This is a genomic window from Streptomyces sp. NPDC001599, from assembly GCF_042893535.1.
Lineage (GTDB): Bacteria > Actinomycetota > Actinomycetes > Streptomycetales > Streptomycetaceae > Streptomyces.
Genome location: NZ_JBIAVA010000003.1, coordinates 669455 through 724723, shown reverse-complemented (window position 1 = coordinate 724723; position 55269 = coordinate 669455). Strand labels below are relative to the sequence as shown.

The window sequence follows — 55269 nt, the reverse complement described above, 5'->3', positions numbered from 1 at the left end:
CCTGGACACCGGGGCGGACCAGAGCCATCCCGACCTCGCCGGCCGGGTCGCGGCGGCCAGGGACTTCTCCGGCAGCTCCGGCACCAACGACGTCTTCGGGCACGGCACCCACGTCGCCTCCATCGTCGGCGGCAGCGGCGCCGCCTCCGGCGGGAGCCGCCAAGGTGTCGCGCCCGCCGCGCAGTTGCTGGTGGGCAAGGTGCTCGGTGACGACGGCTTCGGCAGCGAGTCGCAGGTGATCGCGGGCATGGAGTGGGCGGCGGACCAGGGCGCCGACGTCGTCAACATGAGTCTCGGCTCCTCGGGGGCGACCGACGGCACCGATCCCATGAGCCAGGCGCTCAACGACCTCAGCCGGCGCACCGGCACGCTGTTCGTGGTCGCGGCCGGCAACGAGGGCGAGCAGGGTCCCCGCACGGTCGGCTCGCCCGGCGCCGCGGACGCCGCACTCACCGTCGGGGCCGTCGACCGGGACGATGCGCTCGCCCCGTTCTCCAGCCGCGGCCCGCGCCTCGGTGACGACGCGGTGAAGCCGGACGTCACGGCTCCCGGTGTGGGCATCGTGGCGGCACGCGCGGCCGGGTCGGCGATGGGCGACCCGGTCGACGAGCACTACACCGCCGCCTCGGGCACCTCGATGGCCACCCCGCATGTGGCGGGCGCGGCCGCGCTCCTCGCCCAGCGTCATCCCGACTGGACCGGCGCGCAGTTGAAGGACGCGCTGATCAGCACGGCGGTCACGGTGGACGGCCAGAAGGTCACCGAACAGGGCGGTGGGCGGATCGACGTGCGCGCCGCGGGACTGGGCGCGGTGACCGCCACCGGCACACTCGTCATGGGGCCGTTCACCTCGCAGGACACCGAGCCGGTGACGTCGGAGGTCAGGTACACCAACTCCTCGGACGAGGACGTCACGCTCTCGCTCGCCGTCGAGCTGGCCACGGAAGGGGGCAAGGCGCCCGCAGAGGGATCGGCGCGGCTCGGCTCCGACTCCGTACGCGTGCCCGCGGGTGCCTCGGCCGAGGTGCCGCTGACCGTCGATCCCGCCCGCGCCGGACAGGGCAAGTTCTACGGCTACGTCACCGCGAAGACCGCCGACGGCTCGGTGGCCGCGCACACCACGCTGAGCCTGGTGGTGCACGGGCCGACGCACCGGATCACCGTGAGGACGATCGACAAGGACGGCGAGCAGGTCGACGACCTCCCCACCATCTGGGGTGCGGAGGGCTTCGTCGGCTACAGCGACCCCGCGTCCGCCGTCGCCGAGGTCGAGGAGGGCGTCTACCAGCTCAACACCAGCTGGACGACGTCGGCCGAGGACGGCGAGGAACTGCGCCACGTGGTGCTGCCCGAGGTCAGGGTCACCAAGGACATGACCGTCACCCTGGACGCCCGCAAGACGGTTCCCGTGGAGATCCGCACGCCCCGGCCTGCGGAGCAGCGCGGGATCATGAGCTACCAGACCTACCGCGAGATCGGGGGCCGCAGCCTGACACAGGGCACGATGTACTTCGACATCGCCAAGCGGCTGTACATCAGTCCGACGGCCAAGGTCACCGAAGGCACCTTCGAGTTCGCCTCCCGCTGGCAGCTCGTCGCCCCGCTCATCGAGGCGAAGGTGTCCCGCACGCGGTTCGACCTGGGCGCCTACTACATGCCCGCCTCGCCGCTCTTCCCCGAGCGCGGCGCGACCCTGACCGCGGTCGACGCCGGCGACGCGGCGGACCCCGACTTCAGCCACGCCCGCGGCAAGGTCGCGGTGGTGGACAACCCGACGGGATCCGGTGAGCGGGCCCTGGTCGAACGGGCGGCCGCCGCCGGGGTCCGCGCGGTGATCCTCGTCCACTTCAACGACACCGGCTGGACCCGCTGGCGGCCCACGGGCGACCGCAACGCCCTGCCCACCCTGCGGATCGGCAAGGACACGGGCGCCGAACTGCTCGCCCGCATCGCCCGCGGCTCGACCTCGGTGAAGTTCTCCGGCACCGCGCGCAGCCCGTACCTGTACGACGTGATGCAGGTGTCCGAGCAGCAGGTGCCCCGCAGGGTCGTGCACACGGTGTCCGCGCGCAACAGCGCGGTCGTCCGCTCCACTTACGCCGACAACGGTGTCACGGGGTGGGCGAGCGAGCAGCGCTTCGGCTGGCGGCCCTACCAGAACACCGCCTGGCTCCAGTACACCCGGTTCGTGCCGCTCGGTTTCGAGCGCACCGAGTACGTGAGCGCGGGCGACACGGCCTGGCAGCACCGGGTGCACCACACCACGACGTTCGACGTGGACCAGCCGCTCGTCGCCGGGATGCGGGACGATCCGCGCACCTACCGGGCCGGCGGACAGCCCCGGGAGACCTGGCAGGGCGCGGTCGTCCGCCCGTCGATCCCCGCCGGCACCACCACGCCGACCGTGCGGGACGGCAACGTGCTGCGGCTGCGGGTCCCGGAGTTCACCGACTCGCAGGCCGGGCACTGGTCGCCCACCTCCGGCGGTGACACCGCGAGCGCCGTGCTGTACCGGGACGGCGAGCGGGTCGACGGGGTCGACAGCGCCTGGCAGAACGTGGCCGTTCCGGCCGAACGGGCGCGCTACCGGCTGGACATGGAGACCTCGCGCGACTCCGAGGCCTGGACGAGGGGCGTGGCCACCAGTACGTCCTGGTCCTTCGAGTCGGGCCGCACGGACGCCGCCGACCCGCTGTCGCTGCTCCAACTCGACTACGACGTACCGGTCGACGTGCGCAATTCCGTGCGCGGCACCCGCTCGCACCACGTCGACGTCCGGGTGCGCGCCCAGGAAGGACTGCCCGTTCCACGGGGTGTGACCGTGCGGGTCGAGGCGTCCTACGACGACGGGCGCACCTGGTCGGCTGCGCGCACCCACGCCCACGGCCACAACGCCTTCAGGGCCTCGCTCACGCCGCCCGCCCACGGGGAATCGTGGGTGACGCTCCGGGTCACGGCGCGCGACTCGGCGGGCGACTCGGTACGGCAGACGGTGCAACGCGCCTACGCGGTACGCCGATAGCGGCTCGTCCGGCACGAGGGGTGTGCGGCAGGTGACGCCGTACACCCCCGCCGCGCCCTCCCCACCTGTGCAGTACGGTGTTCAACCGTCACGGCCCAGGATCCGGGGAGGGCGTTCGTGGTGCTGGAGATCGCTGGGCTGTCGCCCGACGAGGAGTCGGTGTACGCACTGCTCGTCACCTTCGGCCGGGCCGGCGCCGCCGACCTGGCGGAGCGTGACGGCATGCCGGTCGAGCGGATGGACCACGTTCTGGAGTCGCTCACCGCGAAGGGACTCGCCAGCCCCACCGACGGCGTCCCCCGGCTCTACCAGGCGGCTCCGCCCGATGTCGCCCTGCTCCCCCGGCTCAAGCGCAGTGCCGAGGCGCTGGACCTCGCCCAGCACGAGGCGGCCCGGCTGATCGAGTCCTACCGGGACACCATGCGCAGGCGGGACGCGGGGCAGCTCCTGGAGGTCATCACCGGTGCCGAGGCGCTGCGCCAGCACCTGCGGCAGATCCAGACCAGCGTGCGCGAGGAGATGCTCTGGTTCTGCAAGGCGCAGTACGTGGCCATGCCCTCGGGCAGCAACACCGAGGAGTTCGAGGCGCTGGCCCGCGGCGTGCGCTACCGGGTGCTGTACGAGAAGGCGTTCTTCGACGACGAGGGCGCGGTCGACAACGTCGTGGCGGGCGTGCGGGCCGGTGAGGTCGCCCGTGCCGTGCCGCACCTGCCGCTGCGCCTGGCGATCGCGGACCGCGCGGTGGCCGTCTTCCCCCTCGTCGCCGGCGGACCGCACGGCAGTCCGGAGGAACCCACGACGGCGCTGGTCAGGGACAGCAATCTGCTGGCGGCCCTGATAGCACTGTTCGAGCGGTACTGGGAGGACGCCGTCCCGCTGGACGTCGACGACTCGGGCGAACTCTCCGGGACCGACGGGCCGGCGGCGCCCGACGCGCTGGCCCCCACCGACCGCAGGCTGCTGTCGCTGCTGGTGGCGGGTGTGGCCGACAAGGCGATCGCCTCCCAGATGCAGCTCAGCCGCCGCACGGTCCAGCGCCGTATCCAGGGCATGATGGAACGCGCCAACGCCGCGACCCGCATGCAGCTCGCCTGGCAGGCGGCACGGCGGGGCTGGTTGTGACGGTCGGGGGCGCCGGACAGGGGACACCGTGGACAGTCACCGACCCGCTGTGATGTGATCCCTGCGGCGGCGTCTCCCCCCAGCCGCCGGTTCCGCCCGCCGGCCCGCGCCGCGTCGTCACGACGAGCGGACGGGTCCGTCCCCCAGGCCCGAAAGTTCCGTACACATGCAGAAGACCAAGGCCGCGCTCTGGGAATTCCTCCAGGGCCTCGGCAAGACGTTCATGCTTCCGGTGGCCCTGCTCGCGTTCTGCGGCATCATGCTGGGCATCGGCTCCTCGCTGTCGAGTGACGCGGTCACTGACAACGTTGCCTTCCTGAAGGGCGAGGGCTTCCACCTCGTCTTCACCTGGATGGCCAACACGGGCCTGGTCGCCTTCACCTTCCTGCCCGTCCTCTTCGCCATGGCGATCCCGCTCGGCCTCGCCCGCGAGGACAAGGGCGTGGCCGCGTTCTCCGGTTTCGTCGGCTTCGTCGCCATGAACCTCGCGGTGAACTTCTACCTCACCGCCAAGGGCGTCGACTTCGAGGACGAGAAGGCCATCGAGCACTACGGCATAGCCGACGTGCTGGGTGTGCAGTCCATCGACACGGGACTGCTCGGCGCCGTGGCCGTTGGCATCGTTGTCAGCCTGCTCCACCGGCGCTTCCGCACCCAGCGGATGCCGGACGCGCTGGCCTTCTTCGGCGGGCTGCGCTTCGTCCCGATCGTCTCGGCCCTGGTCCTGAGCGTGCTGGGTCTGCTCATCCCGCTGGTGTGGCCGACCTTCAACGGCTGGATCAACGCGATCGGCCGGGGCATCGGGCACACGGGCGTCTTCGGACCGTTCTTCTTCGGCATGGGCGAGGTGCTGCTGCGCCCGATCGGCCTGCACCACATCCTCGTCGCCATGTTCCGCTTCACGGACGTCGGCGGCTCGGGAACCGTGTGCGGCGACCACGTCTCCGGCGCACTGAACCTGTTCTACGCCCAGCTGGACTGCTCGGCGGCACCCAACTCGGCCGTCACCGACGCCACGCACTTCCTCTCCCAGGGCAAGATGGCGGCCTACCTGGGCGGCCTGCCGGGCGCCGCGCTCGCGATGTACCACTGCGCCAGGCGCCAGATGCGTCCGGAGATCAAGGCCCTGCTCGTGTCCGGCGTGGTGGCCTGCGTGGTCGGCGGCATCACGGAGCCGCTGGAGTTCCTGTTCCTGTTCGTCGCCCCGTGGCTGTACCTCATCCACGCGGTCCTGGTGGGACTGGGCTTCCTCACGGCGGCCGTGCTCGGCGTGTTCATCGGCAACACGGACGGCAACGTCATCGACTGGCTCGTCTTCGGTGTGCTCCAGGGCTCGACGACCAAGTGGTATCTGGTGCCGGTGATCGCGGCGGTGTGGTTCGCCGCGTACTACTTCCTGTTCCGCTGGGCCATCACCCGCTTCGACCTCAAGACGCCCGGCCGGGAGGACCCGCCGGCGGACGACGAGCGCGACGAGCACGACGAGCACGAAGGGGCGAGTGACGCGGAACACGCGGAGGACCAGGACTCAGTGGCTCCTGAGCCGGCGCGCGAGCTGGTCGCGGGGAAGTACGACGCGGCCGCCATGCTCGACGCGATCGGCGGCGCCGGCAACATCCGGTCCCTGGACAACTGCATCACCCGCCTGCGCATGACGGTGGCGGACGCCGAAGAGGTGGACGAGGCACGGCTGAAGAAACTGGGGGCCGTCGGCGTCATCAAGCTCGACGCGCACAACGTCCAGGTCGTCATCGGTCCGCAGGTCCAGTCCGTGAAGGACGCCATCGCGACGATGATCCCGGCGGGCCGACGATGACCACGCCCCCGCCCGCGCCGTACGACTTCGACACACCGGTGGACCGGCGCGGCACCTGGTGCACGCAGTGGGACTACGTGCAGGACCGGTTCGGCGTGCCGGACCTGCTGCCGTTCACGATCTCCGACATGGACTTCGAGACCGCCCCCGAGGTGCTGGCGGCACTGCGCGGCCGTCTGGCCCACGGGGTGCTCGGCTACTCCCGCTGGCGCCAGGACGACTTCCTGTCCGCGATCGTGCACTGGTACGCGTCACGGCACGGTACGGCCGTGGACCCCGGGTCGGTGGTCTACGCGCCCTCCGTCGTCTACCAGGTCTCGCGGTTGCTGCACCTGTGGTCGCGGCCGGGTGACGGGGTGGTCGCCCACACCCCGATGTACGACGCGTTCCCCAGGACGGTCGCGGCGAGCGGTCGGCGGCTCCTGGAGTGTCCCCTGGACGACTGGCCGGAACTGGAACGGCTGCTGGCGCTCCCCGACACGGCGGTGCTGCTGCTGTGTTCGCCGCACAACCCGACCGGCAGGGTGTGGTCGGCCGCGGAGCTGGACCGGATGGCCCGGCTGTGCGCACGACACGGCGTCGCGGTCGTCAGCGACGAGATCCATTCCGACCTGGCCCACGCTCCGCACGTCCACCGTCCCTGGGTCCGCCACGGCGGCGACGGCCGCTGGGCCGTGGTCACCTCGGCGTCCAAGTCCTTCAACATCCCCGCGCTGACCGGCAGTTACGGCATCATCAACGATCCGGCCTCGCGCGAGGCCTACCTGCGTCACCTCAAGGACGCGGACGGGCTCTCCTCCCCCGCGGTGCTGTCGCTGGTCGGCCACATCGCCGCGTACCGCGAGGGGGCGCCCTGGCTGGACGCGCTGCGGACGTATCTCGCGGGCAACCTCGCGACGGTCGCCGACCGCCTCCGGGAGGCGTTCCCGGGGCTCGGCTGGCGGCCGCCGCAGGCGGGTTACCTGGCGTGGATCGACCTGCGCCCGCTGGGCGTCGACGACGAGGAGCTGCAACGGGAGCTGGTGGAGGTCGAGAAGGTGGCGGTCATGCCCGGGGCCGCCTACGGCTCCCCCGGGCGGGTACGGCTCAACGTCGGGTGCCCCCGGTCGAAGGCGGAGGCGGGCGTCGAGGCGTTGGTGCGGGCGCTGGGACGTCTCACCCGCACGGAGCGGCGATGAGCACCGGCGCTGCGGAACACGACGCGCTCAACATGAACATCGTTTTCATGTAGGGTCGGGGTTCCACGTCCGAGAGGAGCCTCACCATGGCCGTCCCCAAGCGCAAGATGTCCCGCAGCAACACCCGCCACCGCCGGGCCCAGTGGAAGGCGAGTACGCCGAATCTGGTGCCCGTGACGGTGGACGGGGTGACCCTGCGGGTTCCCGGGCACCTGGTGCCCGCGTACCGCCGCGGCCTCCTGCGCCCGGAGGACTGACCCTCCTCCCCCGCGTCAGTGCCGCGGAGCCGGCGGAGCCACCGGGTCGAGCGCCAGTGCGGCGAAGGTCGCCAGCCAGTGGTCGGTGGTGAAGTCACCGCGTTCCACCGCCGGCAGGCCGGCCGTGAGGTGCGCCCCCGCCGCCTCGTCCAGGCGGGCGCGGACCGGGCCGTCGGGCAGGGCGTCGGCGAGGGCGCGCAGCGCGGCGGCCCTGCTGAGCGTCAGACCGAGCAGATGGCCGATCTGCGGGTCGGCGTGGTCGGAGACGACCGGCACCTCCAGCAGGGCGCAGCGTGCCCCGGTCCCGAGCCCGGGCAGGAAGCGGTCGAGCCACCGCGCGAGCCGTTCCGGCGCGAGGACCCGGCGCATCGCGTCGGCCTCGGTGAGCGCCGGGGACAGGAAGTCCTGCCCCGACGGTTCCCAGTGCGCGGGCGCGTCGTGGTCGTCGGCGAACCAGCTCAGCAGGCGTTCCCGTACGGCCCGGTCGGTCCCGGCGGACAGTTCGCCCGAATCGAGGGCGAGGCCCAGCGCGAAGGCGCTGTTGGGGTGGTTGCCGTGGCGGACGGGATAGGTGGCCTTGGGCAGCCAGTCGGCCAGCAGTGCGTCGACGGCGTCCACGGCCGGTTCCAGTGCTCCGGCCCACCGTTGGCCCTCCGCGCCCCCGTGCGCCCGGCACTCGGCGGCGAGCGCGAGCAGCCACGCCCAGCCGTACGGACGCTCGAAGGAGGGGCGCTCGCGCAGGTAGGCGGCCTCCGTGGCGAGGTTCTCGGGGGTGAGGTGCCGGTCGAGGGCGGCGACGGCCTCCTCGGTGCCGGGCAGCGCGGGGGTGCCGCCGTGGCGGCGCAGCAGGCGGACCAGCAGCCAGTGCATGTGCACCGAGGAGTGCCAGTCGTAGGCGCCGTAGAAGGCGGGGTGCAGCGAGCGGGGTTCGAGCCGCTCGTCGGCGGAAGTGATCAGGTGGGCGGGGAAGTTGGGGTACTCGCGGGTGATGTTCGCCAGGGCGAGCTGGGCGAAGGGGGCCGCGTGGGTGCTGAGCGGCATCAGTGGGTGGCTCCTTCGGTGACCTTCAGGTCCTGCTCGGCGGGGGTGCGGGCGGCGGTGGCCAGCAGGGCGCGCAGGCCGTGGGCGACGGTGGCGGGCGGGAGGGCGGGCGCGGTGCCGTCGGGTACCTGTTCCGGCGCCCAGGGCACGTGCGCGAAGCCGCCTCGTATGTGCGGGAACTCGGTGGCGATGAGGTGGCCGAGGCCGTAGGCCACGTGGTTGCAGACGAAGGTGCCGGCCGTGTTGGAGACGGCGGCCGGGACCCCCGCCTCGCGCATCGCGGCGACGCAGGCCTTGACGGGGAGGGTGGAGAAGTAGGCGGCGGGGCCGTCCGGAACAACGGGTTCGTCGATGGGCTGCCCGCCGGCGTTGTCGGGGATGCGGGCGTCGTCGACGTTGATGCCGACGCGCTCGACGGTGACCCCCGGGCGCCCGCCCGCCTGCCCCAGGCAGAGCACCAGGTCGGGGTCGCCGGCCCGGATGGCCTCGCGCAGGGCGTCGAGGGACTCGCCGAAGACACAGGGCAGTTCGGCGGCGGTGACCGCGAGCCCGGCGGGCGGTTCGGCGGCCACCAGGGAGGCCGCCTGCCAGGAGGGGTTCACCCGCTCCCCGCCGAAGGGGGCGAAGCCGGTGATGAGGACACGGGTCATGGGCGTTCCTTGCCGTGCGGGTCGGATGGCGGGCGCGGGGGGGGCGGGGTCAGAAGGCGAAGAGCGCCATGATCACCGTGCAGCAGCCGAGCAGTGCGATGCCCGTCGGGAGCTGTGCCTTGATCGGCCCGTACTGGTCCTTCAGTTCGAGCAGGGTGGCCGGGACGATGTTGAAGTTGGCGGCCATCGGCGTGCACAGGGTGCCGGCGAAGCCGGCCAGCATGCCGATCGCGAGGACGGCCGGCTCGTTGCCGTGCATCTGCTGGATGAGTACGGGCCAGCCGATCGCCGCCGTCATCACCGGGAAGGCGGCGAAGGCATTGCCCATGATGACGGTGAACAGGAACATGCCCACGCAGTACGCCACGACGGCGAAGTACTTCGAGTCCTCGGGCAGGACCTTGTTCATGATGTCGCCGACCTGGTCGCCGACCCCGGCGGCGGCGAAGATCGAGCCGAGCACGGCGAGGAGCTGGGGCAGCAGCAGGGCGGAGCCCATCGCCTCCAGCATGGAGCGGCCGGAGTGGATCGGGACGGAGAGCTTCTTCTCGCCGGTGACGAGCATGCCGACGACGAGCGCGGCGATACAGCCGAGGCCGAGCCCGAGCAGGGTGGCCTTGCCGGTCTCGAAGAGCCCGGACTCGTCGAGGACGGAGGCGCAGACGATGGCGACGAGCGGAATGGTCAGCGCGGGGACGAAGATCTTGTTGCCGAGCCGGGCGGCCGCTGCCTCGCGCTGCTCGCCGGTGGTGGTGACCGGGACGCCCTTGCCGAGGAAGTTGAAGCCGGCCAGCACGATCAGGGCGAGGACGGCGACACCGAGCGGCTCGGCGGGCAGGGTCCAGCCGCCGTTGCCCGCGGTGGCGTTGGCGACTCCGGTGCCGTAGGGGAAGGTGAGTCCGAGCAGGCCCCAGAAGGCGGCGGACGTCCACCGCTTGGGGTTGCTGCGGTCGGTGGCCATCTGCACGGCCATGACGACGAAGACGAGGCCTATCAGCCAGTACAGCCATTCGACCTTGATCACTTGTCGGCCCCCTCGGGAAGCGGCAGGTCGTGTTCGGCTGCGGCCTGCGCCATCTCGCGTTCGAGCTGCCTGTCCATGAGCAGCAGCCGGGCGCCGTGGATGAGGAAGGCGCAGACGGCGAGCGGGATCGCCCACAGGGCGAGCTGGGTCGGCTCGATGTCCTGGTGGTACGTGGAGTTCACGAAGCCGGTGATCAGCAGGATGGAGCCGATGGCGATGAAGCAGTCCTCGCCGAAGAAGACGCCCACGGTGTCGGCCGAGGCCGAGTAGGAACGGACCTTCTCGCGCCACTTGTCGGTCAGCTTGGCCCCGGTGGAGCGTTCGGCGGCGGCCTCGGCCATGGGTGCCACCAGGGGCCGCACGGTCTGGGCGGGGCCGCCGATGCTGTTCAGGCCGAAGGCCGCGGTGACCTGCCGGACCAGCAGGTAGACGGTGAGGAACCGGCCGGCGCTGAGCTTGCCCAGGCGGCCGATGAGATTGCGGGCCTGCTCGCGCAGGCCGTAGCGCTCGAGCAGCCCGATCACCGGGAGCACGATGGCGTAGACGGTGACCGAGCGGCTGTCGGCGAAGGACCGGCCGAAGGCCGCGAGGACCTCCAGCGGGTTCATCTTGCCGAGCAGTCCGGTGACGATACCGGCGACGCCCACCACGAGGACGGGGTTGCGGCGCGTGACGAATCCGAGGATCACCACGACCACACCGAGGAGAACGATCATTCGGTGGCCTTCTTCAGGCATGAGGGGGCAGGGCACGGATCCGGAGCTTCGGAACGTGACTCATGTGGTCCCGGGGACCATAGCTCCAGATGCATGGCAGATGCACGGACACTAGCGATCGTTGAACGATCTAACAAGAGGTGAATCCTCACCGGGTCCGCGAGGAGTCGAGAGGGGCTTCTCTTGTCGGATCGTTCAACGATCGTCTACTTTCGAGGTGTGATCGACCTCAACGCAGATCTCGGTGAAGGCTTCGGCCGCTGGACCCTCACCGACGACGACGCCCTGCTCTCCGTCGTCACCAGCGCCAACGTCGCCTGCGGCTTCCACGCGGGCGACCCCTCGGTGATGCGCCGCGTCTGCGACCTCGCCGCGGAGCGCGGGGTGCGGATCGGGGCGCAGGTGTCCTACCGCGACCTGGCGGGCTTCGGCCGGCGCGCCATGGACGTGCCCTCCGACGAGCTGGCGGCCGAGGTGGCCTACCAGATCGGCGCGCTCCGCGTGTTCGCCGAGGCCGCGGGCGCCCAGGTCGCCTACGTGAAGCCGCACGGCGCGCTCTACAACCGCACCGTCCACGACGACGGTCAGGCCCGTGCCGTCGTGGCCGGGGTACGGCTGGCGGGCGGCGCGCTGCCCGTGCTCGGCCTCCCGGGCTCGCGGCTGCTCACGGCCGCCGCGGAGGCGGGTCTCACCGGCGTCCCGGAGGCCTTCGCGGACCGTGCGTACACCGCGCAGGGCAGCTTGGTCCCCCGCAGCGAGGCGGGCTCGGTGGTGATGGACGAGGACGCGGTGGTGCGCCGCGCGCTGGCGTTCGCCGTGGCGGGCTCCGTCGAGGCCGTGGACGGTACGGCCGTCGCGGTCGCCGCCCGCTCCCTGTGCGTGCACGGCGACACCCCGAACGCCGCCCGGATCGCGGCCCGGGTGCGCGAGGCGCTGGAGACGGCCGGGGTGGCAATCGGGGCGTTCGCATGACGGACGGACGGTCCCTCACGGCGCGCCCGGCGGGCCGGCACGCGCTGCTGGTGGAGTTGCCCGACGCCGAGCACACCGCGGCCTTCCACGCGGAAGTGCTGCGCCGCCGCGCCGCCGGGGCCCTGCCGCCGGTCACCGAGGTCGTGCCGGGGGCGCGGACCGTCCTGCTCGACGGAGTGCCGGACCCGGACGCGCTGGCCCGCCGGGTCGCCGACTGGCAGGTGCCGCCGGTCGCGGACGACACGGGCGCCGTGGTGGAGATACCCGTGCGCTACGACGGGCCGGACCTGGCCGACGTGGCGGCCCTGTGGGGCGTCGGTCCCGACGAGGTCGGTGCCCTCCACCGCTCGCACACCTACCGGGTCGCGTTCTGCGGCTTCGCCCCCGGGTTCGGCTATCTCACCGGACTGCCCCCTCGGCTGCACGTCCCCCGCCGGTCCACGCCCAGGACCCGCGTCCCGGCCGGCGCGGTGGCCCTCGCCGGTCCCTACAGCGCGGTCTACCCCCGCGCCACGCCGGGCGGCTGGCAGCTGATCGGCACCATGCCCGACCCACGGCCGTTGTGGGACCCGGCGCGGGAGCGGGCGGCGCTCCTCACTCCGGGGACACGTGTGCGATTTGTCACGGCGGACGACGCCACGGCGGACCGCACCGGGACCGGCGACGGCCCGGCGGACGGGACGAGCCCGGAGGCCGGGGCATGACCACCACACTCACGACGGTGCGCTCGGGAGCGCTCACGACGGTGCAGGACGCGGGCCGGCCCGGCCACGCCCACCTGGGGGTGCCCCGCTCCGGCGCGCTGGACGCGCCCGCGATGCGGCTCGCCAACCGGCTCCTCGGCAACGACCCGGACACCGCCGTCCTGGAGACGACCCTGACCGGCTGCGCCCTGCGTCCCGACCGGGACCTCACCGCCGTGGTCGGCGGGGCGCCCTGCCCGGTCACGGTCGACGGCAGGCCGGCCGCCTGGGGCGCCCCGGTGCGGGTGCCGGCCGGCTCGGTCCTGGACGTGGGGACCGCGACCGCGGGCGTCCGCTCGTACGTGGCCGTCGCGGGCGGCATCGCCGCCGAGCCCGTCCTGGGCAGCCGTTCGACGGACCTGCTGTCCGGGCTGGGTCCCGAGCCCCTGCGGGACGGGGACGTCCTGGTGGTGGGCGCCCCCGCGCGGCCCGCGCCGCCGCCGGTCGCCGCCCCCTGGCCCGCACCGCCGGGCGAACTGGTCCTGCCGGTCCGCCCGGGCCCGCGCGCCGACTGGTTCACGCCGGCCGCGCTGCGCACGCTCACCTCGGCCGCCTACCGTGTCTCCCCGCACAGCAACCGCATCGGCCTGCGCACCGAGGGCCCTCCGCTCGAGCGGGCCTCGACGGGCGAACTGCCCAGCGAGGGCATGGTCCTGGGCGCCGTGCAGGTCCCGCCGGACGGCCGCCCGGTGATCTTCCTGCACGACCACCCGACGACGGGGGGCTACCCGGTGGCCGCGGTCGTCGCGGAGCAGGATCTCGCCGCCGCGGCCCAGGCCGTGGCCGGAACTCCGGTGCGCTTCACGCTCGCCTGACGGCCAGTAGGCCGGCCGCCGCGCCGACCGCGTACCAGAACAGATCCGGTGCGTTGAACGTGGAACCGAGCACCAGACGGGCCGCCGTGCTCTGCTCGGCGAGGTGCGCCGGCACGCCGCTGAGCTGGAGGAACTCCACACCCCAACTCACCGCAAGAGCCAGGGCTGCGGCCTTCGCCGGTGCCGTCCTCGGCGCCGCCACGAACACGAGGGCGAACAGCAGCAGGGTGTACAGCGCGTCGCCGCCGTACTTGGCCGCCTCACCCGCCGCCAAGGCCCTGAGCGCCAGTCCGGCGCCGACGATCAACGCCGCGGACACCGCCGCCGCCGACCGCGTCCGCCTCGGGTCGTCCCGCACGGCGCCGCGGGCCGGAGAAGAGGAAACCATGCGCCCATTGTGCGGTCGGTTCCGCTGCCGACTCGCCACGGCAGGCGGCGGACGCACGCAGACCTCGGGCAGCATCGTCTCGCACCGCACGACCGCATGGTGACTCCTGGCCGTTCTGCGGTCCGCGCGGCCGAGACGGTCAGCAGGTGGGGACGCCCGGGAGCCAGGAGTCGGCCACGTCGACGAAGATGTTGGAGACGTAACCGCCGTAGTCGGGCAGGTAGGACCAGGCGTCGTTGCTGTAGCCGTCGTAGTTCACGAGTTGGCCGTGGACCTGGCACCGCACCCGTACGGTCGTGGGCCCGGGCAGGCTCGCCACGCGGGTGGAGTCGGTCGTCGCCTGCTGCCGCACGCTCACGTCGGTCCCCCAGGTCGGGAAGGACGTGGTGTCGCCGCCGCCCTCGGTCCACAGGTAGGTGACGGTCACCCAGCCGTTGTCGTTCAGGCCGACGTTGTAGAAGGTGCCGTCGGCGAGGTCGATGCCGGCCGGGTTGGCGACCTGCCGGCCGAACTCGTCGCGTCCGCCGTTGTACCCGTCCTCGTAGGCGGCCTGCGCCTCGGGCAGCCCCTGCGGCAGGTCCTTCCACTGCTCGCGCACCGACGAGGGGTTCCAGTGGTCGTCGTGCGTGTTCCACGGGCCGACGTCCCACACCGGCGCCGTCTCGCAGCGGACGGGCCCGCACACCTGCACCGAGTACTGGCCGCTGCCGTTCGGCGACAGGGCGCGGCGGGAGGGGAGCGCCACGAAGTGGTCGTCGGCCTGGATGACGTGACCGTTGGCGGTGGTGTGCCCGACGAGGCCCTCGCGGGTGGCGTAGACGCGGGCGGAGAAGGCGGCGGCCCTGGTCGCCGGTGCGGGCTCGGCGGGGGCGGTGCCCGCGTCGTCCGCCGTCAGGGTCATCGCGCGCACGGCCGCGGTGGGCCCGCCCCTGGCGTTCCACAGGGTGAGCCGGGCCTGGACGTCGACCACGTCACGGGGCAGCTCGGCCGGGGCGCCGGCCGCCGCCCGCCGCCACTCGGTCCAGGTGCCGTCGGCCGCGCGCCCGCGCACGTCGACCTCGACTCCCGCCGTGTCGGGCACCGTCGCGTCGAGGTCCACGGCGACCCGGTCGACGGGCCGGTCGACGTGGTGCGGGTCCAGTACGGCGGAGGCGTAGCCGCGGTCCCGGCCCAGGGAGGCGGCGCCGAGGGAGCCGTCCCGCACCCGCAGGGCTCCCGCGTCGTACCGGACGTTGACGTCGTCGGTGCCGGTCCTGGACAGGTCCGCGCGCCAGGACACCGGAGCGGGCGGAACGGCGGCGTCGGCGGCCGGTGCGGGCGCTGCGGCGAGCGTCGTACCGGCGAGGGCGAGCAGGCACACCGTGCCGGTCAGGGCGCGGGTGGTGCGGGGTCTGCGACGCGGGGCGGATCCGCGCCGGGGGGAAGAGGTCAGCATGTGGGCACTCCTGGGAGCCGGGCGTCGTCGACGTCGACGAAGATGTCGGAGACGTAGCCGCCGTGGTCGGGCAGGTACGACCAGGCGTCGTTGCTGTAGCCGTCGTACTCGACGAGGCCGCCGTGGACCTGGCAGGCCACGCGGACGGACGTCGGTCCGGGCGGACTCGCCACCCGAGCGGAGTCGGACGTCGGCTGCTGACGGGCGCTCATGTCCGTGCCCCGGGTGGGGAACGGGGTGCCGGTGGCGCCGTCGTCGCCCCGGACCGCGCTCATGCGGTACGCCCGGTCCCGGCTCGGGCCGGGGTCGGGGTGGTGGTTGCCGGGGACCTCGCCGGCCGAGCGGGCGTGCCAGGCGGTGTCGCCCTCGCGGACCGCCTGGGTGATCTGCCCGTCGGGGGACCGCACGTCGGCCGCGCGGGCGAACGCCGCCGCGTTGACCGGGGTGCCGGGCGGGGCGGCGGCCGTGGCGCCCCGTGCGGTTCGCGGGCGTCCGACGGGGAGTCCGGAGGACATGTGGGGGCGCTCCGCTCTCTCCGGCGCCCGAAGGTGGGGGGTGCGGGGTCGCGGCCTCGCGGGCACCGGAGGGCGCGGCCGACCGGACGGGCGGGCCGAACCTGCCTGCCCGGCGGGGAAGTTGTCCGCGCTCCGGTAGCCGCATGATGGACGCCCCGCCTTGTCGTGAGCAAGTCATTGCAGCCAGGGTGCAAGACCCGGCCGCCGCACTCACCCCGTGGGACTGATGCCCCGGACGGTCAGTTCCAGCAGGCGTCGCCCCTCGGCGGCGGGGTCGGCGTGGCGCTCCGTGGCCAGGGCGATGCCCGTGACCAGCGCGAGGAGGTCTGCCGCGGTGACGTCCGGCGCCACCGCCCCGCTCTCTGCGGCGCGCCGCAGCAGCGGCTCGACCGCCCCTTCGAGCTTCACCGAGCAGGCGCTCACCTGCTCCGGTTCGACCAGCCGGTCCTGGGCCAGCGCCTCGGCCATGCCCCGCGCGGACGCGGCGTACTCGGTGAGCCCGTCCAGCCAGTCCAGGAGGGCGGCGCGGGCGTCCACCGCTTCCGCCGACACGACCGCGCGCGCACACAGCGACTCGATCCGCTCACGGAACACCGCCTCCAGCAAGGCGGCGCGTCCGGGGAAGTGCCGGCGCACCGTGGCCGAGCCGACACCCGCGACACGGGCGATCCGCTCCAGGGAGGCGTCGGCGCCGTGCGCGGCGACCTCGCGCTCGGCGACGGCCAGGATCCGGGCGTAGTTGCGCCGTGCGTCCGCGCGCTGGTGCTGGGGCATGGCGTCCTCTCGGCATTGCTAAACGGCGGGGCCCTCCGTATCGTACCCGGCAGCTAAGTGGCGGGCCCCGCCACTTATTCGCCCTCACCCGGGAGACTCACCCATGCCCATTTCCCCCGCCCCCGTCCTCGTCACCGGCGCGACCGGCCGGCAGGGCGGCGCGACCGCCCGCGCCCTGCTCGCGTCCGGCGTTCCGGTCCGGGCCCTGGTCCGCGACCCCTCGACCGAGCGGGCCCGGACGGTCGCGGCGCTCGGCGCCGAACTGGTCGTCGGGGACCTGGACGACCGCGACTCGGTGGTCCGGGCCGCCGCGGGGGCCCGCGCCGTCTTCTCGGTCCAGATGCCCGACTTCGGCCGGCGCGGCTTCGAGGGGGAGGTCGACCAGGCCGTCCACCTGATCGAGGGCGCCCGGGAGGCCGGGGTGCCCCAGTTCGTGCACACCTCCGTCTCCGGCGCCGGGCAGCACACCAGCTGGGTGAAGGACCGCTGGGAATGGATGGACCCCTACTACTCCGCGAAGGCCGGGATCCAGGACCGGGTGCGCGAGGCGGGGTTCGCGCACTGGACGATCGTCAAGCCGGGCTACTTCATGGAGAACCTGCTCCCCTCGGAGGCCATCGTCTTCCCGCGGGGCGTACGAGGGGGCCTGGTGAGCCTCCTGAAGCCCACGACCCGGCTGTCCCTCGTCGCGGTCGACGACATCGGTGCGACCGTCGCGGCCGCGGTGGCGGAGCCCGAGCGGTTCGACCGGGTCGAACTGGAGCTGGCGAGCGACCTGCTGACGATGACGGAGATCGCCGAGATCCTCTCCGGACGCCTGGGCACGACCCTGACCCCGCCCGACATGACCGAGGACGAGGCGGTCGCCGCCGGGATGCCCGACATGGGCTTCGGGCAGGCGTCCCTCAACGAGTTCCCCCAGCCCGCTCTCCCGCGGTTCGCCCGCGACCTGGGCATTTCCCTCACCCCCTTCAGGACCTGGACAACGGCACACGTATCGGCCTCGGTCTGACGCACGGGGCCTCGGGCGACACGGGACGTAATCTACAGCCGAAGCTGTACAGGTCACCCTGTGCATATTAGCCTGGGGGCATGAGCGAGAACGAGAGCCCCTCCCCCTCGGCGGTCCAGGCCTCGCGGGAGGTCCGAGCGGTCATCAGCCGGCTGCGCCGGCGCATCCTCAAGGCCTCCGAGGTCGAGGACCTCACTCTGGGCCAGGCCTCGGTGCTGGCCCGGCTCTCCGACCAGGGGGGCGTCACGGCCAGCGAACTCGCCGCGACCGAGGGGGTCAGGCACCAGTCGATGACGGCGACGGTCACCGCGCTCGCCTCCATGGGGCTGGTGGAGCGGCATCCCGACCCGGACGACGGACGGCGCCTGCTGATCACGGTGACCGCGGAGGGCGTCCGTCGCGTGGCGGAGGGGCGGCAGGCCCGCACGGAATGGCTCACGGGCCGGTTGCAGGACAGGTGCACCGAGGAGGAGCGCCGGACCGTGATCGCGGCCATGGCCGTACTGGAGCGGCTGAACCATGACTGACGCGAAGGCGGCCCCGGAGGCGGGTACGGACGCCTCCGGCTTCGACCGCGGACTGCTGCCGCCGATGCTGCTGGGTTCGGTGCTCAACCCGATCAACTCGACGATCATCGCGGTCGCCCTCGTCCCGATCGGCAGGGCGCTCGGCGCACCGGCCTCGCAGACCGCCTGGCTCGTCTCCGCCCTCTACCTGGCCACGTCGCTCGGGCAGCCGGTCGCCGGCCGGCTGGTCGACGTCTTCGGCCCGCGCCGGCTCTTCCTCCTCAGTACCGGCCTGGTCGGCGTCGCCGGTGTCGTGGGTGCCCTCGCGCCCAGCCTGGGTGTCCTGATCGGCGCGCGGGTCCTGCTCGGGTTCGGCACCTGCGCGGGCTATCCCGCGGCGATGGCCCTGGTGCGCAGCGAGGCCGAGCGCACCGGACGGCACAGCCCCGGCGGGGTGCTCACCGCGCTGGCCGTGGCCAACCAGACGGTCGCCGTCGTCGGGCCGCTGCTGGGCGGGCTGCTGATCGCGGTGGGCGGCTGGCGTGCCACCTTCGCGCTGAACGTACCCCTGGCCCTCGCGGCCGTGCTGCTGGGGCTGCTGCGACTGCCCAAGGCGGAGCCCGTGGAGAAGCCCACGGGCGGATCCACTGGCCGATCCGGTGGCGGATCCAGTGGCGGATCCGCTGGCCGATCCGGTGGCGGATCCAGTGGCGGATCCACGCCGCGCGGGAGCCTGGCCGCCCGGCTCGATCTGCCCGGCATGGGACTGTTCGCCGCGATGCTCGTCGCGCTGCTGCTCTTCCTGATGAACCCGCACCTGCGCGACTGGTACCTGCTCGCGCTCGCCGCCGCCGCGGGAGCCGCGTTCGCGGCACGGGAACTGCGGGCCGCCACGCCCTTCATAGACCTGCGGGTGCTCGGCGGCAACACTCCGCTCCTGGCCACCTACGGGCGGGCGCTCGTCGCCTACGTCGTCGCGTACTCCTTCCTTTACGGCTTCACCCAGTGGACCGAGGAGGGCTTCGGGCTGAGCCCCTTCCACGCCGGTCTGGCGCAGATCCCCATGTTCCTGCTGGCGATAGGAATCTCGATCCTCTCGGGCCGCAGCACGGGCGTGCGGGGCAAGCTGCTGCTCGGCGCGGTCGGACAGATCGCCGCGTGCCTGGTGATCCTCACGCTGGGCGGGGACAGCCCGCTGTGGATGCTGCTGCTGGTCGCCCTGATCTTCGGCGTCCCGCAGGGGCTGAACAACCTGGCCCTGCAGAACTCCGTCTACTTCCAGGCCGCCCCGGAGCGCACCGCCTCCTCCGCCGGGCTGCTGCGCACCTTCGCCTACATCGGCTCGATGGTCGCCTCCTCCGCGACCGCGTCCTCCTTCGGGCAGCACGCCGACACCGGCGGCCTGCACCGGCTGGCCTGGGTGATGCTCGGCGCCGGCGTGCTCTACCTGCTGCTCACCCTCTTCGACCGCACGCTCGGCCGGGCGCCCGGGACGGGCACGCGGGCACCGGTCTGAGCAACCCCCGCAGGGGCAGGCCCGAGGGGCCGCGGGCCCAAGAACTGTTTCCCGCAAGTGCATTGACCACAACGGCGTTTGTGCCTAGCGTCCCGGTCAAGCTCGATTGAATCCTTTCAGTGCCCTGGCCCCACGCTCGGGCGGCCCCCACGCGACTGACGCGCACCCGTAAGACCGCCATGGCTGAACGCACCTGGTGAACGGTCTTCGGGCCACCGCGTGTCGACTCATCGAAAGAAGCACATGCACCGAACCCCCGCACGCCGTGCCTCCGTCCTCGTCGCCGCCGTGTCCTCACTCAGTCTCCTCACCGCCGGGTGCGGCGACGGAGACGGCCCCGCGGACGACGACACGGCGACGAACGCCAAGAACGCCGAGGCCTCCCCCAACGCCCCCACCAAGACGGGTCTGACCGTCGGCTTCCTTCCCAAGCAGGTCAACACCCCGTACTTCTCGGTCGCCGACCGTGGCGGGGAGCGCGCCGTCAAGTCACTGGGCTCGACCTTCAAGGAGGTGGGCACGGACCAGGGCGCCGACGCCTCCGGGCAGGTGGCGCACATCAACGACCTCACCGAGCAGAAGGCCGACGCGATCGCCGTCTCGGCGCTGGACCCCGACGCGCTGTGCGACGCCCTCAAGAAGGCCATGGCAGAGGGCGTCAAGGTCGTCACCTACGACTCCGACACGAAGCCCGAGTGCCGCTCCGCCTTCGTCTCGCCCGCGAGCCCCGAGGACATCGCCGTACGGCAGCTGGAACTGCTCGGCGAGCAGATCGGCTACAAGGGCGACATCGCGATCCTGTCCGCCGCGCGGACGGCGACCAACCAGAACGCCTGGATCAGCAGCATCAAGAGGGAGCTGGAGGATCCGCGGTACAAGGAGATGCGGCTGGTGGACGTCGTCTACGGCGACGACGAGGCCGAGAAGTCCTACCGGAGGGCCGAGGAACTGCTCCGGGAGCACGGGAAGCTGAAGGGGATCATCTCCCCCACCACCAACGGGATCAAGGCGGCCGCGAAGTACCTGTCCCAGTCGGAGTACAAGGGCGAGGTGAAGCTCACCGGGCTCGGCGCCCCCAACGACATGCGTCCCTACATCGAGGACGGCACGGTGGAGGCGTTCGTGCTGTGGGACCCGGCCAAGCTCGGCGAGCTGGCCGGTCACGCCGCGGTGGCCCTCGCCTCCGGACAGATCACCGGCCGGGAGGGACAGATGTTCCTGGCCGGGGACATGGGCTGGTTCCAGCTCACCGGGAACGGGGTCATCACCCTCGGTGATCCGACGGTCTTCGACGCCGGGAACATCGACGACTACGACTTCTGACGCCCGCGCGCACTGGCCCGGACGACTGCCGTCCGGGCAGGTGCCGTCCGGGCAGGTGCCGTCCGGGCAGGTGCCGTCGGCGCGGACCCCGGCACCGCGCTCACCGCCCGTCTCCTCCGGGCGGGCCCGGAGTCCCGGAGCCGCCGGCGTTCAGGTGCTGGAGCGCCTCGACCAGCTCGTGGCAGGCGCGCTCCACCGACCGTCTGGTGTTGAGCTGTTCACTGATCACCGCGGAGAGCAGGAGCGCGGTCAGTCCCAGGGTGCCGTTGAACGCCTGGAGCTTCATCATCGTCTCGATGTCGGTCAGCTTCCCGAAGGAGCCGCCCTCCTGCCGGGCCACGACGGTGGCCGTCACCGACACGAACAGGGCGCACGGGATGCCGCCCGCCAGCTGGAAGCGCAGCGCCGACCAGATCAGGATCGGGTAGGCGAGGAACAGCACGCTGACCGAGCTGTACATGATCAGCGGTACGAGGACGCACACGACCACGGTGAGCCCGGCGGCCTCGGTCCAGCGCACCGACGGGGGCGGCAGGCGGGCGCGGTACAGCAGGAGCAGCAGCGGGGTGACCAGGACGACGCCCATGGCATCACCGACCCACCAGGCCAGCCAGACGAGCCCGAGGTGGTCGGTGGGGAGTTTGCCGGACAGCACGAGCATGCCGATGCCCGTTCCCGAACTGATCAGCATCGCGGTCAGCGCCCCCAGGAAGACGAGGGCCAGTCCGTCGCGCAGCCGGCTCAGGCTCACCCGGAACCCCACCGCGCGCAGCATCAGCCAGGCGCAGACGGGGGCGGCGGTGTTGCCCGCCACGATGCCCGCGGTCTCGGGCCCGGGGGCTCCCAGGGAGACGATGACCAGCAGCGCGCCGAGGGCGATGCCCGGCACGCACCACGGACCGAACAGGAGCAGGCAGGCCACCGCGAGGCCGGTGGGCGGCCAGATGGGCGTGACGACCGAACCGTCGGCGGTCAGCTGCTGCGACAGCCCGAGCCGCCCCGCCGCGTAGTAGCAGCCGGCGAGCAGCAGCGTCGCGCAGGTGAGGACGACCGGTCGGGGCCACGCACGGATACCCACCACAGCAGCCATCAGACACCGGTGCCGCCGGGTCGGCGAGGTGAGAGGCGCTCCGTGGCGCCCTACGGCGTAACGCCGCGCGTGGCGCCACGCCGGTCATGGCCGACGACGAGCACGGCCGCGTCGTCCTCGTGACCGATCAGCTCGGCGTTCTTCAGCACGGCGGCCGCCAGCGCGTTCGCCTCCATGCCGACGACGGCGGCGAGGCTAGCCAGTCGCACCACCCGTTCCAGGCCTTCGTCGACGCTCAGCGAGGGTCCCTCGACCACGCCGTCGGTGACCAGGACGAACACTCCGCCGGTGGCGAGCCGGTACCGGGTCACCGGGTACTCGGTGCCCTCCAGGACTCCCAGCGGGGGTCCGCCCTCGTCGCGGCAGACCTCCGCCCTGCCGTCCGCCGTGGCCCTCACGCAGGGGATGTGGCCGGCCCGGGCGCTCTCCAGGAGGCCGGTCGCCGGGTCGTAGCGCATGAAGGTGCAGGTGGCGAACAGGTCCTTGTTGAGGGACAGGACCAGTTCGTTCGTGCAGGCCAGCAGGTCGCCGGGCTCGCTGGTCACGGAGGCCAGCGCCCGCAGGCCGACCCGGACCTGGCCCATGAAGGCGGCCGCGTCGACGGCGTGGCCCTGGACGTCACCGACGGAGAGGCCGATGCGCCCGTCGGGGAGGGTGAAGGCGTCGTACCAGTCGCCGCCCACGTTGAGCCCGGCGTACGCGGGCGAGTAGCACGCCGCCAGGTGGATGCCGGGGACGGCGGGCAGGTCCGCGGGGAGCATGTCGCGCTGCAGGGCGATCGCCAGCTCCACCTGCGACCGCCGCAGCTCGGCGAGCTCCTTCGCCCGTGTGGTCAGCGAGGCCAGCCGGGCGAGCAGCTCTTCACCGTCAGGTGCGGGACGTTTGCGGAACATCGACCACTCCCGGCCAGGCCGCCTCTCCCGGCAGGAACCTCACGGCCCCCTGGACAGTGCAAGTCTGTCACCCGGGACGGAAAAGGTCATGCCGGGGCCGGTGGCAGGCGGGTTGCGGGCCGGTGGCGGCGGCACGGCGGAAGCGGGCGGCGTCGGTGTGCGCCCCGCCACGCCGGGGACGGCGGCGCGTTCCGTACCCTTGCCGCATGCGCATGCGCCCCACTCTGAGCTGGACCCCGGGAGCGGACCTGCCGCCGGGCACCACGGACCTGGCACCCGTCGCCGACGCGCTGCTGCCCGGCGGGGTGCTGGTGCTCAGCGGGGCGGGCATTTCCACGGAGTCGGGCATCCCCGACTACCGGGGCGAGGGCGGCAGCCTGAGCCGGCACACCCCGATGACCTACCAGGACTTCACCGCCCACCCCGAGGCCCGCCGCCGGTACTGGGCGCGCAGTCACCTCGGCTGGCGCACCTTCGGCCGCGCCCGGCCCAACGCGGGGCACCGTTCGGTGGCGGCGTTCGGGCGGCACGGTCTGCTCGCCGGCGTGATCACCCAGAACGTCGACGGTCTGCACCAGGCCGCGGGCAGCGAGGGCGTCGTGGAACTGCACGGCAGCCTGGACCGGGTCGTCTGCCTGTCGTGCGGTGACTTCAGCCCGCGCCGTGCACTCGCCCGGCGCCTGGAGGAGGCCAACGCGGGCTTCTCGCCGGTGGCCGCCGGCATCAACCCGGACGGCGACGCCGACCTCACCGACGAGCAGGTCGGGGACTTCCGGGTGGTGCCGTGCACGGTGTGCGGCGGCATCCTCAAACCGGACGTGGTGTTCTTCGGCGAGAACGTACCGCCGCGCCGCGTCGAGCACTGCCGCGAGCTGGTGCGCGGAGCGTCCTCGCTGCTGGTCCTCGGCTCCTCGCTGACGGTGATGTCGGGGCTCCGCTTCGTCCGCCAGGCGGCCGAGGCGGGCAAGCCGGTCCTGATCGTCAACCGCGACGCCACCCGCGGCGACCGGCTGGCCGTCACCAGGATCGCGCTCCCGCTGGGACCGGCCCTGACCACCGTGGCGGACCGGCTCGGCCTCCGCGTGGAGGACTCGGCGGAGGACGCGGCAGAGGACGCGGCGACGGCCTGACCAGGCAGCCCGCGTCCGGCACGGAGCCGGAAATCTCCCCGCGCCACCCCCTTGACCGTGGTCCCGCCACTCCATACAGTCCTCGCACCTCACGAGGTACATCGATTAACCAATCGTTAACCGCTTGGTTGGAGACCACCCCTGTGCGCTCATCGCTGACACGGCGCGAACTGCTCGCCGCCGGTTCCGGTCTGGCCGCGGCCGCTGCCCTGCCCGCTCTGTCCGGCTGCTCGTCGCTGGCGTCGGCGGACTCCGACCCGGACACCCTCGTCGTCCACACCCAGCTCGGCACCACCGCGCCCGGCTCCCCCACCTATCTCGCCGCCGTGGACCGCTTCCGCGAGGAGAACCCGGGGGTGAAGGTCAAGAACCTCGTCAACGGCGACGACCTCGCCCAGGTCTACGAGACCTCACGGCTGGCCCGCAAGGAGGCCGACGTCGTGATGGTCAACCTGTACGACAAGACGCTGGCCTGGACGGATGTCGGCGCGACCGTCGACGTCAAGCCCTATCTCGACGACTGGGGGCTGCGCGGACGCGTCCTGCCCGCCGCACTGACCGACTGGACCGACGACGAGGGCCGGGTCCGGGCCTTCCCCTACTTCGCCACGAACTGGCCCGTGGCCTACAACCGCGCCCTGCTCGACCGGGCCGGGGTCGACACGATCCCCACCACGGGGGACCAGCTGATCGCCGCGGCCCGCAGGCTGCGCGCCAAGGGCATCGCCCCGGTGACCGTGGGCGGCAACGACTGGACCGGCCAGAAGCTGCTGGCGCAGATCATCCAGACGTTCCTGTCCCAGGACGAGGCCCGGCACGTCTACTCCACGGGTGACTTCGGCGGTCGCGGCGCCCGCCTGGGCATCGAGTACTTCGCACACCTGCGCGACTCCGGTGTGTTCGCGGACAAGGCCCAGGGCCTCACCTCCGACTCGATGACCACGCAGTTCAACACCGAGGAGGCGGCCGTCCAGTCGGCGATGTCCTCCGCCCTGGCCAAGGTGCCCGAGAAGGTGGCCGGGCACACGGAGGTCGGCGGCTGGCCGCTGGCCGACGGGGCGGCGCACGACGGTCCCACCGTCATCCGCGCCTACACCCTCATCGGCTTCTGGATCAGCCCCAACGGCGTCCGCAAGATCGAGCACGTCGAGAAGTTCCTGCGGTTCATGTACCGCCCCGACATCGTGGCGCGGTTCGTGACGGAGAGCGGCCGGGACATGGCCCTGCGCACGGACGCCGTCTCCACCGGCTTCCCGCTGGTCGGGGCGGCCCAGCGGCTGGGCTCCGAGGTGAGCCAGGTACTGCTGCCCGACGTGTACGTGCCGCCCGCCGCCGCACAGCCGCTGATCACCGCGACCAGCACGTCGTTCACCCGCGGCACCAGTCCGGCCCGGGTACGCGCCGCACTCGAGTCCGCGTACCGGTCCGTATGAGCCGCCCGTCCGCCTCCGGTACCGCTGCCCCCTTCGTCCCCCTCCCCCGTCCCACCCGTTCCCCGGGAGTCACCGCATGACGACGCTCACGACGACGCCGGACGGGAGTGCGGCCCGCAGGTCCGTCCCGCCGCCCTCCCCCGCCCCGGCCGCGGGCCGGCGCCGGCAGGGCGGCACCGTCCTCGCGGTGCCCGCGCTGCTCTGGTACCTGGTCTTCATGGTCGGGCCGCTGCTCGCGATCTTCGTGATCGCGGCCCTGCACTGGCCCGGCATGCTCCAGCCGGTGTCCTTCGCCGGTCTCGACAACGCCCGGGTGGTGCTGGACGACCCGGTGTTCTGGGACGCGGTCCGCAACACCGCCGTACAACTGGCCGTCGCCGTCCCGGTGATGATCGTTTGCGCGTTCATGCTGGGGTACTACGTGGCCCAGCGCCCGCCCGGTCACCGGGTCATCCGCTACCTGCTCTTCATCCCGGGGCTGATCTCGACGCCGGCGAAGGCGATGGTGTTCTACGCGGCGCTGTCGCCGGACGGCCTGCTGAACGGCGGGCTGGAGAGCGTCGGCCTCGGCTCCCTCGCCGACGCCTGGCTGGCCTCGCCGTCGACGGCCCTGGCGTGTCTGATCGCCCTGGACATCTGGGCGGGCATCGGCTTCACCGCCGTACTGTTCGCCGCCCGGCTGGGCAGTGTGCCGGACGAGCTGGGGGAGGCCGCGCAGCTCGACGGGGCGGGGCACTGGCGGACGATGTGGTCGGTCCACTTCCCCGTCATCCGTGACTACGTGGGCGTGGTGACGATGCTGCAGTTCCTGTGGACGCTGTTCGGCTCCGCGCAGCACGTGCTGCTGCTCACCCAGGGCGGCCCCGGCACGTCGTCCACCACGCTGTCGTTCCTCGTCTACCAGAAGGCGTTCATCGCCGCCGACCTCGGCTACAGCCAGACCGTCGGCGTCCTCCTCTTCCTCGCCGGACTCGTCGGGCTGCTGACGATCCGCCGCGTCTTCCGCCAGACCTACTGATCGGAGCAGCACGGATGAAGCTCGGCAAGCGCTGGCTCCCGGCCCACATCCTGGTGTGGACGTACGCGGTACTGCTCGTCGTCCCGCTGTACTACTTCCTCGCCTCGGCCTTCAAGTCGAACGACGAGATCTTCGCGCACCCCTTCGCCCCGCCGTCCTCCCTGGGATTCGGGAACTTCCGCACGGCCTTCGAGAGCGCCGACCTCGGGCTCGCGGTCGTCAACTCGGCGCTGGTGACGGTGTTCTCGCTGGCGCTCACGCTGCTGCTGGCGATCCCGGCCGCGTTCGCGCTGGCGCGTTCGACCGGGCGGCTGGCGGGCGTGGTCGAGAAGGTCTTCTCGCTGGGCTTCCTGATCCCGACCTTCGCGGCGCTCTTCCCCACCTTCCTGCTCGCGGCGGCCACCGGGCTGTTCCACACCCGGATCTTCATGGTGCTCTTCCTCCCGGCCACCGCGCTGCCGCTGTCGGTGGTGATTCTGGTGCAGTTCATGCGCACCATCCCGCCGGAGATGGAGGAGGCCGCCCGGCTGGACGGGGCGTCCACCTTCGCGGTGCTGCGGCACGTGTACACGCCGATGTGCCTGCCGGGCATCGCGACCGTGCTGCTGCTGAACTTCCTGACCTTCTGGAACGAGTATTTGTACTCGCTGGTCATCATCGGCCCGGACCCGGCGCAGCGCACGGTCCAGGTGGCCCTGCCCACGCTGAAGTCGATCACCGGCACGGACTACGGCGTGCTGACGGCGGGCACGGTGCTGACCCTGGTGCCGGTGTGGCTCGTCTACACCCTGCTCCAGAAGCGCATGCAGCAGGCCCTGGTCAGCGGGGCGGTGAAGATGTGAGCGTCTCCACCGAGCGGGCCGGACGCCGGCCCACGATCAAGGCGGTCGCGGCGGCGGCCGGGGTGTCGACGGCCGCCGTGTCCCAGGCCTTCAACAACAAGGGCCGGCTCTCCGAGGCGACCCGCCGCCGGATCCTGGACGCCGCGCTGGAGCTGGGCTGGTCGCCCAGTGCCTCCGCCGCGGCGCTGCGCAACGCCCGCACCCGCAGCCTCGCCCTGGTGGTGCGGCGCCCCACGGACGTACTGGGCTCCGACCCGCACTTCAGCGAGCTGATCACCGGCATAGAGGGTGAGTTGGCGCCGCGCGGCTACGGTCTGCTGCTGCACCTGGTCAGCGGTCACCGCGAGGAGAACGCGCTGTACGAGCGGCTCGCGGCCGAGGGCCGGGTGGACGGCGCCGTGCTCACCGACGCCCGCGACGACGACGCCCGTCCCGCGCTGCTCGCCCGGCTCGGGCTTCCCGCGGTGCTGCTCGGTTCGCCCGACGGCACGGCCGTCGTGCCGCGCGTCGGACTGAGCGACCAGGGCGCCGGGATCGCCGAGGCCGTCACGCACCTGCTGGGCCTCGGCCACCGGCGCGTGGCCTACGTCAGCGGGCCGCCCGAGCTCCAGCACACGCGGGTGCGCAGGGCGGCCTTCGAGGGCGCCCTGCGCGAGGCGGGCCTGCGCCCGTTCGCGGTGCTGCCCACCGACTTCAGCGAGCGGCGCGCCGTCGGTGCCACCGAGGCGCTCCTCGACTCGGCCGACCGGCCCACGGCGATCGTGTACGCCAACGACTCGATGGCGGTCTGCGGCATCGGCACCGCGCAGCGCGCCGGACTGGCCGTGCCCCGGGACGTGTCCGTCGTCGGCTACGACAACCTGCCGCTCGGTTCCTGGCTCCATCCCCGGCTGACCACCGTCGACCAGCAGGTGCAGCGGGTGGGCGCGGCCGCCGCGCGCATGCTCCTCGCCCTGTGCGGCGAGGAGGTCGAGGACACCGCCCTCGCCGGACGGCCGCGCCTGGTCGTACGCGAGTCCACGGGGCCCGCCCCCACCTGACCACCACCCGGCCGCGGCAGGCCGCGGCCACGCACCATCCGCACCCCACCACCCGAGAAGGACCATGCGACGCCACAGCGCCCAGCTCACCCACCAGACCGACGTCCTGCCCTGGCTCGGCGCCAACTTCTGGTCCCGCACCGGCGGCCCGCTGATGTGGCGGAACTACGACCCTGCCGTCGTCCGCGAAGAGCTGCGCGTGCTCGCCGACCACGGCCTGAACACGACCCGGTCCTTCTTCTACTGGCCGGACTTCCACCCGGAGCCCGACCGGATCGACGACGAACTGTGCGCGCGCTTCGAGGACTTCCTCGACGCCCACGTGGAGACCGGCATGGGGACCATACCGACGTTCATCGTCGGCCACATGTCCGGCGAGAACTGGGACCCCGTCTGGCGCGGCAACCGCGATCTGTACGAGGACGTGTGGATGGTGGGCCGCCAGGCGTGGTTCGTCTCCCGCATGGCCCGGCGCTTCAAGGACCACCGGGCGGTCACGGGCTGGCTGATCACCAACGAGATGCCCGGGTACGGGCGGATCTACCAGGTCGACCCGCCCTCCACCGACGTGGTGACCGCGTGGGCCCAGGCCATGTGCAACGCGGTCCGGGCGACGGGCGCGACGCAGCCGGTGTCGCTGGGCGACGGGGCGTGGGGCATCGAGGTGACCGGCCGTGACAACGGCTTCTCGCTGCGCGAGACGGCCGAGTACGTCGACTTCGTGGGCCCGCACGTGTACCGCTCGGACACGGACCGGCCGCGGCAGCACTACCGGGCCGCCTTCGAGTGCGAGCTGGCCTCGGTGACCGGACAGCCGGTCGTGCTGGAGGAGTTCGGGCTGTCCACCGACACGGTGTCGGCCGCCAACGCGGGGATCTTCTACCGGCAGACCCTGCACAACTCGCTGCTGGGCGGGGCGACCGGCTGGCTCGCCTGGAACAACACCGACTACGACGGCCTGTGGGACCAGTCCCCCTACGACCACCATCCCTTCGAGATGCACTTCGGCATCACGGACTCCACCGGGGCGCCCAAGGAACCCCTGCGGGAACTGGCCGCCTTCGCGGGGGTGTTGCAGGCGGTGGACTTCACGCGCTGCTCCCGGACGGACGCGGACGCCGCCCTCGTCGTACCGGCCTTCCTCGAACGCGGCTACCCCTACAGCCGTCCCGCCGACCGACCGCTCATCTTCACGTCCCTGCACCAGGGTTACGTCACCGCGCGCGCCGCCGACCTGCCGGTGGCGCTCACCCGTGAGGCCGACGGGATGCCGGGCGAGGCGTCGCTCTACCTGCTGCCCGCCACCCGGCAGCTCACCACCCGCACCCGCAGGGAGCTGGCCCGCCGGGCCGCCGAGGGCGCCACCGTGTACCTGTCCTTCTGCTCCGGCGAACACCCGGTCACCCGCGGCCCCTGGTTCGACGACCTCGACGGGCTCTTCGGCGTGGAGCTGCAGTTGTCCTACGGCGTCGCCGAACCCATCGAGGACGACGTGCTGGAGATGACGTTCACCGAGGACTTCGGCGACCTGCGGGCCGGCGAGGTGCTGCGTTTCCCGGTGGCGGGGAACGAGGACAGCCGCGCCTACCTGCCCGTCGTACCGCGCGCGGGCCGGGTCGTCGCGGTGGACGCCCACGGGCGGCCGGCCCTGGTCGTCCATGAGACGGGGGTGGGCCGGACGGTGCTGTCCACCTATCCGCTGGAGCACATGGCGGCCCGCACGGCGCGCGTCAACCCCGATGTCACGCAGCGTCTCTACGGCGCGCTGGCACAGGTGGCGGGGGTGCGGCGGCCCGTCACGGTCGCCGACCCGCACGTGTCGGCGGACGTCCTGGTCCACGCCGACGGCCGCCGTTTCGTGTGGCTGGTCAGCCAGAGTCCCGACCCGCTGGTGGTCCGTCCGGCCGCCGAGGGGAAGCTGCACGGCCTGACCGACGGCGCCCCGGTGGAGGATGTGGCGCTCGACGCGTACGGCGTGGCCGTGCTGGAGCTGCGATGACCCTCCCCCGCTACCGCGACCCGGCCGCGCCGGTGCCGGACCGCGTCCGTGACCTGCTGGGCCGCATGACGCTCGCGGAGAAGGTCGGTCAGGTCAACCAGCGCATGTACGGCTGGGACGCCTACGAGCGCGCCGGGGAGGGACACCGCCTCACCGACGCCTTCCGCGCCGAGGTCGCCGCCTTCGACGGCATGGGCGCGCTGTACGGGTTGCAGCGGGCCGACGCCTGGTCCGGCGTCGGCTTCGCGGACGGCCTCGACGCACGGGACGGGGCGCGGACGGCGGCGGCCGTGCAGCGGTACGTCATGGACCACACCCGGCTGGGCATCCCCGTCCTGCTGGTCGAGGAGATGCCGCACGGCCACCAGGCGCTGGACGGGACGGTGCTCCCGGTGAACCTCGCGGCCGGCGCCACCTGGGATCCCGGCCTGTACGCCGACGCGGTGGCCGGGGCGGCCGCCGAACTGCGGGCGCGCGGCGCGCACATCGCGCTGGTCTCCGCGCTCGACCTGGTGCGCGATCCGCGCTGGGGGCGCAGCGAGGAGTGTTTCACGGAGGACCCGTTTCTCGCCGCGCGGATGACCGAGGCGCTGGTCGAGGGTGCGCGGCGGGCGGGGGTGGCCGTGGTCCTCAAGCACTTCGCCGGGCAGGGCGCCACGGTCGGCGGCCGCAACAGCGCGGCGACGGAGCTGGGGCCGCGCGAACTGCACGAGGTGCACCTGGCGGCGGCCCGGGCCGGGGTGGCCGCCGGTGCGGCCGGGGTGATGGCCGCCTACAACGAGTTCGACGGCCTGCCCTGCGTCGCGAACCGGTATCTGCTGACCGACCTGCTGCGTGCGGAGTGGGGCTTCGAGGGCGTCGTCATGGCGGACGGCACCGCGATCGACCGCCTGGTGCGGCTGACCGGCGACCCGGTGCCGGCCGGGGCGCTTGCCCTGAACGCCGGGTGCGACCTGAGCCTGTGGGACGACTCCTTCGCCTCCCTGGGCGAGGCGGTGCGACGGGGCCTGGTGCCGGAGTCGGTGCTGGACGCCTCGGTGGCGCGGGTCCTCACGCTGAAGTTCCGTCTGGGCCTGTTCGAACAGCCGCTGCCTCCGGCCCGGTCCGAGGCGGTGGATCTGCCGGACCCCGCCGAGCTGGGCGAGCGGATCGCCCGTGCGTCGGTCACGCTGCTCGCCCATGAGGGCGGCGTCCTCCCCCTGTCCCGTGCGGTGCGGCGGATCGCGGTGCTCGGTCCCAACGCCGACTCCGTGGCGCAGCAGATCGGCGACTACACGGCGCCGCAGCGGCCCGGTTGCGGGATCACCGTGCTGGAGGGCGTCCGGGCGGCGGTCGGGCCGGGCACCGAGGTGGTGCACGGCCGGGGGTGCGGCCTGGTGGGTGACGACGCGTCGGACGTCCCCGCGGCCGTCGCGCTGGCGGCCGGTTCCGACGTGGCCGTGCTGGTGCTGGGGGGCTCCAGTGCCCGGTCCCCGGACACGGTCTTCGACGCGAACGGGGCGGCCGTCACCGGTCCGGGGGCGCCGTCCGGCATGACGTGCGGCGAGGGGGTGGACCTCGCGGACCTGGCACTGCCGCCCGGGCAACGGGCCCTGCTGGCTGCGGTGTCGGCGACCGGCACCCCGGTCGTGGTGGTGCTGGTCCAGGGCCGCCCGCACGCCCTGCCCGAGCTGGACGCGCCCGCGGCGGCGGTGCTGAGCGCCTGGTATCCCGGGCCGCGGGGCGGGCGTGCGGTGGCCGAGGTGCTGTTCGGCGACGCGGATCCCCGCGGGCGGCTGCCGGTCTCCGTGCCCCGCTCGGCCGCCCAACTGCCCGTCTACTACAACAGGAAGTACCACCGCTACCGCGGATACGTCGACCAGAGCGCCGGGCCGCTGCACGCCTTCGGGCACGGTCTGTCGTACACGAGCGTCGCGTACGGGGCACCGCGCCTGTCGCACGCCCGGGTCGGCACCCGCTCACCGCGCCTGACCTGCCGGGTCGCGGTCCGCAACACGGGGGCGCGGCCCGCCGAGGAGACGGTCCAGCTCTACGTGCGTCGCCTGTCCGGGGGTTCGTCCTGGCCGCGCGTGCGCGAGCTGCGGGGTTTCGTCCGCCTGAGCCTCGCGCCCGGCGCGGAGGCCGACGCGGTCTTCGAGGTGGGCCCGGACACACTGGCCTCGGTGGGGCGCGACCTGCGCCCGGTCGTGGAGCCGGGGTGGATCGAGCTGGAGACGGGCCCGGCGTCCGACCGGACCCGGGGTGTGCGGCTGGAGATCACGGACTCGGAATCGAACGCAACTTAGGCTAGCCTTGCCTTCATGGCGAAGGTTCGGCGGCTCACGCCCCAGCATCCGGAAATGTTCCGCGCCCGCGTGGTGCGGACCCGGCGGGTCTCCCCGTCCATGCAGCGCGTCACGGTCACCGGGCCGGGGCTCGGTGGCTTTCCGTGGCTGGGGTACGACCACTGGTTCCGCCTGTTCCTCCAGCTCCCCCACCAACGGGACCTGCGTCTGCCGGAGTTCACGGGCTCGCAGTGGTGGCAGCCGTACCTCGCCATCCCGGAGGAAGAGCGGCCGCACTGCGCCAACTACTCCGTGGCCGACTACCGCCGCACGACGGCCGAGCTGGACATCGACTTCGTCGTCCACCGGGGTCCCACCGGCGAGGTCGAGGGCAGGGCCGCGATCTGGGCCTGCGGCGCCCGGCCCGGGGACGCGCTCGCCCTGCTCGACCAGGGCGTCCTCTTCGACTGTCCGCCCGACGCCTCCGAGGTGACCGTGGTGGCCGACGAGACCGGACTGCCGGCCACGGCGAGCATCATGCGTTCGCTGCCCGAAGGCACGGTGGGCCGGCTGATCCAGGAGATCCCCACCGACGCCGACCGCCGCGAGCTGAACGCCCCGGCCGGGGTGACGGTCTCCTGGGTCGTGCGACGGGACGGCACCTCGGTCCCCGGGGCCGCCGCACTCCGCGAACTGCGCCGGCTGACCCGCGCCGACGGGTCGGGTTACGCCTTCGTCGTCGGCGAGTCGACCCTGGCCACCGAGGGACGCCGGCATCTGCACCGGCTGGGGCTGCCGAAGGAGCGCATCACCTTCTCGGGCTTCTGGAAGCACGAGGCGATGGCGGCGGCCTGACGCCCGGGCCCGCTCCGCCTACGCCTGGGCCTCCTTGGCGCGCTGGTAGTGCCGCCGGGCCTTCATCCGGTTCCCGCACTCGGCCATGGAGCACCATCGGGCACTGTTGGGCTTGCTCCGGTCCAGCAGGAAGCGCCGGCACTCCGGATTGCCGCACGGCTTGAGCCGTCCCGGCCTGGTCTCCTCGACGTGCGCCCAGGTCAGCACCTGCTCGACGGCCAGGCGGTGCGCGTCGGGGACCTGGAGCACCCATCGCAGCCCGCCGTCCTCTACGACCGGCAGCCTGCTGACACCCTGGAGGAACCCGCCCAGGCACGCGGGGTCCCGCCGCCCCCGGACGACGTCCTGGAGGGCGTCGCGCACGGCGACCAGGAAGGCGGCCTCCTCGTCCGAGCCGGTGCCTCCATGACCACGCGCCCACGCGCGGCCTTCGGCGGGCGTACCCAGAGCGTCGCGCACCGAGTCCCGCACGACGGGTGTCGTGTTGAGCAGTTCCAGGAGGACGTCCTCCGCGACCCTGTCGCTCACCGCTCTCACTCCTAACCGTTTCATCGACATTGGCAGGTTACAACAACCTCACCTAACCCCTTACGCGCGCTTGACAGGTTAGCTCGCGGAGTGCTGGACTCTACCTAACCACTAAAAGTGACCTAAGGGGTATGCCATGAGTGTCGCCGTGCACCACAGGACCGCCACCGTCGACGGCCTGGACGTCTTCTACCGGGAGGCCGGTGATCCGCAGGCACCGACCGTCGTGCTGCTGCACGGCTTCCCGACGAGCAGCCACATGTTCCGCGGTCTGACCCCGAAGCTCGCGGACACCTACCACGTGATCGCACCCGACATGATCGGCTTCGGGTACTCGGCCATGCCCGCGGCCGAAGCTTTCGACTACAGCTTCGACTCCCTCACGGACGTCACCGTCGGCCTGCTGGACCGGCTCGGGGTGGAGCGCTTCGCGGTGTACGTGCAGGACTACGGGGCCCCGGTGGCGTGGCGGATCGCCACCCGGGCCCCGCACCGCATCACCGCGATCGTCACCCAGAACGGCAACGGCTACACCGACGGCTTCGTCAAGGACTTCTGGGACGGACTGTTCGCCTACACCGACGACCCGACTCCCGAGACGGAGGCCGCCGCCCGAGCGGCGCTGAGCCCCGAGATGATCCGCTGGCAGTACCTGAACGGGGTCCGCGACCGGAGCCTCGTCAGTCCCGACACCTGGTCCCTGGACCAGGCCCTGCTGGACCGGCCCGGCAACGACGCCGTCCAGCTCACGCTGTTCCGCGACTATCCGACCAACGTTGTCCTCTACCCCCGGCTCCAGCAGTACTTCCGCGACACCCGGGTACCGCTGCTGGCCGTATGGGGAGCGAACGACGGGATCTTCGGCCCCGACGGCGCCCTCGCGTTCCGGCGCGACCTGCCCGACGCCGAGATCCACCTCCTCGACACCGGGCACTTCGCCCTGGAGACCCACCTGGAGGAGATCGCCGGTCACATGCGGGACTTCCTCGCCCGGGTCGGGAAGTAGACCTCCGCGCCGGTCACGATCCGGCCGGCCGGCCGAGGACGTACGGCGCGAGGATGTCCGCCACCGTCCCGTTGCGCGGTACGGGCACGTCCAGCCGGTCGGCGAGGTCCACGACTCCCCCGCTGAGCCAGGGGAGTTCGAGGCGGTTGCCCTTCTCCAGGTCGTTGTGCATGGAGGAGGTCATGGCGGCGGGGAGGGTGTCACAGAAGTCGAGCCGGTCCGCGGCGAAGCCGCTGTCCAGCCGCACTCCGGAGGCCTGCGCCACGGCCACCGTCTCGGCCATGACCTCGTACAGGAGCCGCCTGCTCCGCTCGTCGGCGCGGACGACGCCGATCGGCTGACGCACGGCCGCCGTGGTGGCCGACAGGCCCACCAGGAACACGAACTTCTCCCAGATCGCCCTCTCGATGTCGTCGCTCCCCTCAGCGTCGATCCCGGCCTCACGGAACGTGCCCAGCACGGCCCGAGCGGTCGCCGTCGACCCGGACCGGTAGGGGCCGAGCACGACCTTCTGCAGGGAGCTGTTGTGCCTGACCACGCCCGGTTCCTCGATGAACGCGGAGATGAAGCAGACCCCGCCCAGGACCTGTTCGTCCGTCAGCCGGCCGCGCAGGACGTCGTCCTTGTGCACGCCGTTCTGCAGGGACAGCACCGGCGCCCCGTGCGCCGCCGAGGTCCGCAGTTCCTCCGCCACGGCCTCGGTGTCCCACAGTTTCACGGCGACGAGGACCAGGTCGGTGGGGCCCAGCTCCGAGATGCTCGCCACGACGGAGTCGGGCGAGGTGCGCAGTTCCCCCAGGGGACTGTGGACGACCAGTCCGGACCGGCGGATGGCCTCCAGGTGCCCGCCGCGGGCCACGAAGGTGACCTCGTTGCCCGCGGCGGCCAACCGCGCTCCGAAGTAGCCCCCGACGCCGCCCGCTCCGATCACCGCGATACGCATGACTCCGCCCCCGCTCTCTTAGTAACCATTCGAACGGTTACTATAAGACCATGGACGCCGTGCAGCACGATCCGCCCCGCAGAAGGGTCACCGCCCAACTGCGGGCGCTTCACTTCGACGCCGGAACCCTGTGCCTGAACCTGGTGGCCACCGTGGGCCGCAGGCCCGAGGTCCCCGTCGAGCGGATGGGCGACGCCGAACGCCTCGAAGCCTGGTGCCGGGGCGTGGGGGTGACGCTGGAGGACGGGTACGACCCCCAGGACGTCCTGCGGTCGCTGCACGCACTGCGCGCGGCCGCCCACGACATCGCCTCCGGTGCCCTCGACGCGCACCGGCCGCGGCAGCAGTCGGTGGACCTGGTCAATCTCCTCGCACGGACCGACCTCCCGCCCCCTCGGTTGGAGTTGACGGCCGATGGCGCGTGGGTGGCGAAGGGGCGCCGGGCACTGAGCAAGGAGGCCCTGCTGTCGCTGGTCGCCCGGGACCTGATCGATCTCATGACCGACGAGGCACGCCGTTCCCGGCTGACCGCCTGCGCCTCCGAGGTGTGCCGGATGCTCTGCCTCGACTCCGGTGGCGGCCGACCGCGCAAGTGGTGCTCCATGCGACGGTGCGGCAATCAGGCGAAGGCGGCCGGCCGCCGTCTGCGCGAATCGGCGCCCTGAGGGGCACCCCCTCACAGGCCGCGGGCCAGCAGCAGGGTGACGTCGTCGGGCGGCGGTGTGGCGGGCAGGGTGCCGATCACCGCCGTGCCCAGGTCCTCCAGGGAGGAGGCGCCGCGGGCCAGGGCGCGCCCCACCCGTCGCAGCCCGACCTCGATGTCCTGGTCGCGCTCCTCGACGAGCCCGTCGGTGAACAGGGCGAGCAGGCTGCCCGCGGGCAGCTCCAACTCCGCGGTGGGGAACGGCAGCAGGCCGACGCCCAGCGGCAGGCCGTGCGGAAGGTCGGGGAACGAGTAGTCACCGCCCCGGTGCACGACGGCGGGCGGCGGATGCCCGGCCAGGGCCAGCGTGCAGGCCCGGGTCGCGGGGTCGTAGACCGCGTAGACGCAGGTCGCGCTCATGGCCGCGACCTCCCTGCCGCCCTCCTCCTCGTCCTCGTCCTCGGTCAGCCGGATGAACGTCCGGTCCAGCCTGGTCAGCACCTCGTCCGGCGGCAGGTCGAGGTCGGCGAGCGTGCGGATGGCCATGCCCAGGCGGCCCATGGTGGCCGCGGCGTTCACGCCGTGCCCGACCACGTCGCCCACCACCAGCGCGAGGCGGCCGCCGGGCAGGCCGATGACGTCGAACCAGTCGCCGCCGACGCCCTCCTCCGCGTCCGCCGGCAGATAGCGGGCGGCCACCTCCATGGCCGTTCCGCCGTGCACCCGGCGCGGCAGCAGGCTGCGTTGGAGAGCGAGGGCGGTGTTGTGCTCCCGGGTGTAGCGCCGGGCGTTGTCCAGGCTGAGCGCGGCCCGGGCCACCAGTTCCTCGGCCAGCAGCCGGTCGTTGTCGTCGAACGGCGTCGGGTTCGCGGTGCGGACGAAGACCGCCACGCCCAGGAGGACGCCCCGGGCGTGGATCGGCAGGATCAGCAGCGAGTGCATGCCGAACTCGCGGATCTTCGCGGCCCTCGCCGGGTCGTCGGCCAGCCAGGCCTCGTGGGAGGGGTCGAGCACGGGTTGCAGCAGGGGGCGTCCCGAGGACAGCACCTGCATGAACGGCGAGGTCTCGGGGACGTAGACGACCTCGCCGTTCAGCCACAGGGACTCCGGGGAACCGGTGTGGACCGAGGCCCTGCCCGCGCGCCGGAACTTGGGGACCCGTCCCTGGGAGCGGCCCAGCCGGTCGAGCGGCTCCTCGCCGAGCCGCACCGCCTCCGTCAGGTCGACGGTGACGTAGTCGGCGATCAACGGCACGGTGAAGTCGGCCAGTTCCTGTCCCGTGCGCATGACGTCCAGGGTGGTGCCGACGCGGGTGCCGGCCTCGCTGACCACGGCCAGCCGGTCGCCCGCCCACCGCCGGTCGGTGACGACCAGCATCAGCATGCACACACCGAGGACGCGGCCGCCGGCGTCGTGCAGGCGCACGAAGGAGGCGGAGAAGGCGCGGTCGCGGCGGCCGTCCGGCTCCGTCGGGACCCGGTACTCGCGGCCGGTGACACACCGGCCGGTGGTCAGCACCCGCCGTACGAGCGCCTCCAGTTCGTCGGCGTCCCCGGTCAGCGACTCCCGCGGGCGGCGGCCCAGTCGCCGCTCGCGGGCGATTCCGTCGTAGCGTGCGAGGGCGTCGTTGACCCAGACGCACCGCAGGTCGGCGTCCCATACGGCGAGTCCGACGACCGAGTCCGTCAGCAGGGCACGCAGGGCCGCACCGGCCCCGCCCTCCGGGATCCCGCTCACGACCGCACCGGGGCTAGGACTTCACGAAGGCCAGGAGGTCGGGGTTGAGGACCTCCGGATGGGTCGAGAGCATGCCGTGCGGGAGCCCTTCGTACGACTTCAGGGTGCCGTTGGCCAGGAGTTCGACCGACTTCGGCGCCGCGTCCGCGTAGGGCACGACCTGGTCGTCCGTTCCGTGCGCGACGAGGACGGGGACGTCGATCCGCTTGAGGTCGTCGGTGAAGTCGGTCTCCGAGAACGCCGCGATGCACTCGTAGTGGGCGTTGGCCGCGCCCGTCATCCCCTGGAGCCACCAGTGGTCGATCAGCCCCTGCGAGACCGTCGCGCCCTCCCGGTTGAAGCCGTAGAAGGGACCGGAGGGCACGTCGATGTAGAACTGCGCGCGATTGGCGGCGAGGGCGGCGCGGAACTCGTCGAAGACCTCGAGCGGCAGGCCGTCCGGGTTGGTGTCGGACTTCACCATCACCGGCGGGACGGCGCTGACGAGTACGGCCTTGGCGACCCGTCCCGGCTCGGCCCGCGCCACGTAGCGCGCGACCTCGCCGCCGCCGGTGGAGTGCCCGATGTGCACCGCGCCCCGCAGATCGAGGGCCTCGGTCAGCGCCGCGACGTCGGCGGCGTAGGTGTCCATGTCGTGGCCGGTGGAGGGCTGGTCGGAGCGTCCGTGGCCACGGCGGTCGTGGGCGATCACGCGATAGCCGTGGGAGAGGAAGAACAACATCTGGTTGTCCCAGTCGTCGGCACTGAGCGGCCAGCCGTGGTGGAAGACGATCGGCAGGCCGTCGCGCGGGCCCCAGTCCTTGTAGAAGATGTTCGTACCGTCGGAGGTCGTGACCGTGCCCATGGCTGATCCTTCCGCGTAGGTGACTGATCCGCGCCAGCCACCTTACGCCGATAACCGACATACCTCATTTTTCACCCATAATGACCAGCTCACGACGAAGCAGACGGACGAAGCGGATGGCGGAGGAAGCAATGGCAGCGGGACCGCACAGGGTGGTCGTGCTCGTGTTCGACGGCATGAAGCTGCTCGACCTGTCCGGTCCGGCCGAGGTGTTCAGCGAGGCCAACCGGTTCGGGGCGGACTACCGGCTGAGCATCGTCTCGGCGGACGGTGCGCCGGTGCGCTCGTCCATCGGCATGCGGGTGCCGGCGGACTCGGACGCGCAGGCCGTCGCCGCCCACGACACACTGGTCGTCGTCGGCGGCGACGCGTTGCCCGGCTCCCCCGTGGACCCCGTCCTCGGGGCGGCCGCGAAGGCACTGGCGGAACGTGCGGGGCGCATCGCCTCGGTGTGCACCGGCGCCTTCGTGCTCGGCGCCGCGGGCCTGCTGGAGGGCCGGCGCGCGACGACGCACTGGCAGCACACCGCGACGCTGGCCCGGCGGTGTCCGTCGACACGGGTCGAGGCCGACGCGCTGTTCGTGAAGGACGGCAGCACGTACACGTCCGCCGGGGTGACCGCGGGCATCGACCTCGCCCTCGCCCTGCTGGAGGAGGACCACGGCCCCGGCCTGGCCCGTCAGGTCGCCCGCTCGCTGGTGGTGTACATGCAGCGGGCCGGCGGCCAGTCGCAGTTCTCCGCCTCGCTCCAGGGTCCGGCTCCCCGCACGCCGGTGCTGCGGCTGGTCCAGGAGGCGGTGCAGGGCGATCCGACGGGGGACCACGGTCTGGAGGCGCTGGCGGCCCGCGTGCGGGTCAGCCCGCGGCATCTGACGCGCATGTTCCGGGCGGAGCTGGACACGACCCCGATGAAGTACGTGGAGCTGATCCGCTTCGACATGGCCAAGGCCCTGCTCGACGCCGGGCACAACGCCACGGAGGCCGCCACCCGATCGGGCTTCCCGAGCTACGAGAGTCTGCGCCGGGCCTTCGCCCGGCACCTGGGACTGTCCCCCATCCGGTACCAGCAGCGCTTCGCCACCACCTCCCGGGAGTCGTGACGCGCGGCAGTCATGACCGGTTCCGAGGGGTTCGTGGCCATCGGGCAGCGGACGCGGTCCGGCCGTCCGGCGCAGGGTGGGAACCGACACGACAGGCATCGTCCCGGGAGGACCACCATGACGGAGACCATCGCCGGAATCGCCATCCCCGACAGCTCGCTGGCGCGGGAGGCGACCGAACTCGTCCGTGACACCACACCGCCGCTGATCTTCGACCACTCGCGGCGCGTCTACCTGTTCGGCAGTCTCCAGGCCGCCGCCCTGGGCCTGCGGCCGGATCCGGAGCTGCTGTACGTCGCCGCGCTCTTCCACGACACCGGCCTGGTGCCGCCCTACCGCGGCGACGACCAGCGCTTCGAGATGGACGGCGCGGACCAGGCAAGGGCGTTCCTGCTGGCCCACGGCGTGCCGGAGACCGACGCGGACACCGTGTGGACGGCCGTCGCGCTGCACACCACGCCGGAGGTCCCCTACAAGCTGGCGCCGGAGATCGCCGCGACCACCGCGGGCGTCGAGACGGACGTGCTCGGTCTGAACCTGGCCCGCATCACCCGGGCGGAGATCGACGCGGTCACCGCCGCCCACCCCCGCCCGGACTTCAAGAAGCAGATCCTCCAGGCGTTCACCGACGGTTTCGGGCACCGTCCGCAGACCACCTTCGGCACGGTGAACGCGGACGTCCTGGAGCACTTCCTGCCGGGCTTCCGGCGCACGGACTTCGTCGAGGTGATCGAGAACTCCGCCTGGCCGGAGTGACTCCTCGCGGGGTCGCTACGGCCTCGGGTTCCTGCGCGGGGAGAGGGTGGCGTTGGGGAGCGCGGGCGCCGGGAGGCGGTCGCCGGGGTAGCCCTCGACCCGGCCGAAACGCTCCGACTCGTTCTCCCAGTCCGCCCGGGCCGCCACGATCTCGTCGTGGGTGCGTCCGACGAAGTTCCACCACATGACGATCTCCTCCGGGAAGGGGGGACCGCCCAGGACCACCAGCCGTGCGGAGCCGGTTGCCCCGTTCGTCAGCGTGAGAGTCCTTCGTCCCGGTGCGGCGTACGCCAGTTCGGCGGGGTGCACGACCGTGCCGTCGAGGCGTACGTCGCCGCTGTCGACGAGGACGCCGTGCTCGAAGCCGGGGTCGACGTCGAGGGTCACGGTGGCGCCCGGGGCCAGGGTCACCTCGGCGCCGAGCAGGGGCGTGAAGGTGCCGACCGGCGAGGTGTCCCCCGCGAGGGAGCCGAGGAAGACGCGCGCCTCGCCGCCGTCCAGGGCCACCGGGGCGGGGACGTGGTGCTGGAAGGCCGGAGCGGTGTCGCGGTGCTCCGAGGGCAGCGCCACCCAGAGCTGGACGCCGTGCAGGACCGCGGTGTCCGGCGTGGACACCTCGGAGTGGCTGATGCCGTGACCGCCCGTCATGAGGTTCACCTCGCCCGGCCTGACGAGCGCGTGGCTGCCCACGCTGTCCCGGTGCTCGATCTCCCCGCTGAACAGCCAGCTGACCGTCTGGAGCCCGATGTGCGGGTGGGGGGCCACGTCCATGCCGCCGGACCGCGAGACCTCGTCGGGGCCGTAGTGGTCGGCGAAGCACCAGGCTCCGATCAGCGTACGGGCCCGCTGCGGCAGGGTGCGGCGCACCGTCATCGCGCGCGGTCCGCCGAGCGGGACGTCCCGCGCCGTCAGGATCTCCACGCCGGCTGCGGGCGCCCCTTCCTCCCCTGCCCCGCACCTGACTTCGGCGGGATGCGTCTCCGTGTTGCTCACCGCTCGGTCCTCCCACTCGCCCAGAAAGTTTTAATTTCAACTTCTATGGTTCGATGATAGGACGTGAGAAACCGTATCGCGCGACGGAGGCACCCCACATGACACAGACGCCTGTACGCACCGACGCAGGCACCCCTGGAGGCACCGGCGAACGACGTGTGTTCGTCGACAAGCAGAGCCCGGAGGCCTACGCGGCGCTGCGTGCCACGGCGGAGGCGGTCCGGGGTGTCGCCGAGGCGGCCGGGCTCGACCGGATCCTCGTGGAACTGGTCAACATCCGCGTCTCCCAGCTCAACGCCTGTGCCTACTGCCTCAACGCGCACACCAGGGCGGCGCTGCGCGGCGGCGAGACCACCCAGCGGCTCGGCGTGCTGCCGGCCTGGCGGGACACCGAGCTGTTCTCGCCCAGGGAACGCGCCGCGCTGGCCCTCGCGGAGGCCACCACGCATCCCGCCGACGCGGGGGCGCAGAGCGCCGCGTACGCCGAGGCGCGGGGTGTCCTGTCGGACGACGAGATCTCCGCCGTGATCTGGGTGGCGATCAGCATCAACGCTTTCAACCGGGTCTCCGTCCTGAGCAAGCATCCGGTGCGCGGGGCCCCGCGCGCCTGATCGTCGGCGGGTGCGGCGGGTGCGGCGACATTCGTACAAGACCCGGGACCGGCACCGGGCGCACCCTTGCCGCATGAGTCAGTACGACGCCGATCTCTCGCACGGCATGCACGTGGTCCACGACGGCCCGCCGCAGGCGCCGCCCGTCCTGCTCATCCACGGTTCCGGCGCCTCGGGCGCGTCGTGGGGCCGGGTGGTCCCGGCGCTGGCCGAGCACCGTCGCGTCCTGCGCGTCGACCTCCCGGGCTGCGGCAAGTCGCCGCCCACCCCGTCGTACGACGTGCCGCAGCAGGCGGACCGGTTGGCGGCGCTCCTGGACGACCTCGGCCTGCGTTCCGTGACCGTGGCCGGCCACTCCAGCGGCGGCTACGTCGCCACGGCGCTCGCGGAGCGGCGTCCCGACCTGGTGGGCGCCCTCGCCCTGGTGAGCACGGGCCCGAGTCTGGACGCGCTCCTTCCGCAGCCGATGATTCTCCGGCTGCTGCTGGCCCCGCCCTTCGGCCCGCTCCTGTGGCCGCGGCGCACGGACGCGATGCTCCGCAAGGCGATCACCGCGACGGCCGCCGGCCCCGTGGAGGTCCCGGCCGAGATGATCGACGACGTGCGGGACATCTCGTACCGCTCCTTCCGGACGGTGGCCCGCGGGAACACGGCCTACCTCGCCGAGCGCGGCGTGCCCGAACGTCTCGCCGCCCTCACCGTTCCGGTGCTGGTGCTCTTCGGCGCCGCCGACCCGCGCTGGGAGCCGTCGTCGGCGCACCGGTACGAGGCCGTGCCGCACGCGCGGCTCGAGCTGCTGCCGGGCGTGGGGCACCTGCCGCCGCTGGAGGCGCCCGGGCCGACCGGCGAGCTGCTGCTCGGCTTCACCGCCCGGGACGCGGACCTCCCGGCCGTCGGCCCCGAGACCTAGACTGGCGGCGTGTTGTCCACCGAGACACCGACCGACGCATCGGGCCCCGTACCTGCCGACACTCCGGCCGAGGCGCCGCCGGACTGGTCGGTCGTGGACGTCGCGGTCCCGCGTCCCTCGACCCGGCTGGCGGGGGTCGGCATGGCCGGGTTCAGTCAGCACGTGTCCGCCTTCGTGGACATGGCCATGGTCGCCCATCCGTCCGTCACCCTGCTCATCGACCTGAGTGACGGCGACGGCATCCTGCACAGCGCCCGGGACCGGCGCGGGCCCGGCAGCTTCGTCGTCGGGCTCGCCCCAGGGGAGCTCAGGGTGGCGGGCCGGGTGGGCGTGTGTTTGCAGATCCGGCTGGAACCGGCGGTGGCGGCCGCGGTGCTCGGCCCGTCGGCGGGGCTCGGCGGGAGGGTGGAGTCGTTCGAGGACGTCTGGGGCCGTGAGGCGGAGCGGGTCCAGGACCGGTTGCGCGCCGCCGGGTCCTGGGACGAGCGGTTCGCGGTCGCGGCTGACATCCTCCGCCGCCGCACGGCGGACCGGCGTCCGGTCGATCCGGAGGTCGCCCACACCTGGCGGACGACGCTCGCGGGCCGGGGCCGCGTACGGGTCGACGGTCTGGCCGAGGAGGTCGGCTGGAGCCGCAAGCGGCTCTCTGCCCGCTTCCACGCCCAGCTCGGCATCACGCCCAAGCGGGCCGCCCGGCTGGTGCGGTTCGACCACGCCGCCCATCTGCTCGCGGCCGGCCTGGCCCCCGCCGCGGTCGCCTTCGAGAGCGGCTACACCGACCAGTCCCACCTGCACCGGGAGGTCAAGGCGTTCACCGGCCTCACCCCCACGGCCGTGGCCGGCGCGCCGTGGCTCGCGATCGACGACGTCGCCTGGCCGGGCTCGTCACCGGCGCGGTCCGTGAGTTCCACGGCGTCCGCGCCGCGCCGATTGGCACGGCCCGGCCGTGCGTGGAATCGTGGACGGACGGCATGGACGGACGCGCGCTGACACGGTACGCGCACCGATCGGACGTCTTGCGAAGGAGGCACGCATGTCCTCGAAGCGACGCCGGAAGAAGAAGGCACGCCGCAATCACCCGGCCAACCACGGACGGCGGCCCCAGTCCTAGGGCGGCTGTTCGGTACGTCCCCCCGACGGTGTCGGGGGGACGTGGCCGTCAGTGGCCCGCGACCGTTCCGGACAGTTCGTTGGTGCCCTTCGGCAGGGTCACCGAGGTCCGCTTCCGACCGGATTCGAGGTCGATGGCGTGCACGGCCTTCCTGCCCGGTTCGGACACGTAGGCGGTGTGGTCGCGCACGAACAGGGTGGGCCGGGCCTGCTGCCAGTCCAGGGGTTCCTGCCACTCCCCCACCGCCGGGATCTTCTTCTCGACGGTGCCCTTGTCCGGATCGATGACGTGGATGGCGCCGTCCGTCCCGAGGACGAGCGCCTCGCCGTGCGGTCCACGGGCGAGGGAGCGGAACGAGTAGCTGGTGCCCAGCTCGACCAGGCGCAGCTTCGCCGTCTCGGTGTCGATCAGGGAGATGCGGGTCGGCCGTTCCAGCTCGGCGTCCGGGTCGGTCTTGTAGTCGCCGAGGAGCACGGGGGACTCCTCGGTGCCCGCCTGGTTGCCGGTGCGGCCGTAGTCGTCGGGGGCGTCGACCTTGGTGAACCGGCCGTCCTTGTAGATCAGGACGCCGTCCTCGCAGCCCAGGGCGATCGCCTCGCCGCGGGCGGCCGCCTCGCCGTGGACGCCGGGGCAGTTCTCGCTGCGGGCGATCTCCTTGCCGTCCTTGTCCACCACCAGGGCGCCGGTGCGCTTCTCCTCGTCACCGAGGGTGGTGAGGAGCCGGCCGTCGCTCAGCTCGATGGCGACGCCGTGGTGGGCCTCGGCCGACCTGTAGGTGCGCCCGTCCGGCTTCTCGCCGGTGCCCAGGTCGCCCGGCGCGAAGACGTTGACCTCGCCGGTGCCGTCGGTGAAGAGCACGGTCTTCCCGGCGTGGCGGACGACGTGGCCGGGTTTCGCGCCCCTGTACTCGATGTCGGTGAGGCTCTGCCGGGCGGCGTTCAGCAGCCGGAAGCCGCTGTCGGTGGAGACGACCACGTGCTCCTTGTCCCCGGCGGGGTTGACGCGGTTGAAGCCGGGCAGGTCGATGGTCCTGGTGAGTTCGAGGCTCGTGCCGTCGAGGATGTACAGGCCGCCGTCGAAGGTGGCGACCAGGGGGTCCCGCACCGAGGCGGCGGGCGTCGCCGGCACGGGGCTCCCGTCGCCCTTGGACGCGGCGTCCGACGACGAGGTGTCGCCGCCGCCGCACGCGGTGAGGACGGCGGACACCGCCAGGGCGAGTGCCGCCCCCGTGACGGCCCTGCTGCGTGTGGACTTGTTCAACTGTGCGTTCCTTTCGGGCTGCCGACGGCCAGTCCGTCGGTCATGGCGGTGGTGTTGGCGCGCATCATCTGCAGGTAGGTGGCGGCACCCTCGTTTGCGGCGGTGAGGGACTCGGAGTACAGCTCCACGACCCGTACGCCGTCGCCGAGTTCGGTACTCAGGACCTCGGCGAGCCGCGTGGGCCGGGAGGAGTCGGCGAAGACCGTCCGGACCCCGGCCCGCTCCATGGCCCGGGTGAGCGAGCGCAGGTCGGAGGAGCTGGGGGAGGCCAGCGTCGTGCCGCTGGGGATCACCGCGCCGATGACGCGGAAGCCGAAGCGGTCGGCGAGGTAGCCGAAGACGTGGTGGTTGGTCACCAGGTTGCGCCGGTCCTCGGGCACCCGGTCGAAGGACTTCTCCATGAAGGCGGTGAGGTCGGTCAGTTGCTCGTCGTAGCGGGCGGCGTTGGCCCGGATCGCGTCCTCGTCCACGCCCGTCACGTGCTCGCTCACGCGGTCGGCGATGAGTCCGGCGGCCGTGCGCACGCGGTCGGGGTCGGTCCAGAAGTGCGGGTCGGGCCTGCCCGGCTCCCCCTCGGGTCCGCCGTCGTCACCGGTGCGGAAGGTGAGCGGATCGACCGCCCGGCCGACCTCGAAGGTCGCCACGCCCGCCTCGCGGGCGGCGTCCACGTGCCGCAGGACGTTCTCCTCCAGGCCGAGTCCGTTGAAGACGACGAGGTCCGCGCGCTCCAACTGGGCGGCCTGCACCGCCGACAGTCCGAAGGAGTGCGGGTCCGCGTTGGGCTTCATCAGGACCGTGACCTCCGCCTGGTCGCCGACGACCTGGCGGGTGATGTCACCCAGGATGTTGGTGGTCACGACGATGCGGGGTTGTTCGTCCGTGGCGGAGCAGGCCGTGGCGGTGGCGGCCGTGACCAGGGCGAGCAGCCCCACCAGGAGGCGGCGCAGCCGTGCCACCCGGATCCGTGTGCGTCCCGTCTCCCTCATCGGCCCGTCTCCGCCATCAGCCCCGGTGCGATGTCGAGGTCGAAGGAGCGCGCGACGCGCAGGGCGTCGTTGTAGTCGATCTCGTACACGCGTTTGCCGGTGCGGTCGTTGACGTAGGCGCGGCTGCGGTCGACCTCGACGACCGGTGCTCCCGCGCCGGCGGGTGTCTTCGCCGCTCCGGTCAGGAGGGGCTCGGTCCGGGCCGTGGGCCTGCCGGTGGCGATGTCGTAGCCGTGCAGCGCGCCGTCGGTCTCCAGGACGAGGAGCGGTGAGCCCTCCCCGGCGGTGTTGGCCGCGAGGACCGGCCCGGTCCTCACCCGGGTCCAGTCGCGGTCGGTGACGTCCAGGACCCACACGGCCCGCTCGCCTGCGGGTGCGGTCAGCGTGTCGCTGCCGGCCCGGTGACGGAAGGCGGTGGCCCGTTCCTTCTCGGGCACGTCCTGTCCGTAGGGAATCCTCTCGGCCGTGAACGTCCCGTCCTCGGCGCTGACGAGCAGGGCTCCGTCGGCGCACCCGAGGACGACGCCGCGGCGGGTGACGGCGTCGCCGCTGGGCCGCTCGCACGTCGCGTCGGGCGAGGCGACCCGGCGGCCCGTGCGGTCGTACACGGCGACCTTCGCGGACTCGTCGTCCCCGGCGAGCGCGACCAGGTGCTCCTCGTACGGGACGACGGCGCCGGCGTGCACACCGTCGAGCGTCCGGGCGGGCCCGACCTCTCCCTTCTCCAGCGCCGTCCGGTCGTACAGCGTCGTCCGGCCGTCCTGGTCGGTCGCCGCGGTCACCGCGGCGTCGCTGCGGATCTCGGCGCCGCGGGCGCCCGGCAGGTCGCCGACGTCGCGTATCGCCGCCCGGTAGTAGTGCACGTGGTCGCCGTGGTCCACCGTCCAGGCACCGCCGTCGACCACGTGCGTGCCGCCGCCGGTGCGGAAGAAGCCGAAGCGGCCGTCCGTGCTCAGCCCGTCGGCGCCGGTCACCGGCGCGCTCTCGTGCACCTTGCCGGTGACGAGGTCGAGCACCCGGCTCGCGCCGGTGCGGGGGTCGCCGAGGATCAGCCGGGACTGTTCCTCGGCCGCTTCCCGCGCTCCTTCGACGTAGCCGTGCGGGGTGGCGGACGACTCGGTCGCCGCGGGTTCCCGCCCGCCGTCCGACTGCTGCGAACAGCCCGTGGCGAGCAGTGCGGCGGTGAGGACGAGTGCGGTCGGGAGCCGGCGAGTCGTGTCTCTGCGGAGGGTCGGTTCCATCGCCTCGGATTCCTTCAGTCGACGGTCGGGAGGGGGGCGGCGGGGCGCGTACGGAGGTGCCGCAGGCCGGACGCCGTGTGGGAGAGGAAGAACAGGGCCACCGCGACCGCCGAGACGGTCGCACCGGCGGCGGTGCTCAGGTGCCAGGACAGGAGCAGCCCGCCGAACGTGGCGGTGACGCCGAGGAGTGCCGCGAGGGCCATGACGCCGCGGACGCCGCGCGCCCAGGGCAGGGCCGCGGCCGGCGGGGCGATGAGCAGGCCGAGGACGAGCAGCGTGCCGACGATGTGGAAGGAGGCCACGATCGCGAGGCCCAGCAGGGCGAGGAGTACCGCGTGGGCGAGCCGTGGGCGCAGTCCGAGGGTGTGGGCCTTGCGCGGGTCGAACGCGAGGGCGAGGAAGGCCCGGTGGCCGAGCACGGAGACGAGCAGCGCCGCCAGCAGTGCCGCGCCCAGCACGAGCAGGTCCTGTTCGCGGACGGCGAGGACGTCGCCGAAGAGGATGCCGGTCAGGTCCACGGCGAAGGACTGCGAACGCGACACGATGATCACGCCGATCGAGAGCATGCCGACGAAGAGCAGGCCGATGCCGGTGTCCTGGGAGAGTCTCGGGGTGCGCCCGAACGCGGTGACGCCCGCCGCCATGACGGCCGCGCTCGCCACCGCTCCCAGCAGCAGGTTGCCGCCGAGCAGGGCGGCCAGCGCGACCCCGGGCAACAGCCCGTGGGACATGGCGTCGCCCAGGAAGGCCATCCCCCTGAGCACGACCCAGGTGCCGGCCAGGGCACAGATGGCGGACACCAGGATGCCGCCCCACAAGGCTCTTTGCACAAACGTCACTTCGAACGGGGCCGTCAACCAATCCATACGGAGGACACTACAATGAAAATCATGTTCAACAAATCCCGCCCCTCGCCCCCCGCCGCGCCCGGACGGACGTCACGAGTCCGTCTGACCGGCCTGTCCGCCGGCTACCCGGGGCGACCGGTCCTGCGGCAACTCTCCTGCGAGATACCGGCGTTGGCCGTCACGGCACTGGTCGGGCCGAACGGCAGCGGCAAGTCGACACTCCTCGGCGTGCTGGCCGGTGTGATCCGCCCGACATCGGGAGTCCTGCACCGGGACGGCGAGCGGCCGCCCGCCTTCGTGCCGCAGCGCGGCGCCGTCGCGGACGCCCTGCCGCTGACCGTCCGGCAGACCGTGGAGATGGGGCGGTGGGCCGAGCGCGGACCGTGGCGGCGACTGAACCGCCGGGACCGCCTGATCGTGGACTCGGCCCTGGACCGGCTCGGCATCGCAGACCTCGCCCCGCGTCAGCTCGGGGAGCTGTCGGGCGGACAGCGGCAGCGCACCCTCGTAGCCCAGGGACTCGCCCAGCAGTCCGACCTGCTCCTCCTGGACGAACCGACCACCGGCCTCGATCCGGAGGCCAGGGAGCGCATCACCGCCCTCCTGACGGACCTGGTGGCCGACGGCGTGACGGTCGTCCACGCCACCCACGACCTGGAGGCAGCACGCTCCGCCGAGGCCTGTCTCCTGCTCCGCGCGGGCACCCTGGCGGGACACGGCCGCCCCGACCGGGTGCTCACCACCTCGGCCCTGGCCGAGGTCTGGGCCGTTGCCGGACACGCGGGCCCTTGATAGGCAGGTGGTGTCGCGGAGGGTCCGGAGAGTCAGGAGGGTTCCGGCCCGCCCGAGCACCTCGTGACCCGACGGCCCGGAACCCACGCACCGGAGATGACCCCATGAAGATCAACCTCACCAGCGTCTTCGTCGACGATCAGACGCACGCGCTGCGCTTCTACACCGAGACCCTGGGCTTCCTGAAGAAGCACGACGTGCCGGTGGGAGCGGGTGAGGACCGGTGGCTGACCGTGGTCTCGCCCGAGGCCCCCGACGGGACCGAGCTGCTGCTCGAACCGTCCGGTCACCCCGCGGTGGGACCGTACCGGACGGCGCTGGCCCAGGACGGCATCCCGGCCGCCTCCTTCGCCGTGGACGACGTACGGGCGGAGCACGACCGGCTGCGCTCGCTCGGGGTGCACTTCACCCAGGAGCCGATGGCGATGGGCGCGGTCACCACGGCGGTCCTCGACGACACCTGCGGAAACCTGATCCAGATCATGCAGGTCCAGTAGCCAAAGGGGCGCGCGCACCCTGCCGCGCGCGTCGACTCGACTCGTGCCGGCCGGCCTCACGCGCGGGGCGGACGGAACTGGGGGCCGTAGGTGCCGCGGCCGCCCGGGATGCCGGTTTCCATCAGCTCCACGGCGGGGCCCTCCAGCCCGCGCATCGTCCGGACGGCCGAGCCCAGGGTGCGCGCGTCGCCGTGGGCCCAGGCCGCCTCGAGGGTGCTGAGCACCTCGGCGTAGGCGGTGTCGAAACGGTCGAGGAGCTCCCCGACCCGCTGCGAGGGGCCGGGCCAGCCACCGGCCGGGACCCGGGCCATGGGGCGTGCGTCGGGGAAGGGTACGGGGGCGCCGGTGAACCGCCAGCCGTCGTCCTCCCGGCGCAGTTGCCGTCCGTGGTAGATCTCGCCGAAGGCGTAGTAGTGGGCCGGGTGGTCGTCGCCGAAGGCGTCCTCGGGGGAGCTGGTGGTGCCCTCGCCCTGTTCCTTGATGATCTCGATCGCCCGCTCGACGCCGTCGAGGTCGGTGACGGGTTCCAGGACGTCGGAGCCGATGCGCTGGGACAACTGCCCGCCGGCCGACAGCGGCGGTGCCGTGGCCCGGAAGGCGCGCAGCAGGTCGTCGTAGAAGTGACCGATGCCGGGCGAGTTGTTCAGGCCTCGGGCCAGGGGTGCCTCCGGGGCTTCGATGGCCATCATCACGTCGTGCACGAAGGGCCTGTTGAGGCCGGAGAGGTAGACGTTCACCTCCTCGCGCACGCCGCCGGGCAGCGGGCCGGGGTAGGCGAGGGCGGCGTCCGTGATCCGGGGCCGGCCGCCCACCGCCACCAGCAGGTTGCAGACGACGCCCATGTGGTACATCTCGTCGCCGATGATGCGGCGGATCAGCCGTGCGACGTGGCTCGTGCGGTCGCCCACGGACCACCATCCGCACAGGTAGGGCGGGATGGTGGCGAGTTCGAGTGCTACAGCGATTTGAAGGGCCTCTCTGAGCCAGTCGACACCGCGCCCGCTCTCGGGGACCGCGAGCAGGCGCGCCACGGACCGGCAGCCCGACGCGGCACCCTCCGGTGGCCCGGCCGCAACGGCGGGTGCGGCGGCCGGGACGGACGCGGCGGCCGCCACGACGGCCGACGCCATGAAGGTCCTTCGCCCGAACGGGGCGCCCTTCCCCGACTCTTCCTCGCGCACACCACTCACCCGTACTCCCTCCGCAGGCGGCGCCCGCATCCGAGGGGGACGTCCGCATTCGTCCGACGGCTGGCGAAACTAGCAGCGGCGAGGTCGTTTCCCGGGCGGGCGGCACCGCGTGGGGCATCCTCTACCCGGTCGGCCCTACCGGGGCGCTCCTCACGCGTCAGCGCGTATCGGCACGCATCAGCGACAACAACAGCGCGTGCGTCCCGGCGTCGGCGGCCGCCACGAGACCGCGGCCCGCGGGGCCGACGGGCGCGCCGTCGACTCCGGTGACGACGCAGCCGGCCGCCCGGCACAGCGCGATGCCGGCGGCGAAGTGCACGCTCTCGGTCAGGCCGGTGCCGTCGGTGACGTAGGCGGCGCGTTTCCCGGCCGCGACCCAGGCCAGGGCCAGCGTCGTGGACACGACCCGCGGCCGCAGGCGCCGCACGAAACCGGGGTGGGCGAGCAGGTCGACCGCCCGGAACGCGGGCGCTCCCGGGAAGGGCGGGTCCAGGTTCACGTCGACCAGCCGGGTGGCCGCACTCGGCTCCAGCGGTGTGTCGTGGCCGTCGCGCCGGACCCGGGCGGTCTCGCCGTCCGTGAAGAGGACCTCGCCGCCGAACGGATCGGCCACGGCCGCCGGGCCGTCGCGCAGCGCCACGTTGACGGCCACCGCCATGGTGCCCGCGGCGTAGTTGAGCGTGCCGCACAGGGGATCCACCAGCCACTGGCGCGCCGCGTCGGCCGCTCCCCGCCGCCCGCCCTCCTCACCGCATATCGCGTCGTGGGGCCGCGCGGCACGGATGACGTCGAGGATCGCCTCCTCGGCCGCCACGTCGGCGTCGGTGGCGAAGTCCCCGCCGCCCTTGTCGAATCGGGTCAGCCGCTGTCCGTAGCGGGCTCGCACGGTCTCGGCGCCGGCCCGGGCGGCGGCGATCGCGACTTCCGTGTCGTCATGACGCGCACCGGTGTGGTCGCGGGACGCAGGCAAGTTGATCACGGTGTGCAGGGTAACGGCCCAAGCTCTCCGGGCCTCCGGGCCTCCGGTTGGACGGCGCCGGGGCCGCCGGTCCGCTTCAGGAGGTCCCGGCGCGGCAGGACCGGCCGGTGCGGAGGTTCCCCGTGGCACCGGTGATGACGGAGTCCAGTCGGTCCCGGGTGCCGACCAGTTCGGCGATCCGGCCCTCGACACGCTCCCGCTCGGTGGACAACCGGTCGAGCAGCTCGGGCGTGGCCCTGCCGTCGGCCGCGTACGGCATGAGTTCGGCGATGGTCCTGCTCGACAGGCCCGCGGCGTAGAGCTGCTGGATCAGCCGGACGTGGTCGGCCGCGCCCTCGGGGTAGTGCCGCTGGCCGCTGTGACTGCGCTCCGCGACGAGCAGCTCCTGTTCCTCGTAGTAGCGCAGCGCCCGCACGCTGACGCCCGTCCTGGCGGCGAGCTCCCCGATGCGCATCCCGCGCCTCCTCTCGTGAGGCGGTCGTCGTACGACTTGCCTCTCACGTCGGCGTCAGGTTTTAGCGTAACCCCCGAGGACCCCGCCTCGTTCCGGGTCCCTCTCCCCACCCCTTTGACCAGCAGAGAGAAGGTCCTTTCATGACCGCACCAGCCCTCGCGGCGGCCGGTGACGCCGCCACCGCTCCGGTCGTCTCGGTCAAACCCGTGGTGCTGCGCGCACCCGAGCGTGGCGAGGACCTGCGCGTGCGGGTGTCCGCCCCGGCGACCGGGCACGGCCTGCCCGTCGTGCTCCTGGCGCACGGCTTCGGCTCGTCGCTGGACGGATACGGCCCGCTCGCCGACCACTGGGCCGCCCACGGCTTCGTGGTGATCCAGCCCACCCACCTCGACTCGAAGAGCGTGGCCCTTCCCGAGGACGACCCGCGCAGGCCGGGGTTGTGGCGCTCGCGCGTGGAGGACATGAAGCGCGTCCTGGACGGCCTGGACCTGGTGGAGGCGGCCGTTCCCGGCCTCCGGGGGCGTCCGGACCGAAGCCGTGTCGCGGCGGCCGGTCACTCCTTCGGCGGCCAGACCGCGGGCATCCTGCTGGGCCTGCGCGTGCGCGACCCCGCGACCGGGGAGGCCGAGGACCTGTCCGACCCCCGGATCAAGGCGGGCGTGCTGCTCGCGACGGCCGGCAGCGGCGGCGACGATCTGACCCCGTTCGCGGCCCAGCACCTCCCGTGGCTGAGGCACCCGGACTTCACACACATGACCACCCCGGCACTCGTGGTCGCGGGCGACCGGGACGACCTCCCGTTCACCGTGCGCGGCGCGGACTGGACGGCCGACCCGTATGTCCTGAGCCCCGGCCGGAAGAGCCTCCTCACCCTCTTCGGAGCGGAACACTTCCTCGGCGGGATCTCCGGCTACGAGGCCGCGGAGACCACCGACGAGAACCCCGCCCACGTCGCCCTGGTCCAACGGGTGACCCTGGCCTACCTCCGACACGCCCTCGGCGTCGACAGCGCCGACTGGACTGCGGCGCGGCGGGACCTCGCCGGAGACACACATCCCCTGGGCCGCCTCGACTCCAAGTGAGACCCGGACCGCACCGGCGCCCGGCGCCCCTTTGCCGGTGCGGGACCCCGGCCCGGCCCGCGCTCCGTCATGGACCAGGCAGAATGCCCGCTGTGAACCATGTTCTGTGCGGCCTCGCCACCAACCCCGCGCTGCCGGCCGAACTGGTCGACCGACTGATCACGGTCGCTGACGGCGACACCGCCGACGAACTGGCGGGACGCCGGGATCTCAGCCGGTCACAGGTGCTCGCCCTGGTCTCGCGCGTACCGGAGTGCGCGGTCCGGCTCGTGCACGAGGGACGGCTGACCGAGGCGGACATCGACCCGGTGACACGGCCGGACGCCGCCCTCGCACTGCTAGGCGAGGGCGGTGGTGACCCGCGGTGGGCCCGGCTGCTCGCGGACGACCCGGACCACGCCCGCCGGGAGAAGCTGGCCTCCTGCCCGCGCCTCCCGTCCGACGTGGTCGAGGCGCTGGTCGCGGACAACGACGTACGAGTCGTCGCGGAGCTGGCGTTGTGCGCTTCGCGGGACGTCACCGTCCGGCTGGCGGCCCATCCGCACGCCGAGGTCCGCCGCGCGGTCGCGGCCAACGAGGCAACCCCGTCGGGTCTCCTGGCGGCGCTGCTGACTGGTGCGGGACTGCCTGCCGCAGAGCGGTGCCTGGTTTGCGACCAGGAAGCGGTTCCGTTCACGCATCACCCGGAATGTCCGCGGCCCGACTGCGAGTTGCCGCCCGGGGCGTCCTGCGACGGCTCCCACAAGTCCACCGTGCACGACATCCAGCAGGCGGCGCTGTGCAACGTCGCCACACCCACCGAGGCCGCCGCCGGTTTCACCGGCCATCCTTCGGCACTGCTGCGCCGGGCGCTCGCGGCCCGCCCCGACCTGACCCCCGAGGTGAGCTGCCTACTCGCGGCGGATCCCGTCCCCGGGGTCCGGGAGGAAGTCGCCGCGAACCCGGCGGTCGGCGGCACGTTGCTGCGCTCCTTGTCCGGCGATTCCTCGCACGGGGTGCGGCGCGCGGTCGCCCTCAATCCCAGCGTGCCCCTCGACGTGCTCGTGCAGGTCGCCGGGACCACCAGAATCGGCCCCACCCTGCTGCCCCGGATCGCCACCGCCTCCGCCGGGGAGGTGGAGGAGCTGGCCCGGGCGTCGGACCCCACGGGACGGATGCTCCTGGCCCAGCGGCGCGATCTGCCCGCCCGGATACGGGACGCACTGGCCGCCGACGCCGACGCGAAGGTGGTGAAGTCCCTCGCCGCGGACCCGGGTCTGTCCGAGGGGCAGCTGCGCGCCATGGTGGACCGGCACGGAAGCCGGGTCGTCGCCAAGGTGGCCGTCAACCCCAGTACTTCGGCAGCCCTGTTGGAGGAACTCACCCGGCA

53 protein-coding genes (2 of these 53 only partly in view) are annotated in these 55269 nt (G+C 72.8%); 31 read left to right on the top strand and 22 right to left on the bottom strand.

Features of this window, described 5'->3' with window-relative positions:
* The 5 genes from ACFYZ3_RS12165 to rpmF all read left to right on the top strand — a co-directional run.
* On the top strand, positions 1-3022 hold the 3' portion of the coding sequence (locus ACFYZ3_RS12165) for a S8 family serine peptidase (protein WP_388515795.1). The gene continues 716 nt to the left of window position 1, outside the view; only the last 3022 of its 3738 coding nucleotides appear in the window; the start codon falls outside the window, past its left edge; its stop codon occupies positions 3020-3022.
* Positions 3023-3139: 117 nt separating this feature from the next.
* Entirely contained in the window at positions 3140-4144 is a 1005-nt protein-coding gene (locus ACFYZ3_RS12160; protein WP_388515793.1) for a helix-turn-helix domain-containing protein, read from the top strand.
* 166 nt (positions 4145-4310) lie between these two features.
* A complete protein-coding gene (gene malX, locus ACFYZ3_RS12155; protein WP_388515791.1) occupies positions 4311-5960 on the top strand; it encodes a maltose/glucose-specific PTS transporter subunit IIBC in 1650 nt (549 codons plus the stop codon).
* Positions 5957-7138, top strand: a complete 1182-nt coding sequence (locus ACFYZ3_RS12150; RefSeq protein ID WP_388515789.1) for a MalY/PatB family protein — start codon at positions 5957-5959, stop codon at positions 7136-7138. The genes malX and ACFYZ3_RS12150 overlap by 4 nt, the downstream gene beginning before the upstream one ends.
* Positions 7139-7224: 86 nt before the next feature.
* Positions 7225-7395 carry a 50S ribosomal protein L32 gene (gene rpmF, locus ACFYZ3_RS12145; RefSeq protein ID WP_388515787.1) on the top strand — a complete coding sequence of 57 codons (171 nt, stop codon included), beginning with the start codon at positions 7225-7227 and terminating at the stop codon, positions 7393-7395.
* 15 nt (positions 7396-7410) lie between these two features.
* On the opposite strand, the gene ACFYZ3_RS12140 is transcribed toward rpmF, so the two are convergent.
* From ACFYZ3_RS12140 to ACFYZ3_RS12125, 4 genes are read right to left on the bottom strand one after another with little or no spacing between them, the layout of a single operon-like run.
* Positions 7411-8436 (bottom strand): DUF2891 domain-containing protein, encoded by a 1026-nt coding sequence (locus ACFYZ3_RS12140; RefSeq protein WP_388515785.1) that lies wholly within the window; start codon positions 8434-8436, stop codon positions 7411-7413.
* A complete protein-coding gene (pcp, locus tag ACFYZ3_RS12135; protein ID WP_388515783.1) occupies positions 8436-9086 on the bottom strand; it encodes a pyroglutamyl-peptidase I in 651 nt (216 codons plus the stop codon). Before pcp ends, ACFYZ3_RS12140 begins: the two co-directional genes overlap by 1 nt.
* 49 nt (positions 9087-9135) lie before the next feature.
* The gene (locus ACFYZ3_RS12130; protein WP_388515781.1) at positions 9136-10110 is read right to left on the bottom strand and encodes a DUF979 domain-containing protein; all 975 of its coding nucleotides are present in this window, start codon (positions 10108-10110) and stop codon (positions 9136-9138) included.
* Positions 10107-10826 (bottom strand): DUF969 domain-containing protein, encoded by a 720-nt coding sequence (locus ACFYZ3_RS12125; RefSeq protein ID WP_361001793.1) that lies wholly within the window; start codon positions 10824-10826, stop codon positions 10107-10109. The genes ACFYZ3_RS12130 and ACFYZ3_RS12125 overlap by 4 nt, the downstream gene beginning before the upstream one ends.
* A 219-nt stretch (positions 10827-11045) precedes the next feature.
* Between ACFYZ3_RS12125 and ACFYZ3_RS12120 the strand changes: the two genes are divergently transcribed.
* Genes ACFYZ3_RS12120 through ACFYZ3_RS12110 form a run of 3 tightly spaced genes read left to right on the top strand, consistent with a single transcriptional unit; the run spans position 11046 to position 13356 of the window.
* Positions 11046-11798 carry a LamB/YcsF family protein gene (locus ACFYZ3_RS12120; RefSeq protein WP_388515779.1) on the top strand — a complete coding sequence of 251 codons (753 nt, stop codon included), beginning with the start codon at positions 11046-11048 and terminating at the stop codon, positions 11796-11798.
* Positions 11795-12502 carry an allophanate hydrolase subunit 1 gene (locus ACFYZ3_RS12115; protein WP_388515777.1) on the top strand — a complete coding sequence of 236 codons (708 nt, stop codon included), beginning with the start codon at positions 11795-11797 and terminating at the stop codon, positions 12500-12502. Before ACFYZ3_RS12120 ends, ACFYZ3_RS12115 begins: the two co-directional genes overlap by 4 nt.
* Entirely contained in the window at positions 12499-13356 is an 858-nt protein-coding gene (locus ACFYZ3_RS12110) for a biotin-dependent carboxyltransferase family protein (RefSeq protein ID WP_388515775.1), read from the top strand. Before ACFYZ3_RS12115 ends, ACFYZ3_RS12110 begins: the two co-directional genes overlap by 4 nt.
* On the opposite strand, the gene ACFYZ3_RS12105 is transcribed toward ACFYZ3_RS12110, so the two are convergent.
* From ACFYZ3_RS12105 to ACFYZ3_RS12090, 4 genes are all read right to left on the bottom strand, one after another.
* A complete protein-coding gene (locus ACFYZ3_RS12105; protein ID WP_388515774.1) occupies positions 13343-13744 on the bottom strand; it encodes a DUF2809 domain-containing protein in 402 nt (133 codons plus the stop codon). The two genes, ACFYZ3_RS12110 and ACFYZ3_RS12105, sit on opposite strands and share 14 nt — an antisense overlap.
* Before the next feature lie 139 nt (positions 13745-13883).
* Positions 13884-15179 carry a hypothetical protein gene (locus ACFYZ3_RS12100; RefSeq protein ID WP_388515772.1) on the bottom strand — a complete coding sequence of 432 codons (1296 nt, stop codon included), beginning with the start codon at positions 15177-15179 and terminating at the stop codon, positions 13884-13886.
* Positions 15173-15694: a hypothetical protein gene (locus ACFYZ3_RS12095; protein ID WP_388515770.1), complete on the bottom strand. Its 522-nt coding sequence runs from the start codon at positions 15692-15694 to the stop codon at positions 15173-15175. Before ACFYZ3_RS12095 ends, ACFYZ3_RS12100 begins: the two co-directional genes overlap by 7 nt.
* A 210-nt stretch (positions 15695-15904) precedes the next feature.
* Positions 15905-16468, bottom strand: a complete 564-nt coding sequence (locus tag ACFYZ3_RS12090; RefSeq protein ID WP_388515768.1) for a TetR/AcrR family transcriptional regulator — start codon at positions 16466-16468, stop codon at positions 15905-15907.
* Positions 16469-16571: 103 nt separating this feature from the next.
* On the opposite strand from ACFYZ3_RS12090, the gene ACFYZ3_RS12085 reads away from it, so the two are divergent.
* The 4 genes from ACFYZ3_RS12085 to rhaS all read left to right on the top strand — a co-directional run bounded on the left by ACFYZ3_RS12085 (position 16572) and on the right by rhaS (position 20825).
* Positions 16572-17480: an NmrA family NAD(P)-binding protein gene (locus tag ACFYZ3_RS12085; RefSeq protein ID WP_388515766.1), complete on the top strand. Its 909-nt coding sequence runs from the start codon at positions 16572-16574 to the stop codon at positions 17478-17480.
* A gap of 80 nt (positions 17481-17560) precedes the next feature.
* Complete coding sequence (locus tag ACFYZ3_RS12080; protein WP_388515764.1) at positions 17561-18007, top strand: MarR family winged helix-turn-helix transcriptional regulator; 447 nt, start codon at positions 17561-17563, stop codon at positions 18005-18007.
* Positions 18000-19502, top strand: a complete 1503-nt coding sequence (locus ACFYZ3_RS12075) for an MFS transporter (RefSeq protein WP_388515763.1) — start codon at positions 18000-18002, stop codon at positions 19500-19502. Before ACFYZ3_RS12080 ends, ACFYZ3_RS12075 begins: the two co-directional genes overlap by 8 nt.
* A gap of 243 nt (positions 19503-19745) precedes the next feature.
* On the top strand, positions 19746-20825 hold the full coding sequence (gene rhaS / locus ACFYZ3_RS12070; protein WP_388515761.1) for a rhamnose ABC transporter substrate-binding protein: 1080 nt from the start codon (positions 19746-19748) through the stop codon (positions 20823-20825).
* A gap of 100 nt (positions 20826-20925) precedes the next feature.
* Here rhaS and ACFYZ3_RS12065 read toward each other — a convergent pair whose 3' ends face one another.
* Both ACFYZ3_RS12065 and ACFYZ3_RS12060 read right to left on the bottom strand, forming a co-directional pair.
* Positions 20926-21915, bottom strand: a complete 990-nt coding sequence (locus tag ACFYZ3_RS12065) for an MASE1 domain-containing protein (RefSeq protein ID WP_388515759.1) — start codon at positions 21913-21915, stop codon at positions 20926-20928.
* A gap of 50 nt (positions 21916-21965) precedes the next feature.
* Positions 21966-22808 (bottom strand): PP2C family protein-serine/threonine phosphatase, encoded by an 843-nt coding sequence (locus ACFYZ3_RS12060; protein WP_388515757.1) that lies wholly within the window; start codon positions 22806-22808, stop codon positions 21966-21968.
* A gap of 206 nt (positions 22809-23014) precedes the next feature.
* On the opposite strand from ACFYZ3_RS12060, the gene ACFYZ3_RS12055 reads away from it, so the two are divergent.
* The 8 genes from ACFYZ3_RS12055 (at position 23015) to ACFYZ3_RS12020 (ending at position 33389) form a co-directional block, all read left to right on the top strand.
* Positions 23015-23938 carry an NAD-dependent protein deacetylase gene (locus ACFYZ3_RS12055; RefSeq protein WP_388515755.1) on the top strand — a complete coding sequence of 308 codons (924 nt, stop codon included), beginning with the start codon at positions 23015-23017 and terminating at the stop codon, positions 23936-23938.
* A 143-nt stretch (positions 23939-24081) separates the two neighbouring features.
* Complete coding sequence (locus ACFYZ3_RS12050) at positions 24082-25371, top strand: ABC transporter substrate-binding protein (protein ID WP_388515753.1); 1290 nt, start codon at positions 24082-24084, stop codon at positions 25369-25371.
* Between the two features lie 76 nt (positions 25372-25447).
* Entirely contained in the window at positions 25448-26389 is a 942-nt protein-coding gene (locus ACFYZ3_RS12045) for a carbohydrate ABC transporter permease (RefSeq protein ID WP_388515751.1), read from the top strand.
* Between the two features lie 14 nt (positions 26390-26403).
* Positions 26404-27231 (top strand): carbohydrate ABC transporter permease, encoded by an 828-nt coding sequence (locus ACFYZ3_RS12040; protein ID WP_133884699.1) that lies wholly within the window; start codon positions 26404-26406, stop codon positions 27229-27231.
* Positions 27228-28271, top strand: a complete 1044-nt coding sequence (locus ACFYZ3_RS12035; protein ID WP_388515749.1) for a LacI family DNA-binding transcriptional regulator — start codon at positions 27228-27230, stop codon at positions 28269-28271. The genes ACFYZ3_RS12040 and ACFYZ3_RS12035 overlap by 4 nt, the downstream gene beginning before the upstream one ends.
* Positions 28272-28335: 64 nt before the next feature.
* Positions 28336-30270, top strand: coding sequence for a cellulase family glycosylhydrolase (locus ACFYZ3_RS12030; RefSeq protein ID WP_388515747.1), 1935 nt, complete (start codon positions 28336-28338; stop codon positions 30268-30270).
* Positions 30267-32555, top strand: a complete 2289-nt coding sequence (locus ACFYZ3_RS12025; RefSeq protein WP_388515745.1) for a glycoside hydrolase family 3 N-terminal domain-containing protein — start codon at positions 30267-30269, stop codon at positions 32553-32555. Before ACFYZ3_RS12030 ends, ACFYZ3_RS12025 begins: the two co-directional genes overlap by 4 nt.
* 15 nt (positions 32556-32570) lie before the next feature.
* Positions 32571-33389 carry a siderophore-interacting protein gene (locus tag ACFYZ3_RS12020; RefSeq protein WP_388515743.1) on the top strand — a complete coding sequence of 273 codons (819 nt, stop codon included), beginning with the start codon at positions 32571-32573 and terminating at the stop codon, positions 33387-33389.
* Between the two features lie 18 nt (positions 33390-33407).
* On the opposite strand, the gene ACFYZ3_RS12015 is transcribed toward ACFYZ3_RS12020, so the two are convergent.
* A complete protein-coding gene (locus ACFYZ3_RS12015) occupies positions 33408-33917 on the bottom strand; it encodes a CGNR zinc finger domain-containing protein (RefSeq protein WP_388515741.1) in 510 nt (169 codons plus the stop codon).
* A 136-nt stretch (positions 33918-34053) separates the two neighbouring features.
* Here ACFYZ3_RS12015 and ACFYZ3_RS12010 point away from each other — a divergent pair, with 136 nt between their 5' ends.
* Positions 34054-34923, top strand: coding sequence for an alpha/beta fold hydrolase (locus ACFYZ3_RS12010; protein WP_388515740.1), 870 nt, complete (start codon positions 34054-34056; stop codon positions 34921-34923).
* A 13-nt stretch (positions 34924-34936) separates the two neighbouring features.
* Here the strand turns inward: ACFYZ3_RS12010 and ACFYZ3_RS12005 are convergent, their stop codons facing one another.
* Positions 34937-35866, bottom strand: a complete 930-nt coding sequence (locus ACFYZ3_RS12005) for a ketopantoate reductase family protein (protein WP_388515738.1) — start codon at positions 35864-35866, stop codon at positions 34937-34939.
* Between the two features lie 50 nt (positions 35867-35916).
* Between ACFYZ3_RS12005 and ACFYZ3_RS12000 the strand changes: the two genes are divergently transcribed.
* Positions 35917-36531, top strand: coding sequence for a CGNR zinc finger domain-containing protein (locus tag ACFYZ3_RS12000; RefSeq protein WP_388515736.1), 615 nt, complete (start codon positions 35917-35919; stop codon positions 36529-36531).
* Positions 36532-36542: 11 nt separating this feature from the next.
* Here the strand turns inward: ACFYZ3_RS12000 and ACFYZ3_RS11995 are convergent, their stop codons facing one another.
* A complete protein-coding gene (locus ACFYZ3_RS11995; RefSeq protein ID WP_388515734.1) occupies positions 36543-38246 on the bottom strand; it encodes a SpoIIE family protein phosphatase in 1704 nt (567 codons plus the stop codon).
* A gap of 13 nt (positions 38247-38259) precedes the next feature.
* Positions 38260-39090 (bottom strand): alpha/beta fold hydrolase, encoded by an 831-nt coding sequence (locus ACFYZ3_RS11990; RefSeq protein WP_388515732.1) that lies wholly within the window; start codon positions 39088-39090, stop codon positions 38260-38262.
* Positions 39091-39221: 131 nt separating this feature from the next.
* Between ACFYZ3_RS11990 and ACFYZ3_RS11985 the strand changes: the two genes are divergently transcribed.
* Together ACFYZ3_RS11985 and ACFYZ3_RS11980 are read left to right on the top strand one after the other, a co-directional pair.
* Positions 39222-40190: a GlxA family transcriptional regulator gene (locus ACFYZ3_RS11985; protein ID WP_388515730.1), complete on the top strand. Its 969-nt coding sequence runs from the start codon at positions 39222-39224 to the stop codon at positions 40188-40190.
* Between the two features lie 117 nt (positions 40191-40307).
* Positions 40308-40946 carry an HD domain-containing protein gene (locus ACFYZ3_RS11980; protein WP_388515728.1) on the top strand — a complete coding sequence of 213 codons (639 nt, stop codon included), beginning with the start codon at positions 40308-40310 and terminating at the stop codon, positions 40944-40946.
* A 15-nt stretch (positions 40947-40961) separates the two neighbouring features.
* Here ACFYZ3_RS11980 and ACFYZ3_RS11975 read toward each other — a convergent pair whose 3' ends face one another.
* Positions 40962-41939 (bottom strand): pirin family protein, encoded by a 978-nt coding sequence (locus ACFYZ3_RS11975; protein WP_388515726.1) that lies wholly within the window; start codon positions 41937-41939, stop codon positions 40962-40964.
* Between the two features lie 98 nt (positions 41940-42037).
* Here ACFYZ3_RS11975 and ACFYZ3_RS11970 point away from each other — a divergent pair, with 98 nt between their 5' ends.
* The 3 genes from ACFYZ3_RS11970 to ACFYZ3_RS11960 all read left to right on the top strand — a co-directional run bounded on the left by ACFYZ3_RS11970 (position 42038) and on the right by ACFYZ3_RS11960 (position 44450).
* On the top strand, positions 42038-42550 hold the full coding sequence (locus ACFYZ3_RS11970) for a carboxymuconolactone decarboxylase family protein (protein ID WP_388515724.1): 513 nt from the start codon (positions 42038-42040) through the stop codon (positions 42548-42550).
* 73 nt (positions 42551-42623) lie between these two features.
* Positions 42624-43460, top strand: a complete 837-nt coding sequence (locus tag ACFYZ3_RS11965) for an alpha/beta fold hydrolase (RefSeq protein WP_388515722.1) — start codon at positions 42624-42626, stop codon at positions 43458-43460.
* A gap of 9 nt (positions 43461-43469) precedes the next feature.
* A complete protein-coding gene (locus ACFYZ3_RS11960; protein ID WP_388515720.1) occupies positions 43470-44450 on the top strand; it encodes a helix-turn-helix domain-containing protein in 981 nt (326 codons plus the stop codon).
* Between the two features lie 169 nt (positions 44451-44619).
* Here ACFYZ3_RS11960 and aztD read toward each other — a convergent pair whose 3' ends face one another.
* The 4 genes from aztD to aztB are packed head-to-tail and all read right to left on the bottom strand — an operon-like array spanning position 44620 to position 48924.
* Positions 44620-45831 carry a zinc metallochaperone AztD gene (aztD, locus tag ACFYZ3_RS11955; RefSeq protein ID WP_388515718.1) on the bottom strand — a complete coding sequence of 404 codons (1212 nt, stop codon included), beginning with the start codon at positions 45829-45831 and terminating at the stop codon, positions 44620-44622.
* Positions 45828-46817: a zinc ABC transporter substrate-binding protein AztC gene (aztC, locus tag ACFYZ3_RS11950; protein ID WP_388515716.1), complete on the bottom strand. Its 990-nt coding sequence runs from the start codon at positions 46815-46817 to the stop codon at positions 45828-45830. Before aztC ends, aztD begins: the two co-directional genes overlap by 4 nt.
* Complete coding sequence (locus tag ACFYZ3_RS11945) at positions 46814-48058, bottom strand: hypothetical protein (RefSeq protein WP_388515714.1); 1245 nt, start codon at positions 48056-48058, stop codon at positions 46814-46816. Before ACFYZ3_RS11945 ends, aztC begins: the two co-directional genes overlap by 4 nt.
* Before the next feature lie 14 nt (positions 48059-48072).
* A complete protein-coding gene (gene aztB / locus ACFYZ3_RS11940; protein WP_388515712.1) occupies positions 48073-48924 on the bottom strand; it encodes a zinc ABC transporter permease AztB in 852 nt (283 codons plus the stop codon).
* A gap of 15 nt (positions 48925-48939) precedes the next feature.
* Here aztB and aztA point away from each other — a divergent pair, with 15 nt between their 5' ends.
* Both aztA and ACFYZ3_RS11930 read left to right on the top strand, forming a co-directional pair.
* The gene (gene aztA, locus ACFYZ3_RS11935) at positions 48940-49698 is read left to right on the top strand and encodes a zinc ABC transporter ATP-binding protein AztA (protein ID WP_388515710.1); all 759 of its coding nucleotides are present in this window, start codon (positions 48940-48942) and stop codon (positions 49696-49698) included.
* Between the two features lie 104 nt (positions 49699-49802).
* Positions 49803-50195, top strand: a complete 393-nt coding sequence (locus ACFYZ3_RS11930) for a VOC family protein (protein ID WP_388515708.1) — start codon at positions 49803-49805, stop codon at positions 50193-50195.
* A gap of 56 nt (positions 50196-50251) precedes the next feature.
* Here ACFYZ3_RS11930 and ACFYZ3_RS11925 read toward each other — a convergent pair whose 3' ends face one another.
* The 3 genes from ACFYZ3_RS11925 to ACFYZ3_RS11915 all read right to left on the bottom strand — a co-directional run bounded on the left by ACFYZ3_RS11925 (position 50252) and on the right by ACFYZ3_RS11915 (position 52818).
* On the bottom strand, positions 50252-51325 hold the full coding sequence (locus ACFYZ3_RS11925; RefSeq protein WP_388515706.1) for a ferritin-like domain-containing protein: 1074 nt from the start codon (positions 51323-51325) through the stop codon (positions 50252-50254).
* 217 nt (positions 51326-51542) lie between these two features.
* Positions 51543-52364 carry an inositol monophosphatase family protein gene (locus tag ACFYZ3_RS11920; protein ID WP_388515704.1) on the bottom strand — a complete coding sequence of 274 codons (822 nt, stop codon included), beginning with the start codon at positions 52362-52364 and terminating at the stop codon, positions 51543-51545.
* A 76-nt stretch (positions 52365-52440) separates the two neighbouring features.
* The gene (locus ACFYZ3_RS11915; protein ID WP_388515702.1) at positions 52441-52818 is read right to left on the bottom strand and encodes a MerR family transcriptional regulator; all 378 of its coding nucleotides are present in this window, start codon (positions 52816-52818) and stop codon (positions 52441-52443) included.
* Between the two features lie 140 nt (positions 52819-52958).
* On the opposite strand from ACFYZ3_RS11915, the gene ACFYZ3_RS11910 reads away from it, so the two are divergent.
* Both ACFYZ3_RS11910 and ACFYZ3_RS11905 read left to right on the top strand, forming a co-directional pair.
* Positions 52959-53900 carry an alpha/beta hydrolase family protein gene (locus tag ACFYZ3_RS11910; RefSeq protein WP_388515701.1) on the top strand — a complete coding sequence of 314 codons (942 nt, stop codon included), beginning with the start codon at positions 52959-52961 and terminating at the stop codon, positions 53898-53900.
* Positions 53901-53992: 92 nt separating this feature from the next.
* On the top strand, positions 53993-55269 hold the 5' portion of the coding sequence (locus ACFYZ3_RS11905; RefSeq protein ID WP_388515699.1) for a hypothetical protein. The gene runs 274 nt beyond the window's last position; 1277 of the gene's 1551 nt are visible here — the first part of the coding sequence; it begins with the start codon at positions 53993-53995; the stop codon falls past the right edge of the window.

Excerpts from the sequence above, each read along its gene's own strand:
- aztB (WP_388515712.1), bottom strand. The coding sequence starts at position 48,924 with ATGGATTGGTTGACGGCCCCGTTCGAAGTGACGTTTGTGCAAAGAGCC.
- rhaS (WP_388515761.1), top strand. The coding sequence starts at position 19,746 with ATGCACCGAACCCCCGCACGCCGTGCCTCCGTCCTCGTCGCCGCCGTG.
- ACFYZ3_RS12005 (WP_388515738.1), bottom strand. The coding sequence starts at position 35,866 with ATGCGTATCGCGGTGATCGGAGCGGGCGGCGTCGGGGGCTACTTCGGA.
- aztA (WP_388515710.1), top strand. The coding sequence starts at position 48,940 with ATGAAAATCATGTTCAACAAATCCCGCCCCTCGCCCCCCGCCGCGCCC.
- ACFYZ3_RS12055 (WP_388515755.1), top strand. The coding sequence starts at position 23,015 with ATGCGCATGCGCCCCACTCTGAGCTGGACCCCGGGAGCGGACCTGCCG.
- ACFYZ3_RS11910 (WP_388515701.1), top strand. The coding sequence starts at position 52,959 with ATGACCGCACCAGCCCTCGCGGCGGCCGGTGACGCCGCCACCGCTCCG.
- ACFYZ3_RS11945 (WP_388515714.1), bottom strand. The coding sequence starts at position 48,058 with ATGGAACCGACCCTCCGCAGAGACACGACTCGCCGGCTCCCGACCGCA.
- ACFYZ3_RS11915 (WP_388515702.1), bottom strand. The coding sequence starts at position 52,818 with ATGCGCATCGGGGAGCTCGCCGCCAGGACGGGCGTCAGCGTGCGGGCG.
- rpmF (WP_388515787.1), top strand. The coding sequence starts at position 7,225 with ATGGCCGTCCCCAAGCGCAAGATGTCCCGCAGCAACACCCGCCACCGC.
- ACFYZ3_RS12025 (WP_388515745.1), top strand. The coding sequence starts at position 30,267 with ATGACCCTCCCCCGCTACCGCGACCCGGCCGCGCCGGTGCCGGACCGC.
- aztC (WP_388515716.1), bottom strand. The coding sequence starts at position 46,817 with ATGAGGGAGACGGGACGCACACGGATCCGGGTGGCACGGCTGCGCCGC.
- ACFYZ3_RS11930 (WP_388515708.1), top strand. The coding sequence starts at position 49,803 with ATGAAGATCAACCTCACCAGCGTCTTCGTCGACGATCAGACGCACGCG.
- ACFYZ3_RS11970 (WP_388515724.1), top strand. The coding sequence starts at position 42,038 with ATGACACAGACGCCTGTACGCACCGACGCAGGCACCCCTGGAGGCACC.
- ACFYZ3_RS12030 (WP_388515747.1), top strand. The coding sequence starts at position 28,336 with ATGCGACGCCACAGCGCCCAGCTCACCCACCAGACCGACGTCCTGCCC.
- ACFYZ3_RS12095 (WP_388515770.1), bottom strand. The coding sequence starts at position 15,694 with ATGTCCTCCGGACTCCCCGTCGGACGCCCGCGAACCGCACGGGGCGCC.
- ACFYZ3_RS12060 (WP_388515757.1), bottom strand. The coding sequence starts at position 22,808 with ATGTTCCGCAAACGTCCCGCACCTGACGGTGAAGAGCTGCTCGCCCGG.
- ACFYZ3_RS11990 (WP_388515732.1), bottom strand. The coding sequence starts at position 39,090 with ATGGGCACGGTCACGACCTCCGACGGTACGAACATCTTCTACAAGGAC.
- ACFYZ3_RS11925 (WP_388515706.1), bottom strand. The coding sequence starts at position 51,325 with ATGGCGTCGGCCGTCGTGGCGGCCGCCGCGTCCGTCCCGGCCGCCGCA.
- ACFYZ3_RS12020 (WP_388515743.1), top strand. The coding sequence starts at position 32,571 with ATGGCGAAGGTTCGGCGGCTCACGCCCCAGCATCCGGAAATGTTCCGC.
- ACFYZ3_RS12010 (WP_388515740.1), top strand. The coding sequence starts at position 34,054 with ATGAGTGTCGCCGTGCACCACAGGACCGCCACCGTCGACGGCCTGGAC.
- ACFYZ3_RS12075 (WP_388515763.1), top strand. The coding sequence starts at position 18,000 with ATGACTGACGCGAAGGCGGCCCCGGAGGCGGGTACGGACGCCTCCGGC.
- pcp (WP_388515783.1), bottom strand. The coding sequence starts at position 9,086 with ATGACCCGTGTCCTCATCACCGGCTTCGCCCCCTTCGGCGGGGAGCGG.
- ACFYZ3_RS12045 (WP_388515751.1), top strand. The coding sequence starts at position 25,448 with ATGACGACGCTCACGACGACGCCGGACGGGAGTGCGGCCCGCAGGTCC.
- ACFYZ3_RS12080 (WP_388515764.1), top strand. The coding sequence starts at position 17,561 with ATGAGCGAGAACGAGAGCCCCTCCCCCTCGGCGGTCCAGGCCTCGCGG.
- ACFYZ3_RS11980 (WP_388515728.1), top strand. The coding sequence starts at position 40,308 with ATGACGGAGACCATCGCCGGAATCGCCATCCCCGACAGCTCGCTGGCG.
- ACFYZ3_RS12000 (WP_388515736.1), top strand. The coding sequence starts at position 35,917 with ATGGACGCCGTGCAGCACGATCCGCCCCGCAGAAGGGTCACCGCCCAA.
- ACFYZ3_RS12090 (WP_388515768.1), bottom strand. The coding sequence starts at position 16,468 with ATGCCCCAGCACCAGCGCGCGGACGCACGGCGCAACTACGCCCGGATC.
- ACFYZ3_RS12110 (WP_388515775.1), top strand. The coding sequence starts at position 12,499 with ATGACCACCACACTCACGACGGTGCGCTCGGGAGCGCTCACGACGGTG.
- ACFYZ3_RS12115 (WP_388515777.1), top strand. The coding sequence starts at position 11,795 with ATGACGGACGGACGGTCCCTCACGGCGCGCCCGGCGGGCCGGCACGCG.
- ACFYZ3_RS12140 (WP_388515785.1), bottom strand. The coding sequence starts at position 8,436 with ATGCCGCTCAGCACCCACGCGGCCCCCTTCGCCCAGCTCGCCCTGGCG.
- ACFYZ3_RS11985 (WP_388515730.1), top strand. The coding sequence starts at position 39,222 with ATGGCAGCGGGACCGCACAGGGTGGTCGTGCTCGTGTTCGACGGCATG.
- ACFYZ3_RS12085 (WP_388515766.1), top strand. The coding sequence starts at position 16,572 with ATGCCCATTTCCCCCGCCCCCGTCCTCGTCACCGGCGCGACCGGCCGG.
- ACFYZ3_RS12125 (WP_361001793.1), bottom strand. The coding sequence starts at position 10,826 with ATGATCGTTCTCCTCGGTGTGGTCGTGGTGATCCTCGGATTCGTCACG.
- ACFYZ3_RS12150 (WP_388515789.1), top strand. The coding sequence starts at position 5,957 with ATGACCACGCCCCCGCCCGCGCCGTACGACTTCGACACACCGGTGGAC.
- ACFYZ3_RS12105 (WP_388515774.1), bottom strand. The coding sequence starts at position 13,744 with ATGGTTTCCTCTTCTCCGGCCCGCGGCGCCGTGCGGGACGACCCGAGG.
- malX (WP_388515791.1), top strand. The coding sequence starts at position 4,311 with ATGCAGAAGACCAAGGCCGCGCTCTGGGAATTCCTCCAGGGCCTCGGC.
- ACFYZ3_RS12100 (WP_388515772.1), bottom strand. The coding sequence starts at position 15,179 with ATGCTGACCTCTTCCCCCCGGCGCGGATCCGCCCCGCGTCGCAGACCC.
- ACFYZ3_RS12065 (WP_388515759.1), bottom strand. The coding sequence starts at position 21,915 with ATGGCTGCTGTGGTGGGTATCCGTGCGTGGCCCCGACCGGTCGTCCTC.
- ACFYZ3_RS12040 (WP_133884699.1), top strand. The coding sequence starts at position 26,404 with ATGAAGCTCGGCAAGCGCTGGCTCCCGGCCCACATCCTGGTGTGGACG.
- ACFYZ3_RS11965 (WP_388515722.1), top strand. The coding sequence starts at position 42,624 with ATGAGTCAGTACGACGCCGATCTCTCGCACGGCATGCACGTGGTCCAC.